The following is a 56,735-nucleotide window of genomic DNA, read 5'->3' as shown; positions in this document are numbered from 1 at the left end:
CCGGCCTTCAGGATGTCGTGCTGTTCGGGCGAGAACAGCAGCGTCATCAGGTCGAGCACGAGGTCGCTTTCGCGCAATGCGGCGATCGCGGCCTTGTTGCCGGTCAGCGGCGTCGTGCCGAGATACGCGAGCGGGTCGCGGCTGAACGCCTTGTCGCCGTTGACGGGCGGCAGGTCGAGCCGGTTGACGATCGCGCCCATCGATTGCGTCGCGATCAGCGCGCACGACAGCGTCTGCGGATGGGTGGCCGCGCTCGTCAGGATCGTGACGGTCTGGCCCGGTTCGAGGCGCGACAGCGTGAGTACCTGCTTCCACGCGTCGATCAGTTGGGTGTCGCTGACTGGCATCGTCGGCTCCGGTAAAGGCGTGAGGGAAAGAGGGGGGGCGAAACGGGCTCAGGCCGCGAGCGGCGCGCCGAGGAAGTCGCCGAACGCCGCGTAGAAGCCCGGCGCGTTGTCCCACGGGATCATGTGGCCGGCATCGGGCACGCGCACGTGCCGCATCGACGGCGTCGCGCGCTGCAGTTCAGCGACGTCGTCGTCGTGCACCACGTCGCCGCGTTCGGCCGTGATCAGCAGCGACGGCACCGTCAAGCGCGCGGCGTCCGCGTGGAAATCGTCGGTATGGAACCCTTCGTACGTCGCGCGCACCGCGCGCTCGTCGCAGGTATGCAGCCATTCGGCGCGCAACTGCAATTCGGCATCGGTCCAGGTCGGGCAGAACGCGCGCATGCCTTCGGCGTCGGTGCCGGCGCGCGCGAGCGCCATCGAGTCGATGTACCACGGCAGCTTGCCCGGATAGTCGCGGCGGTTCGGACCCGACACGGGCGGATCGACGAGCACGACCGATTCGAGCCCGCGGATGCCGCGTCGGGCCGCGCGCGCGGCGATCCGCGCGCCCATCGAGTGGCCGACGAGGCTCGTGCGCGGCAGGCCGAGCGCGGCGACCAGCGCCACGATGTCGTCCGCTTGCGCATCGAGGCTGTAGTCGAGCGCCGGCGACGCGTCGGACAGCCCGCGGCCGCGCACGTCGAGCACGTAGGTGTCGAACGCCGCGCCGAACACTTCGCCGACGAAGCCCCACGTGATCGCGGGGCTCGTGATGCCGGGAATCAGCACGATCGCGGGTCGCGCCGCGCGCGCGCCGGTCGTGCCGCCGTAGCGCAGGTAGTGCTGGCGGATGCCGTTTGCGTGGACGTTCGCGCCGTTGAGGAAAGTCGAGGGCATGGGTGGACTCCGTCGGAAGGGCCGCGTTCAGTACGCGCCGGACAGCAGCGCGCCGGCGCCGGGCACGACGGGTTCGAGGTCGAGCTCGCGCAGCATCGCGTAGGTGGTCGCGATCGCGGCTGTGATGACCGGCTTGCCCGTCATCGCCTCGACCTTCGCGACGGCCGGCAGCGACGGCATCTGCACGCACGCGGACAGCACGATTGCGTCGGCGTCCTGGTACGGCAGCGTCTTCACGATGTCGGGCAGGCGCGCCGGATCGTGACGGCCGACGTCGAGGTTGTCGGGAATCTCCAGCGCGCGGTAGGCGAGCACGTCGAATCCTTCGTTGCGGATGTAGTCGACCACGAGTTCGGTGAGCGGCAACATGTACGGCGCGACGACGACGATGCGCTTCGCGCCGATCACCTTCAGCGCGTCGACGAGCGCGCCCGCGCTGGTTAGCACCGGCGCCTGCGCGCCATTGTCGGCCGTGTGCTTCGTGAGGCGCGCCTGCGACACGCGGTGGTAGCCGTGTCCCATCGCCATGATCGCGACGAGGCAGGCGTAGCCGAGCACGTCGACACGCGCGTCGCTCAGCTCCACCGCGCAGCGGTCGGATTCGGCATCCATCGCCGCGAGTTCTTCCTTGACCACCTTCTTCATCCGCATCCGGCTCGAGTGATACGTGAAGCGCTCGGGGCGGATCGTTTCGCGCAACCGCAGCATCGCGGGAATCTCGGTTTCCATCGTCGTGTTGGAACTCGGCACGATCTGGCCGATGCGGTAGGTCTTGCTCATGACGGGAGGCTCCGTGTCGGTAAGGGTGAGGCGGCGCGCTGACGCGAGATCGCCGGATTTCGAGCAAAGTCTAGTGTGTACATTTGAAAATGGCAATGCATCAAAATGATGTTCGGCGCGGCGTGATCGTTTATGAGCGGGGATATTCAACGAAATATCGGTGTTTTCCCGAATGCGACTGAAGCGCTCAACAATCCGCTTGTCCTGAATAAATTGAGTGTGTACGCTACATAAACGCCATTCAATCCGCCCGTCCTCGCGCCGCGTCCGGCGACGGGCCCACGATCAGGAGATCCGCATGAGCACACCCCGTATCGCAATCATCGGCGCCGGTCTCGGCGGCACGGCCGCCGCGGCGCTGCTTCAGCGCAGCGGCTACGATGTCGCGCTGTACGAGCAGGCACCGGCGTTCTCGCGCCTCGGCGCGGGTATCCACCTCGGCCCGAACGTGATGAAGATCATGCGGCGCATCGGCTGCGAGGACGCGTTGAACACGATGGGTTCGCACCCGGATTTCTGGTACAGCCGCGACTGGCAGAGCGCCGACGTGCTCGCGCAGATTCCGCTCGGCGACTACGCGCGCAAGACCTACGGCGCGAGCTACCTGACCGTGCATCGCGGCGATTTCCATGCATTGATGACGCAGGCGGTGACGCCCGGCACGATCCGCTTCGGCAAGCGGCTCGCGGCGGTGGAGGACACCGGCGACGCGGTGCGCCTGACGTTTGCCGACGGCAGCGTCGACACGGCCGACATCGTGATCGGCGCGGACGGCGTGAATTCGCGGATCCGCGAGCACCTGCTCGGCGCGGAACCGCCGCGCTACACGGGTTATGTCGCGCACCGCGCGGTGTTTCCGGCGTCGCTGCTGGGCAACAAGCCGTACGACATGTGCGTGAAGTGGTGGTCGGAGGATCGCCACATGATGGTCTATTACGTGACCGAGAAGCGCGACGAGTATTACTACGTGACCGGCGTGCCGCAGGCCGAATGGCCCGAAGGCGTGTCGATGGTCGACAGCAGCCGCGACGAAATGCGCGAAGCGTTCGCGGGGTTCCATGCCGATATCCAGCACCTGATCGACGTGTCGCCGTCGATCACCAAGTGGCCGCTGCTGGAGCGCGACCCGCTGCCGCTGTGGAGCCGTGGCCGCCTGGTGCTGCTCGGCGACGCGTGCCATCCGATGAAGCCGCATATGGCGCAGGGCGCGGCGATGGCGATCGAGGATGCCGCGATGCTCGCGCGCTGTCTCGACGAGGTCGGTGCCAGCGATTACGCGGGCGCGTTCGCGCTGTACGAGGCGAATCGCGCGGCGCGTGCGTCGAAGGTGCAGCTCGTGTCGCACAACAACACGTGGCTGCGCACCAACGAGGATCCGTCGTGGGTGTTCGGCTACGACGTGTTCGACGTGCCGCTCGTGGCGCCGTCGCGCAGCGGCGTGGCGGCCGCGGCCTGACGCGCACGCGGTTCCCGCGCCGGCCGTGTCGGCGCCGGCGCGCGATCGATGCGCCGATACCGCGCGTTTTTCGGCGTGTTATATGTCAGGCGCGCGCCGGCGGTGCCAGCCGGCGGCAGTGCCCGCCGCCGGCCGACCGTCGGCTCGCGCTCCGCATTCCGGATCCATTCATGTCCCATCCCGCTTCTCCGTCGCGGCCGCTGGCGTTCCGCGTGAACGGCACGCCGCACACCTTCGACGATGCCGCGCCCGACGCGCCGCTGCTGCTGGTCCTGCGCAACGACTGCGCGCTCAACGGCCCGAAATACGGCTGCGGGCTCGGGCAGTGCGGTGCGTGCACGGTGCTCGTCGACGGACAGGCGACGCGCTCGTGCGTCGTGCCGGCCGCCGCCGCGCGCGGGCGCGAGGTCACGACGCTGGAAGGGCTCGGGTCGCGCGACGCGCCGCATCCGATCCAGCGCGCGTTCATCGACGAGCAGGCCGCGCAATGCGGTTATTGCCTGAACGGGATGATCATGAGCACGAAGGCGCTGCTCGACCGCCATCCCGCGCCGGACGATGCGGCGATCCGCGACGCGCTGCGCTTCAATCTTTGCCGCTGCGGCACGCACCTGGAGATCCTTCGGGCCGTGCATCGCGCCGCGCGTTATCTGCGGGATGGCCATGAAGCATGACGTGAGCCTGCCCGCGCAGCCGGAACCTGTGACGGTGCACGAGCCACGCGAGGAAGCCGCCGCCAACGCATCGCGCACGCACCACGCGCGCTACGCATGGCCGATCGGCGAAACACGCGCGCAGGCGTCGCTCGATGTCGAAACGCACACCGCGCCCGACGGGCGGATGACGACCTGGCGCTATCGCGCGCAGGCGGCCGGCACGGGCACGGTAACGGACGATGGTCGTGTGCCGCACGCTTCGACGAACGACGGCGCGGAGCCCGGCCCGGCAGCGCCGTTCGTCTACCGGCATGCACAGACGTCGATCGAGCTGGCCGATACCGGAGGCGCGATTCCGGGTCACGCGCACGTGTTTGCGCGCGAATCCTTCGTCGACGAACTCGCGGACACGCTGCGGCGCGACCCGGTCGCGTTGCGTCTGCAGCATCTCGATGCATCGCGGGATGCGGGGCCGCGCGAGATTATCCGGATGGTCAGCGAGCGCGCCGCATGGGGTGCGCCGATCGCGGCGGATGCGAATGCCCATGCGCGAGTCAGCGGTCGCGGCTTCGCATTCGATGGCGCCGGCGCGCCTGCCGCGCTGCGCGGTGACGAACCTTCGGCCGCAACGGCTGCAGATGCCTCGCATGACGCAGAGGCGCGCTGGTCCGCGTGGGTCGTCGATCTCGATGTCGACCGCGCGACGGGCGACGTCGCGGTACGGCGCGTCGTGGCCGGGCAGGGTGCCGGCGAACCGGGCGACGCGTCGCTGGCCGGCTTGCCCGCGTGGCAGATCGAGGCGGCGATTTCGCGCGTGATGGGCACGCGATTGTCCGCGCGGCCCGCGCATGACGAAACCGGTCCGGGGGCGCAGCCGGACGCGATCGCGCACGAGCTGGTTGCGTTCGACGACGCGGCGCACCGCGCGCACGGCGATCTGTCCGCGTACGACGCGCGCCGGATCGAGCAGGCGGCCGCACCGGCCGCGGCGGCGATCGCGAATGCGCTGTACGACGCGACGGGCGTGCGGTTTCGCGCACCGCCGTTCGATGCCGGGCGGATTCGCGCGGCGCTCGCGCAACCGGTGCCGGCCGATTCCGGCGACGGGCCGCGCAACGTGCCGCGCCGCGCATCGCGCTGGCGCCGCTGGCTGGCCGGCGGTGGCGCGGGCGGCGTGGTCGGCGGACTGATCGGGCTCGCGTGCGCGATCCTGCCGGGGCCCGCGCCGATCGCGCCCGTCGCACCCGGCGGCGCGGACGGCGCGATGTGGAGCGCGGCGACGCTCGAACGCGGCCGCCAGGTCGCACTCGCCGGCGATTGCGCGGTGTGTCACACCGCGCCCGGCGGCGCGACCAACGCGGGCGGGCTCGCGCTCGATACGCCGTTCGGCACGATCTATACGACCAACCTCACGCCCGATCCGGACACCGGCATCGGCACCTGGTCGTATCCGGCGTTCGCGCGCGCGATGCGCGAAGGCATCTCGCGCGACGGCACGCACCTGTACCCGGCGTTCCCCTATACGGCGTTCGCGAAGCTGAGCGAGCCCGACCTGCTCGCGCTTTATGCGTACCTGATGTCGCAGCCGCCGGTGAAGCACGTGCCGCCGAAGACGAAGCTGCCGTTCCCGCTCGACCAGCGGCGCCTCGTCGCCGGCTGGAACTGGCTGTTTCACGACGCGCGGCCGTTCGCGCCGGACGCGGCGCGCTCCACGTTGTGGAATCGCGGCAAGTATCTGGTCGACGGCGCCGGGCACTGCGGCGCGTGCCATACGCCGCGCAACGCGCTGGGCGCGGAGAAGGGCGGTTTTGCGTACCTGTCGGGCGGCGAGGCCGAGGGATGGGTCGCGCCGCCACTCGTCGCGTCGCCGGCCGCGCCCGTGCCGTGGACCGAAGGCGCGCTGTTCGACTACCTGCGCACGGGCTTCTCCGCGCAGCATGGCGTCGCGGCCGGGCCGATGGCGCCCGTCGTCGCGGGGCTCGCGTCGCTGCCCGAGTCGGACGTGCAGGCGATTGCGCACTATCTCGCGTCGTTGTCGCCGCCCGTCGACGCCGCGGTGGCTGCCGACGCGGCCAGCCGGCAGGCGCGCGGCGTGGAAGCCGTCGCGACGCTCGGCCTCGAGAACGGCCGCCGCGCGTTCGACGCGGCGTGCGCGGTCTGTCACGCGGAATCGGGCGGGGTCGGGCATTTCGGCGTGCGCCCGCTGATGGGACTCAATACGAGCGTCAGCCAGGCCGCGCCGGACAACCTGCTGCGCGTGCTGCATCACGGGATCGACCAGCCGGCCACCGACCAGCTCGGTTACATGCCGGGTTTCGGCGACGCGTTCGACGACCGGCAGATGGCCGAACTCGCCGCATACATTCGCGCGCGCTACGCGCCGGGGCAGCCGGCGTGGCGGGATCTGGCGCAAGCGTCGGCGAGGATCCGGCAGGAGCGCGCGCATTGACCGATGCGCCGGTAGGACAAAACTACCCGCCGTGTGAAAACGACGGCAGCGCCGGCTGTAAATCTTGCCTGCGCGAGCGATCGTTTAACCATTCGAAACAATGTGTTCACTGAAAAGGGCATGATCTCCCGCGATCGAGCAGGCATACTGGCGCCTATGTTGCTCAATGCACGCCAACCCGGCGTGCGCCAGTTCCCATGTCCATTCCAGTACCCTTTCGAACCCTGCGATGGTTGACCGTCGCGGCTGCCGCATGCTTGCTCGCCGCGTGTTCGACCGCTTCCGACGTGACCGCGACGTCGAACCCGAACGTATTTACCGTGACGACGCGCACGGTCGGCGTATCGACGACGTGGGCCGACGCCCATGAGAAGGCTTTCAACGAAGCCAACAACTTCTGCACGCAGCGCGGCATGCGCGCGAGCATGAAGCAGGAATCGCTGACCGGCGGCCGCCGTGTCGACGCGCGCTCCGAACTCGCGTTCGAGTGCCATCCGACCTTCGAAACGGCGTCGAACCCGCGCGGTTGAACACCCGGCGGCGTTGTCGCGCCGCCGCCCCCTGCATTCTCCGTCCCCCGCATGCAAAACGACCCGCGATGCGTCGCAAGCGCATCGCGGGTCGGCGCACGTCCGGCGTCGGCTGTGCGGGTTACGCGGGCTGCGCCTCGTACAGCTTCACGCACGCGGAGAAGTCGAGCGCGCCGAGTCCCTGCTGGCTCATCGACTGATACAGCTGCTGTGCGAGCGCGCCCATCCACACCGGCTGATGCGCGCTCCGTGCGGCTTCGGTCGCGAGCCCGAGATCCTTCAGCATCAGGTTCGCCGCGAAACCGCCCGCATAACCGCGCGCGGCCGGCGCCGTGTCGCTCACGCCCGGATACGGGTTGTACGTATCCGAACTCCAGCAGCGGCCGGTCGACGTGTTGATGATGCCGGCCAGCACGGCCGGCTCGATGCCAAGCGCGGCGCCGAGCGCCATCGCTTCGGACACGCCCATCATCGAGATCCCGAGCAGCAGGTTGTTGCAGATTTTCGCGATCTGCCCGGTGCCGGTGCCGCCGCAATGCACGACGTTCTTGCCCATGTCGAGCAGCACCGGGCGGATGCGCTCGAACAGCGCGGCATCCGCGCCGACCATGAAGGTCAGCGTGCCGGCCTGCGCGCCGCCGGTGCCGCCCGACACGGGTGCGTCGGCGAGCGGGAAGTCGCGCTGCGCGGCGGCTTCGGCCACCGCGCGCACGGTGCCGGGATCGATCGTGCTGCAGTCGATCAGCGTTGCGCCGGCGCGCGCGCCGGCCAGCACGCCGTCGTCGCCGAGGTAGACGGCGCGTACGTGCTGCGCGGCCGGCAGCATCGTGATCACGACCGCCCCGCGGGCGGCCGCGTCGCGCGGCGAGGCCGCCGCCGTCGCGCCCGCGCGCACCGCGGCGTCGACCGCGTGTGCGTCGAGGTCGAACACCGTCAGCGTGTGGCCGGCCTTGAGCAGGTTGGCGGCCATGGGGCCGCCCATGTTGCCGAGCCCGATGAATGCGATTTCCATGTGCGAGCCTCGGTAATTAGCGCAGCGCGATCGTCGTGTTCACGCCGCCGGCCGTCGCGTCGTCGTCGAACCAGCGCGCGGTGACCGTCTTCGTCTGCGTGTAGAACTGCACGACCTGCTTGCCGTACGGGCCGAGATCGCCGAGCTTCGAGCCGCGCGAACCGGTGAAGCTGAAGTAGGGTACCGGCACCGGAATCGGGATGTTGATGCCGACCTGGCCGATGTCGATCTCGCTCTGGAACTTGCGCGCGGCCGCGCCGCTCTGCGTGAACAGCCCCACGCCGTTGCCCATCGGGTTCGCGTTGACGAGCGCGATCGCTTCGTCGAGCGTGTCGGCTTCGAGCACGACCACCACCGGCCCGAAGATTTCTTCCGTATAGATCGACATGTCGGTCGTCACGCCCGAGAAGATCGTCGGGCCGACGAAGTTGCCGTGCTCGTAGCCGGGCACCGTCACGCCGCGGCCGTCGAGTTCGAGCGTCGCGCCGGCCTTCACGCCTTCGTCGATCAGCGCGGTGATGCGCGCGTGCGCGGCCTTCGACACGACCGGCCCGACATCCGTGCCCGGCTCGTGGCCCGCGTTGATCTTCAGTACCTTCGCCTTCTCGACGAGATCGGGCAGCCAGTCGCGCGCCTGGCCGACGAGCACGACGACCGACGTCGCCATGCAGCGCTGGCCGGCCGCGCCGAAGCCCGCGCCGACGAGCGCATTGATCGACTGTTCGCGGTGCGCATCGGGCAGCACCACCGCGTGGTTCTTCGCGCCCATCATCGACTGCACGCGCTTGCCGTGCTGGCTGCCGAGGTTGTACACGTGCGTGCCGACGCGCGTCGAGCCGACGAACGAGATCGCCTTGATGTCCGGATGCGTGCAGAGGCGGTCGACCACCGTCTTGCCGCCGTGCACGACGTTCAGCACGCCCTGCGGCACGCCGGCCTCGATCGCGAGTTCGACGAGCTGCATCGTCGACAGCGGGTCCTGCTCCGACGGCTTCAGCACGAACGTGTTGCCGCACACGATCGCCATCGGGAACATCCACAGCGGGATCATCCCGGGGAAGTTGAACGGCGTGATGCCCGCGCATACGCCGATCGGCTGGCGCAGCGTGTAGGTATCGACGCCGCCCGCGACGTTCTCCGCGAATTCGCCTTGCTGCAGCGTGCCGATCGAGCACGCATGCTCGACCACTTCGAGGCCGCGGAAGATGTCGCCCTGCGCGTCGGGCAGCGTCTTGCCCTGCTCGGCGGTGAGCGTGTGCGCGATCCGTTCGAGATTGCGGCGCACGAGATCCTGGAACTTCAGCATGATGCGCAGCCGCGCGCCGATCGGCGTCGTCTTCCAGGTCTGGAACGCGCGCTGCGCGGACGCGATCGCGGCGTCGACCTCGTCGAGCGTCGCATACGGCACGCGGCCGATCACTTCCTGCGTCGCGGGGTTGACGATGTCGCCCCATTCGGCGCTTTGCGATTCGACGAACGCGCCGTCGATCAGCAGCTTGGCGGTGGGCAGGGCGAGGGTGGTCTGGGGAACTGCGGCGTTCATGGAACTCTCCGGAAAACTGTGTGGCGATGAAAAACGGGCCCCGCGTCCGCCGCGCGTGCGTGCACGGCGGACGGCAGGGTGAACTGAAATCGATCCGGCGCAGGTGCGATCAGGCGCGTTCAGGCGCGGGCCGGCGCATCAATGCGGTACACCCGAGCGCGAACACGCCGAAGCCGACGAGGTACGCGATCACGTAGTGCGGCTGGCCGCCACCGACCTTGAGCAGCGACGTCGCGATCATCGGCGCGAAGCCGCCGCCGATCACGCCGGCCAGCTGCACCGACAGCGAGATGCCGCTGTAGCGGATTTCCGCCGGGAACTGCTGCGCGAACAGCAGCGCTTCCGGCGCATAGAGGATCGGGAACACGACGCCGAGGCCGAGCACGATCGCCCACCACGCGTACGACGTCTGCTGCGTGCCGAGCATCATGAAGAACGGCGCGGCGAACGCGCACATCAGCACGAGGCCGATCGCGAACATCCGGCGCTGGCCGATCTTGTCGCTCAGGTGGCCGCACAACGGCATCGTGACGAGCGACAGCGCGGCGCCGGCGGTGATCGCGTGCAGCATCGCGGCCTTCGGCAGATGGAGCTGCTGCGTCGCGTAAGCGAGTGCGAACGTGACGACCATGTAGAACCAGGTGTTTTCGGCGGCGCGCGCGCCGACGATCGTCAGCACCTCGCGCGGATGGCGGCGCAGCGCGGCCGTCACGGGCGACTTCTCGGCCTTGCCCTGGCGCCGGATCTTCTCGAAGTCGGGCGACTCGGGCACTTTCGCGCGGATGAACCAGCCGAGGCCGACCAGCGCGATGCTCGCGAGGAACGGCACGCGCCAGCCCCACGACAGCATGTCGGCTTCCGGCAGCGCGGCCACCGCAGCCATCGCGACCGACGACAGGATCAGGCCGAGCCCGACGCCCGTCTGCGGCAGGCTGCCGAACAGCCCCTTGCGGCCCTTCGGCGCGTGTTCGACGGCCATCAGCACCGCGCCGCCCCATTCGCCGCCGACCGCCATCCCCTGCAGGAAGCGCATCGCGATCAGCAGCGCGGCCGCCCAGTAGCCAATGCGGTCGTACGACGGGATCAACCCGATGATCATGCTCGGCACGCCCATCAGCAGCAGCGTGATCATCAGCATCGACTTGCGGCCGATGCGGTCGCCGAAGTGGCCGAACACGATGCCGCCCATCGGCCGCCCGATGAAGCCGACCGCGAACGTGCCGAACGCGGCGAGCGTGCCGACGACGGGGTCCAGCGACGGGAAGAAGATGCGGTTGAACACGAGCGCGGCGGCCGTGCCGTAGAGGAAGAAGTCGTACCACTCGATCGTCGTGCCGGCCATGCTGGCCCAGCCGGCCAGCAGGTAGTGCTTCGCGGTGCGGGCGGGTGCCGGCGTCGCGACTGTCGCATGCTCATCGAGGGTGGATCGCGTCTGCATGGTGTCTCCGTGGTGGGTGCCGCGGCTCGTGGTCCGCAGGTCACGGTCGAGTATAGTTATGCGCAGATTCATGATGTACCGATAAAGAAGCCGGTTGGATGTGCATTTATGCATATCGACGGCCGGCCCGGAGACTCCAGCCCTTTTTCCCCGCCGATGCGACATGCCACCGAGCCGGTTTCCGGCAACCTGAACTGGGACGACCTGCGTTTCTTCCTCGAAGTCGCGCGCACGCAGCGCGCGAGCGGCGCCGCGAAGCGGCTCGGGGTCGACTACACGACCGTCGCGCGGCGCGTCCGCGCGCTCGAGGCGGCGATCGGCACGCTGCTGTTCGACAAGTCGCGCTCCGGCGGTTTCACGCTGACGGCCGAAGGGCAGCGGCTCGTCGCGTATGCCGATGCAATGGAGACGACCGTGCAGTCCGCGTGCGACCAGATCGCGAACACGGGCGCGGCGTTGTCGGGCCACGTGCGGATCGGGTCGACGGAAGGATTCGGCTGCTTTTTCCTGGCGCCGCAGCTCGCGCAGTTTCGCGCCGCGCATCCGCACGTGACGGTCGACCTGCTGCCCGTCCCGCATTTCGTCAACCTGCCGAAGCGCGAGGCCGATCTGGCGATCACGCTCGAGCGGCCCGAGCGCGGGCCGTACGTGGTCACCAAGTTGTGCGACTACCAGTTGCGGCTCTATGCGACGCGCGACTATCTCGCGAACCACGCGCCGATCACGTGCACGGACGATCTCGCGCGGCATGCGTTCATCAGTTATGTCGACGATCTCGCGTTCAGCAACGAGCTGCTGTACCTGGAGCGCGCGGTGCCGGGCGCGACGGCCGGGCTGCGCACGACGAGCGTGATCGCGCAGTATTTCGCGGCGCTGCAGGGCGGCGGGCTCGCGATCCTGCCGTGCTTCATGGCGGCCACGCAGCCGGCGCTGGTGCCCGTGCTGCCGGACGACGTGGTCGTCACGCGGTGTTTCTGGCTGACCTGCCGGGAAGATCTGCGCAAGCTGCGGCGCGTGACCGCGCTGTGGGATTACCTGCGCGCGGCGGCGGATGCGAATCGGGCATTGTTGATGGGCGAGTCAGGGAAGCTGATGTTTGTCGGCGAGCCGGAATAGCGGGTGACCGAAGCGGCGGCGTTTCGCCCAGCGGGCGTGGCGCCGATGTTCGGGCGGCACGAGGCGGCCGCGAGGACTATCATCCCGTCATATCCGCATCGCCAGCCGCCAGGAGCGTGTCGTGGAAATTCATTCGCAGTGGACTTTCGATTGCCGGCCCGAGCACGTGTGGCCGCATTTCCTCCATGCCCGGATGGACGACACGCGGCCGTTGTTGTTCCGCCTCGGCGTGCCGAAGCCGGTCAGTTGCCGCGTGCTGGAAGGCATGCCGGCCGTTGGCAACACGCGCCAGTGCACGACCGATCGCGGCACGATCGACCAGCGGATCCTCGTGCTCGACGAGAATCGCCGGCTGCGTTACCGGATGGTGGCGTCGACGGTCTGGTGCCGCGACTGGGTCGGTCTGCTCGAGGACGAATTCACGCTGACGCCGGTCGAAGGCGGCAAGACGCGCGTCGAGCGGCGGACCGTGTTCAGTGCGCGCGGTTTCCTGAAACCGATTCGTCAGATCGGCCTGTGGGTGGCGCTGCAGCAGGCCCACCGGTATGCGGCGCGCAACTGGCGGCGCCTCGCGCTCGCGGCGAAGGGGCGTGCCGTCGCGCTGGAACCGGCGACCTGACCGGGGACGCGACCCTCCCCGCGCGCTAGATCGAGACCTGCCGGGGTCCGGTCATTGTCCCGATTCGCGCCGGCCTTCTTCGTCGACGGTGTAGATGGCCTCCGGAACGGCTTCGAGTCGCCCGATCGGAATCGGATCGCCGCTTTCGTCGGAGTATCCGTAGGTGCCGTCCGCGATCTTTTCCAGCGCGCGCTGGATGTCGGCGATCCGGCGGACGTTGACGTTGCGCAGCGCCTGGTTCGCGACGTCCTGTTCGAGCGTCTGCGCGTCGTCCTCGCGTTCCTCGGCCTCCGCGCCGGTCGTTTCCTGTTGTTGCCGTTCCTGCGCGAGGGTGCTTTCCTCGCCGCCGAGCACTTGCCGCTGCAAGGCCTCGAGCCGCTGACGCTGCCTGGCGATAAACGCTGCGTCCAGGCCGTTGGGCTGTTCGTCCATGTTCGTTCTCCGGTGGGGGCTGCCAGAAATCGATGCCAACCGTCGGAACACGACCGGCGACGATGCATTCTCGATCATGTCGCGGCGGCGGACAAGCCGGCGCGCGGGAGCGCCGGACGCTACGCGTAATAGATCTGACCGATATCCGTGTCGCGCACCTGGCCCTTGCGTTCGGCCTCGCTGCGGGCGTCGGCGAAATCGCGCGTGCACAGATCCGGGCGGCCCAGCGCATTCAGGATGCTCGACGTGCGCCACGCCGGCAGCCAGTCGGACCATGACAGCCGCACACCGATGATCAGGGCGAGCAGGACGCCCATCATCAGCGGCCCGCCCAGCAGCATCAGCAGGTCGAGCTCGAGGTCGGAAAACCCGCCGTCGCCGGTCCAGAGCACCAGGATCATCATCGGGACGACCAGGCAATTCACGCCGATGAACGACCATTTCCAGGCCAGCCACAGCGTGTGCGTCAGGCCGGCCAGCCCCGTATTGCCGCACGCGTAATCCATCGCCAGATAGCGCCGGTCGGGAGACGACAGCGCAAACAGGCGGCCCTGCCGGTTGATGACGGCCACGACCTCGTCGCCGACGTCGAAGCATTGCCCGCCCAGGAAGCCGCGATACGTTTGCCCGCCGATTTCGATTTCCACCGGAAGTTTGGCGAGGATGATCCTGCCGTTCTTGCCGACGGTCACGGACGCGTTCTGCGACACGTAGGTCTTGCTGTCGCGGATGTTCGCGTACGACCACGTTGCCGGATGCGCGATCTTGTCGGCCTCGGCATCCAGTTTCGCGAGGATGCTGTCTTCGCTGGTTTGCTGAAACACCAGCGCATTGGCCGCGGCGCCGTTGCCGGTCAGCGCGGCCATGATCGGCACCACGTTGTGCGTGAACCAGTAGCCGAGCGATTGCTTCCTGGCTTCCGGGTCGACCGGCCGTATCGGATGGCCTTCGGAACTGTCCTGATCCGGGCGCTCGAGGAAGCGTAGCGCGGTCAGTTTGCCTTCTACCAGATGCAGCGGAGATGACATGCGGGCACGCGAATCGGAAAGGGCAATGGTTGCGGAGTCTACCAGTCGCCGGGCGCACCCGGCGCACGCATCGCTCAAGCCGGGCAGCCGAGCCGGTCCGCGAGTTCGTTCAGGTCCTTGACGTCGAAGTCCCACGCATCGTCGGCTTGCAGGTCGGTCGTCTGGCCGGGCCCGTGTTCGGTCGGCCGCAGCACGAACGCGGTCGACAGCCCGAGCCGGCGCGCGGCGGCGAGGTCGCCGTTGTGGGCCGCGACGAGGCACAGCTCGGCCGGCGCGACGCCGAGAATCTCGACCGTGTCGCTGTACACCTGCGGCGACGGCTTGTACGCGCGGACGACCTCGGCGCCGAGGATCGCGTCCCACGGCAGCCCCGCGCGTTTCGCGACGTCGACCATCAGCCGGATGTTGCCGTTCGACAGCGGCGCGATGATGAAGCGCCGCTTCAACCGGTGCAGCGCGGCGACGGCGTCGGGCCACGGATCGAGGCTGTGCCATGCGAGGTTGAGCGCATCGATGTCCGCGTCCGGCACGTCGACGATCCCGTAGCGGTCGAGCGTGCGGACGAGGTTCTCGCGATGCAGCACGTCGAGCCGCACATAGCGCCTGCGCCCGCTGCGGATCTCTTCCATCGACGGCGAATATTCGGCGCGCCACGCGTCGGCGAACGCGAACGGATCGAGCGCGGGCGCGTAGCGATCCAGGAACGCGGCGGCACCGCGTGCGACGCCGCTTCTCCAGTCGACGATCGTTCCGAAGACATCGAAAACGAGCGCCTTGATTTCGGCAGGATGCGTCATGGTGATCCCATGAAAGTCGTTCGATGAGGACGCACATCACCGTGCCGCCGGAATGCGCGACACCGGTTCGATCGACATTGAATCACGGATACGAAAACGCGGCTTGGCGGGCCGCGATGCCGTCCGGGTGCTGCCGGAACGGATGAAACGGGCAGGGCATGGGCGCGCGCGGCCGCCGGCGGGAACCGGCCCGCGGCCGCGCGCGCCGGGCCGGTCAGCTCTTGTCGTACGAGAACTGGATGCCGGCGGTGCCGCCGGTTTCGATGAACAGGTTGATGAACGCCGGCACGGTGGCGCTGCGTGCCCAGTCGCGCTGCAGTTCGCAGAACAGCTGCGCGACGCTGATCATCTGGCCGCCGGCCTGCTCGATGCGGCGCAGCGCCGCTTCGTGCGCGGCGACCGACGTGCCGCCGACGGCGTCGACGACCACGTACACCTCGTAGCCGGCCTTCAGCGCGTCGAGCGCCGGGAACGTCAGGCACGCTTCGGTCCACAGCGCGGTCATGATCAGCTTCTTGCGGCCGGTCGCCTCGACGGCCTGGCGGAATTCGACGTCCTCCCACGAGTTGATGCTCGTGCGGTCGTAGGTCGGATAACCTTCGAGCGCCGCGCGCAGTTGCGGGATCGGCGGCTTGTTCAGGCCCGTCTTCACGTTGACGGTCGAGTGGACGATCGGCAGGTCGTACGCGACGGCCGCTTTCGACGCGCCGACGATGTTGTTGACCAGCAGCTGGCGATCCATCGACGCGATGGAGTTCACCTGGACCGGCTGGTAATCGATGACGATGAACGCCGCATTCTGCGGGGTGAGCAGGTGGTCGTTCGCCGGGTCGCGAATCGGTTCGCTTGCCATGGTTGCCTCCAGAGACAGTGCAGGAAATAAGGGGGAGCCCCGAGCTCGGTGAATCGGCCGGGCGGCCGAGGGAACCGGTTGAAATGACACCCTTCCCGGCCGCCTCGACAACGTCGATCCACGTCGAATCAAGATGCTATTCGTGCAACAACCGGCGTTCCAGTCCCTTAAAATGCCGTCAGTGTTCTATGAATGGAACAATCATGGATGACCTGAACGACCTCTACTATTTCGTGAAAGTGGTCGAACACGGCGGGTTCACGCAGGCGGGGCGCGCGCTGGATGTCCCGAAATCGACGTTGAGCCGACGCATCGCGGCGCTGGAGGCGCGGTACGACGTGCGGCTGCTGCAGCGCACGACGCGTCACTTCACGGTGACGGAAACCGGGCGCGAATTCTACGAGCGCTGCCTTGCCGTGCTGGTCGAAGCCGACGCCGCGCGCGAGGTGATCGAGCGCCGGCACGCGGAGCCGCGGGGCATCGTCCGCGTGAGCTGTCCGACCGCGCTGCTCGAATATCGCGTGAGCGAGCTCGTCGCGCGTTTCATGGCGACTCATCCGCAAGTGCAGGTGCATCTCGAGGCGACGAACCGCCGCGTCGATCCGCTGAGCGAAGGGTTCGACCTCGCGCTGCGCGTGCGTTTTCCGCCGCTGGAGGACAGCGATCTCGTGATGCGCATTCTCGGCGACAGCCCGCAGCGGCTGGTGGCCGCGCCGCAGTGGCTGGGCGGGCGCGCCGCGCCGTCGGACCCGGCCGAGCTGGCCGGCGCGCCGAGCCTCGACTGGGGGCCGGCGCGGCATCACGTGTGGCAACTGGTCGGGCCGAACGGCGAGCACGCGCAGTTGCGCCATCATCCGCGCTTCGTGACCGACGACATGCACGCGCTGCGCGATGCGGCGATTCACGGCGTCGGCATCGTGCAATTGCCGTGCATGGTCGTCGAGGACGACCTGCGCAACGGCACGCTGGTCGACGTGCTGCCGGGATGGGCGCCGAAGGGCGGCGTGGTGCACGCGGTGTTTCCGTCGCGACGCGGGCTGCTGCCGCGCGTGCGCCTGCTGATCGACTTCCTGGCCGAACACATCCGCAAGGATTGACGGGCGGCGCCCGCGGGCGTGTCGGTCGCGGCCGCGATCGATGCGCTGAAGGTCGTGACGCGCCCGCATCCCGGCGCGGACGATTGATCGGGACGGAAGCCGGGCGCCACCGCAATCCGACGAATCGATTTCAAAGGCGGCACGCGGAGGGGCCCGAGGCCGTCGCACGGCGCGCAAGTCTTTCGGCAAGCTGACTGGCGATCGCAAGCGCCGCCGCGACCGCGCGTAAGCCCTGATGCGCGCGGATGCGCGGGGTGTCACGGATTGGTGTTAAATGTATTTCGGCGCACCTTGGCTCGGTGCGCAACGGGGCGCACCGGGCATCGGCGTAAACCCGGAGCGAAAAACGGCACGAAGGATCGATAACGAATCGGGCGTATCAGACCCGGTCGAACAGACGGCAGGATTCAACTTGAATACCGAACCGCAAAGCTCTCGATACAGCCTCGGTCTCGCGGCGGAAGTACTCGCGTCCGAGCAAAGCGTGCTGAGGCTGATCACGCGCAACACACCGCTGCCGGAACTGCTGATCGAAGTCTGCCGGCGTGCCGAGACTTTGCTCGGCGACGGCGCATCCTGCACGATCCTGCTGCTCGATACCGACGGCGTGCACGTGCGCGTCGGCGCGGCGCCGTCCTTGCCCCCGCAGTACAGTGCCGCGATCGACGGCGCGTCGATTGGGTCCGCGGCGGGCTCATGCGGCACGGCGATGTACGAGCGCCGGATGGTCGCCGTCGAGGATATCGAAACCGATCCGCTGTGGGCCGACTACCGATCGTTCGCGTTGCCGCTGGGCTTGCGCGCGTGCTGGTCGGTGCCGTTCCTGGACGAAGCGGGCGCCGTGCTCGGCGCGTTCGCCGTCTATCACCGTCGGCCACGTCGTCCAAGCGATGAGGAAACCGAACTATTGCGCGACATCGGCAACAGCGTCGGCCTCGCGGTGCACCAGGACCGGATGGTGCGGCAGCTCGCGCGCAGCGAGGAACATCACCGGCTCGTCGTCAACAGCCTGAACGAAGGCATCCTCGTCGTGTCGCGCGACGGCGTCGTGGTCGCGAGCAACCCGAGCGCGAACCGGATGCTGCGCGTGAAGGGCGACCTCGTCGGCCGCCGGCTGTCGTCGGTGATCCTGCGCAAGCTGCAGGAGGACGGCACGCCGATCGCGCCGGACGACTGGCCGAGCCGGCTCGCACTCGAGACGGCCACGCCGATGCTCGACTACACGGTCGGCTTCGGCCTCGCGGACGGCGACATCATCTGGGTGCGCGGCAATGCGGTGCCGATCGTGAAGCCGGGCGAGCTTCAAGCCGACTCGGTGCTCGTATCGTTCAACGACATCGGCCCGGTGCGCGAAGCGCAGCAGCAGCTGCGCTACCTGGCCACGCGCGATGCGCTGACGGGCCTCTACAACCGCCGCTGGCTCGCCGAGCGCATGCGCGAACTGTTCGGCGATCGCGATGCGGCGGCCGGGCCCGCGCGCGTCGCGATCCTGTTCATCGATCTCGTCGGCTTCAAGAAGGTCAACGACACGGCCGGCCACGACGCGGGCGATGCGCTGCTGCGCAGCGTCGCGTCGCGGCTCGCGGCTTGCGGGGGCGGCCAGTACGCACTCACGCGCGTCGGCGGCGACGAGTTCGTGATCCTCGTCGACGACTGCGACGATCCGGAGCGCCTCGAGGTGCTCGCGCGCGAGGTGATCGACGTGATCGCGAAGCCGTTCGCGATCGCGAACAACGAGTACTGGCTCGGCGTGTCGATCGGGATCAGCGTCGCGCCGCGCGACGGCGACGACGCCGTCACGCTGATGCGCAACGCCGATTCGGCGATGTACGACGCGAAGCAGCGCGGCCGCAACCACTTCACGTTCTTCACCGCGCAGCTCAACCTGCGGCTGCAGCGCCGTTTCGCGATCGAGCAGTCGCTGCGGCGCGCGCTCACGACGGACATGCTGCGGCTCGCCTATCAGCCGGTCGTCGACGCGCGCAGCGGCCGCACGGTCGGCGCCGAGGCGCTGCTGCGCTGGACCAGCCCCGAACTCGGGCCGCTGTCGCCCGCGGAATTCATTCCGGTTGCCGAAGACACCGGGCAGATCGTCGCGATCGGCCAGTGGGTGCTCGAAACCGCATGCCGGCAGGCGGCCGAATGGCGCCGCACGATCGCGCCCGACCTGATGCTGGCCGTGAACCTGTCGCCGCGGCAGTTCCACGAAGGGCTCGTCGAATCGGTCGATCGTTGTCTCGCGCAGACGCGGCTCGATCCGTCCGCGCTCGAACTCGAGATCACCGAAGGACTGCTGATGAACGACACGGACACCGTGCTGCCGATGCTCGAAGCGCTCACGGACATGAACGTGCGGATCTCGGTCGACGATTTCGGCACCGGTTATTCGTCGCTCGCGTACCTGAAGCGCTTTCCGCTGCACAACCTGAAGGTCGACCGTTCGTTCGTGTCGGGCGTGCCCGATCATCACGATTCGGTCGCGATCACGCAGGCCGTGGTCGCGATGGCGCATTCGCTCGGGATGAAGGTCACGGCCGAAGGGGTCGAGACGCAGGCGCAATCGTGCTTCCTGCAGCAGATCGGCTGCGACATGCAGCAGGGCTACCTGTTCAGCCGCCCGCTGGACCCGAACGACTACGCGCGCCGGCTCGGCGCCGCGTGAACGCGGCGCCCGGGCTCATTCGCCGGGCGGCGCGCCGAACCCGCCGGCGCCCGGCGGTGTCGGCGTCAGATCGATCTCGACGCGGTTCTTGCCTTCGTGCTTCGCGCGATACAGTGCGCGGTCGGCCGCCTCGATCAGCGTGGTCGTCGGCATGCCGGGCGCCGGCACGATGGTCGCGCCGCCGATGCTGATCGTCACGGTGTTGCCGGTCGACGAATGCGCGTGCCGCAGCCGCAGCGCCTCGACCGCGAGGCGGATCTTCTCGCCGAGCAGCCGCGCGGCGCCCGGCGACGTGGCCGGCATCACGACCGCGAACTCCTCGCCGCCGAAGCGCGCGGCGAGGTCGCCCGACTGCCCGAGGCAGCGCTCGATGGTCGATGCGATCTGCTTGAGCACGCTGTCGCCCGACACGTGTCCATACGTGTCGTTGTACAGCTTGAAATTGTCGACGTCGATCATCAGCAGCGACAGCTCGCTGCGCTCGCGCGTGCCGCGTCGCCATTCGGCGGCCAGGTATTCGTCGAGATAGCGCCGGTTCGACAGCCCGGTCAGGCCGTCCGAGTGCGTGAGGCGCCGCAGTTCGAGATTGGCCTCGAGCAGTTGCTGCTGCGATTGCCGCAGCGCGCGATAGGCTTCGTCGCGCTGCAGCAGGTTCATGTACGAGCGCGAGTGGTAGCGGATGCGCGCGACGAGCTCGATGCGGTCGGGCAGCTTCACGAGGTAGTCGTTCGCGCCGACCGCGAACGCGGCGCTCTTGATCACGGGCTCTTCCTGCGTCGACAGCACGATGATCGGCACGTCGCGCGTCGCCGGATTCGCGCGGTACTCCTTCACGAGGCTCAGCCCGTCGGTGCCGGGCATCACGAGGTCCTGCAGGATCACGGTCGGCCGCGTCTCGATCGCGGTGGCCATCGCGTCGTCCGAACGCGGGCAGTAATGGAAGTCGATGCCGTCCTCGTCGACGAGCGCGCGCCGCACGGCTTCGGCGACGATCGTCTGGTCGTCGACCAGCAGCACCATCGCCGGCACGTCGGCGTGCGGCGTGTACGGGCTGCCCGGCGGGCGAGTCAGGTCACTGGTCATGATTGATGCAGGTTGTTGCAAGGGCAGGCATGGGTGTTGCGCGTGTTCATCGTCGGGCTCAGATCCGCGCGAGCGTCGCCAGCTCGCCCGCGATGCGCCCGAGCGGCAGGATCGCGCGCGCCGCGCCGAGCGTCGCGGCCGCCTTCGGCATGCCGTACACGGCGCTGGTCGCCTCGTCCTGCGCGATCGTGTGGTAACCCTTCATCCGCAGCGCCTTCAGGCCGATCGCGCCGTCGCGTCCCATCCCCGTGAGCAGCACGCCGATCACGCGGCCGGGCCAGTGCTCGGTCAGGCTGTTGAAGAACACGTCGACCGACGGCCGATACGGCGTGGCGGCCGGCTCGCGGGTGTATTCGAGCGTGCCGGATCGGGTGATGCGCAGGTGATCGTCGGTCGCGGCGAGCAGCGCGACGCCCGGCTGCGGGCGGTCACCTTCGCAGGCGACGCGCACGGTGAGCGGGGTCTGGCCGTCGAGCCATTGCGCCATGCCTTCGGCGAACGCGCGGTCGACGTGCTGCACGATCACGATCGGCGCGCTGAAATCGGCCGGCAGGCTGCCGAGGATCGACGCGAGCGCGCCGGGGCCGCCGGCCGATGCGCCGATCGCGACCAGCGGGCCGCCGCCTGCCCCGGTGGCCGTGGCGGCGAGGCGCGTGCCGCCCGGCGCATCGAGCAGCCGGCCGATCTGGTCGATCTTCGCGAGCAGCAGTTCGGTCGTGTCGCCGGCCGCGCCGTCGCCGAATCGCGGCGTATCGACCGCGTCGAGCGCGCCGGCGCCCATCGCTTCGAACACGCGCCATGCGTTCGCGCCGATGCAGCTCGTCACGATCAGGATTGCGCACGGTCGTTCGGATCGCATGATCCGCCGCGTCGCTTCGATCCCGTCGAATTTCGGCATGATCAGGTCCATCAGGACGACGTCGGGCGGCTGCGTGGCGCACAGTTCGACGGCTTGCGCGCCGTCGGTCGCGACCCACAGCACGCGGTGCTCGGGCCGTCGCGCGATCGCGCGGCGCATCGCCTCGACGGCTAGCGGGAGGTCGTTGACGATGCCGATGTTCACAAGCGGAATTCTCCGGTCGGTTCGTAGTGTTGGAGGTAGGCCGGGTTCATGGAAGGGGCTGCCTGTTCGGTGCCGCCGGGCGGGTTATCGGCGGCCGGACGGCGCGGCATTCTTTTCGGTTGGCAACGCCCCGCATGCTGTCATGCGGCGCGGGCGGCGGCAACGAAAAATTTGTGCCATGCGCCGTTTCAGTGCGTTTCCTCTATGGTGCACGGTAGGTCGGGGGGCGGCCGATGCACGCCGCGCGGCCCGCGAAAACCGGTCGCCGGCTGGCTGGCCCGCCGTACGCCGTGCGATCATGGCGCGCTGTTTGCCCCTTCTACCGAACGAATGCTGCCGAGCGACATGAACGAGAAACCCCGTTTTCGCATGACCGTGCGGGCCATCTTCGCGTGCTTGTGTGTCACGTCATCGGCAGGGCGGCGCGGCATCGGCGGGGAACCGGCCGCAAGGCGGGCGCCGTGACCGCGCCCGACACCACGCTCGTCAGCCGCGATCCGTACGCACCGGTCGTGATCGAGCGCGACGGCCGGTTGCTGTACCGGATCGACATCGAGAGCGGGCACGCATCGTTCTACCGCGAGTTTCCGGTCGACCGCGACGCGCTGCGCGTGCTGCGCGACGACGCCGAACGCTACTACTTCCTGTTCGCGGTGCTTCACCATCCGTACCAGCTGCGTGCGACGAACCTGTCCGACGCCGAGCGCGAACGCTACTTCAGCACGATCCTGTTTGCGGGGCGAGACGAGGTCGAGGCGTTCATGACCCAGCTCGACCGCGGCAGCAACGGCGCCGTGTCGAACCTGCTGAGAATTTTCACGCAGGCCGACTACGGGCAACTGCGCGCGGGCCGGTGGTTCGGCATGGGCGCCGGCACGCCGGCCGCATAACGGCACCCGGACGGGCAACCGGCCGCGCACCGGATGCACGGCCGGGCCGTCGATCGCCGTCAATGGCTGCGCGCGTACCCCTGGATCAGCGCGCGCATCATCCCTTCGACCGTCGCATCGAGCAGGTCGGATTCCTGCTCGGACTCCTCGACGAGCGCGGCATAGGCGGTCGCGAGCGTCACGCGGTCGACTTCATTGCGCTGTTCCATCAGCGTCACCATCCCGTCCTTCGCCAGATGAGCGGAGAACGCGCGGCTGCCGATGGTCTGGAATACGTCAATCATGGCGGCTCTCCCGTACGTTGCAGATGCTTTCCAGTGTAGTCGGCGCACCGGGGCTCCGCCACGCGCGGCGGCCGGCCGCGCGCCGCGCCCGGGCAGGAAATCCGTGTCGCGATCGACGCGCCCGCGGCGGCCAGCCGGCCATCGATTCTTCCGATGAAACGCCGCCCACACACGGCCCGGACGGGTTTTCAACGTTTACCCGAAGCAGCAAATTGTCGACTTTTTATCGATAAAGTCTCGTGTTAGATTTCGCGATTCGAGCCCGGTCCAAACCGGGCAGGCGGCGCGTTGCGAAGGCGTCGTGGATCCGACACAAGGAGGAGAGCAATGCTGGTGCTGATTGGGGTGCCGATCGTCGTGATCGGTTTCGCGCTGCGCTTCAACGCGCTGCTGGTGGTCACGATCGCGGGGCTCGCGACGGGGCTGGCGGGCGGGCTGAATCTCGTCGACATCGTCAGCGCGTTCGGCAAGGCGTTCACCGAAAACCGCTACATGGGGCTCATCTGGCTGACGCTGCCGGTGATCGCGCTGCTCGAGCGCAACGGGCTCAAGGAGCAGGCGAGGCGGATGATCTCGCGCGTGCAGGCGGCCACCACGGGCCGCGTGCTGATGCTGTATTTCGTGCTGCGCCAGGTGACGGCCGCGCTCGGCCTCACGTCGCTCGGCGGGCACGCGCAGATGGTGCGGCCGCTGATCGCGCCGATGGCCGAGGCCGCCGCCGTCAACCGGCACGGCGAGCTGCCCGAGTCGGTGCGCCAGCAGATCCGCGCGCATGCATCGGGCGTCGACAACATCGCCGTGTTCTTCGGCGAGGACATCTTCATCGCGATCCAGTCGATCCTGCTGATCAAGGGCTTTCTCGAACAGAACGGGATCGTCGTCGAGCCGCTGCAGGTGTCGGTGTGGGCGATCCCGACCGCGATCGCCGCGCTGCTGATCCACTGCACGCGCCTCGCGCTGCTCGACCGCCGGCTCGCGCGCGGCTTCGGCTTGCTGGGGCAGGAGGGCGCGCGATGATCGGCCTCGAATCGCTGTACACGCTCGCGGGGCTGATGTTCGCCGCGTTCGCGTACTTCAACCTGACGGACCGCACGAACCCGCGCCGCGTCGTCAATTTCGCGTTCTGGGGGATCTACGCGGTCACGTTCCTGTTCGGCGCGAAGCTGCCGCATTTCGTGACGGGCTGCCTCGCGATCGCGCTCGCGGTGATCGCCGGCTCGGGCAAGCTCGGGCGCGGCAAGTCCGACGAGGCCGGCGAAGCGGCGGCCGTGCGGCGCGAAACCCTCGCGCAGCGCTTCGGCAACCGGCTGTTCCTGCCCGCGCTGCTGATTCCGGTGGTCACGCTGATCGGCACGTTCGCGCTGAAGCTGTTGCCGTTCGTCGATCCGAAGAGCGTGACGCTGATCTCGCTCGTGCTCGGCACGATCGTCGCGTTCGTCGTCGCGCTCGCGATGCTGCGCGATTCGCCCGTGCATGCGCTGAGGGAAGCGCGCCACACGATGGACGCGGTCGGCTGGGCCGCGATCCTGCCGCAGATGCTCGCGGCGCTCGGCGCGCTGTTCGCGGTCGCGGGCGTCGGCGGCGTGGTGTCGGGGCTCGTGAAGGACTGGGTGCCGATCGATTCGCCGTTCGCGGTCGTCGCGGCCTACACGGTCGGCATGGCGCTGTTCACGATGATCATGGGCAACGGCTTCGCCGCGTTCCCCGTGATGACGGCCGGCATCGGCCTGCCGCTGATCGTCCACCAGTTCCACGGCAACCCGGCGATCGTCGGCGCGATCGGGATGCTGAGCGGCTTCTGCGGTACGCTGATGACGCCGATGGCCGCGAACTTCAACATCGTGCCGGCGGCGCTGCTCGAACTGAAGGACAAGAACGGCGTGATCAAGGCGCAGTGGCCGACGGCCGTGCTGCTGCTGGCCGTGAACACACTGCTGATGTATGCGTTCGTATTCCGCTTCTGACTCGATGGACGAGATCCTCATGACCGACCGACTCACGCCCGAACTCGCATCGAAATTCGCGTCGCTCGCGCTCGCGCACCTGACTCGCGAATATCCGAACAAGCTCACGCATTCGCTCGAAGGCCCGCATGACGTACAGGGGCCGCGCGCACTGCATCCGATCTTCTACGGCAGCTACGACTGGCATTCGTGCGTGCACGGCTACTGGCTCGTGCTGCGCGTGCTCGAACGTTATCCGGCGCTGCCGGAGGCCGAGCGCATCGTCGCGATCGTCGACGCGCACTTCACCGACGCGAACGTTGCCGGCGAGCGCGCGTATCTCGCGCTGCCGCACAACAGCGGCTTCGAGCGGCCGTACGGCTGGGCGTGGCTGCTCGCGCTGTCCGCGCAGCTCGAACGGCTCGCGCTGAAGGGCGCGCTGCCGCAGGCCGCGCGCTGGGCGAAGGCGATGGCGCCGCTCACCGACCTGTTCGTGTCGCGTTTCGAGACCTTCCTGCCGAAGGCGACCTATCCGCTGCGCGTCGGCACGCACTTCAACACCGCGTTCGCGCTGGCGCTCACGCTCGACTTCGCGCGCGACACGCAGCGCGACGGGCTCGCGGCGCTGATCGTCGATACCGCGAAGCGCTGGCATCTGAACGACGTCGCATGCCAGGCGTGGGAGCCGTCGGGCGACGAATTCCTGTCGCCCGCGCTGATGGAGGCCGAGTTGATGCGGCGCGTGCTGCCGGCAGCCGATTTCGACGGCTGGTTCGCGCGCTTTTTGCCGGATCTCGCGCGCGGCGAGCCGGCGACGCTGTTCGAGCCGGCGACGGTCAGCGACCGCAGCGACGGCAAGATCGCGCACCTCGACGGGCTGAACCTGAGCCGCGCGTGGTGCCAGCGCGCGCTCGCCGGTGCGCTGCCGGACGGCGATGCGCGGCGCGCGAAGCTGCTCGACGCGGCCGACCGGCATCTCGCGAGCGCGCTCGCGCACGTGGCCGGCGACTACATGGGCGAGCACTGGCTCGCGACGTTCGCGTTGCTCGCGCTGGAAGCGTAGCGCGCGCCGTTGCGCTAGGTGCAACGGGAACGAAACCCCGCCGGCGGCAAGGTCATCGGCGCGCGGCTATACTCGCCGCTCGGGCCGCTTCGCGCAGCATGCGTTGCGCGAAGCGACCATCCGCCAGTTCGCCGCCTCTTCATGGACAAGCTCATTTCCTACGTCGCCGCGATTCACGGGCTCGCCGGCCCGGTGTCGATCGTGTCGCACGCGACCTCCCACGACCGCTGGACCGACGACGACGTCGAAGTCACGCGCGACGAAACCGAATACCGCTTCGACAACGGCGCCATCGTGCGCCGCTCGGTCGAGCAGGATCGCGCGCCTTCCGACCTGCTGTGCGCCGAATGCTGGATCGACTACGACGTGCTGCGCCATCCCGATGCGCGGCCGATCAGCCCGTCGCGGCTGACGTTCGACAACGCGTGCCGCGAAACCTTCTGGCTGCGTTATCACCTCGCTTGAATTCTTGACTGTCTGACCTCGGGCGGCCGCGTCGCGCATCTTCGACACGTTCTCCAGCAAATCGTTGAGCGTCGCGTACGGGCTGACGCGCCGCGGCCGCGAGCATCTCGACGACAGCGAACTTGCTCGCCTATCCGCCGCGGTAACGCATGACGCCGAAGGCCTGGCCGTGAGCCGGGCCTTCGCGCATGCGGACCCTGTCCAGGCCCGATGGATTGTCTAGCCAACTATCAGGCCGCCCGATAGGACCGATCGGAGGATGCGACTTTATGTCGGCCGCGCGCCGGCATAGCATGGATGAACCGATTCACGGGTGCGCCCCGGCGGGGCGCACCATCATCCGCGAACGAGGACAGACGATGGAGCATCGAGCACGCGAGCGCGACGAGCAGGCCGAGATCAAGACGACGACGTGCTACATGTGCGCGTGCCGCTGCGGCATCCGCGTGCACCTGCGCGACGGCGAAGTGCGTTATATCGACGGCAACCCCGAGCATCCGCTGAACCAGGGTGTTATCTGCGCGAAAGGTTCGTCGGGAATCATGAAGCAGTATTCGCCCGCGCGGCTCACGCAGCCGCTGATGCGCAAGGCGGGCGCCGAGCGCGGCGACGCGCAGTTCGAGCCCGTGTCGTGGGCGGTCGCGTTCGACGTGCTCGAAAAGCGGCTCGCGCACCTGCGTGCGACCGACCCGAAGCGCTTCGCGCTGTTCACCGGCCGCGACCAGATGCAGGCGCTCACCGGCCTGTTCGCGAAACAGTTCGGTACGCCGAACTATGCGGCGCACGGCGGGTTCTGCTCGGCGAACATGGCGGCCGGGATGATCTATACGATCGGCGGCTCGTTCTGGGAATTCGGCGGCCCCGATCTCGACAACGCGAAGCTGTTCTTCATGATCGGCACCGCGGAGGATCACCATTCGAATCCGCTGAAGATCGCGCTCGGCAAATTCAAGCGCGCGGGCGGGCGCTTCATCGCGATCAATCCGGTGCGCACCGGTTACGCGGCGATCGCCGACGAATGGATTCCGATCCGCCCCGGCACCGACGGCGCACTGTTCATGGCGCTGATGCACGAGCTGATCGCGCGCGACGCGTTCGACGTCGAATTCGTGTCGCGCTTCACGAACGCGGCCGAGCTGGTCGATCAGCGCGACGGCGCCGACACGTTCGGGCTGTTCGTGCGCGATGCGGCCGCGCCGGAGGTCAACGCGCTGTATCCGCAGAACCGCATGTGGTGGGACACGAAGACGAACCGCGCGGTGCTGCACCACACCGACGGCGCGGAACCGGCGCTCGACGGTCGCTACACGCTCGACGACGGCACGCCCGTCGTGCCGTCGTTCACGCTGCTGCGCGAACAGGTGGCCGGCTGCACGCCTGAATGGGCGGCCGACATCACCGGCATCGCGGCCGACACGATCCGCCGCCTCGCCCGCGAAATGGAGACGGTCGCGCGCGATCACGCCATCGAGCTGCCGGTGCGCTGGACCGATTCGTGGGGCAAGGAACACGCGACGGTGAAGGGCGTGCCGATCGCGTTCCATGCGATGCGCGGGCTTGCCGCGCATTCGAACGGCTTCCAGACGATCCGCGGGCTCGCCGTGCTGATGTCGCTGCTCGGCACGATCGACCGGCCGGGCGGGTTCCGGCACAAGACGCCGTATCCGCGCGCGGTGCCGCCTTCGGCGAAACCGCCGAACGATCCAGCCCAGGTGAAGCCGAACACGCCGCTCGCCACCGGCCCGCTCGGCTGGCCGGCGGGCCCCGAGGACCTGTTCATCCATCCGGACGGCACGCCCGCGCGGCTCGACAAGGCGTTCTCGTGGGAATACCCGCTCGCGGTGCACGGGCTGATGCATTCGGTGATCACCAATGCGTGGCGCGGCGATCCCTATCCGATCGACACGCTGCTGATCTTCATGGCCAACATGGCGTGGAATTCGTCGATGAATACGACGGAAGTGCGCAAGATGCTGGTCGACAAGCGCGACGACGGCGAGTACCGGATCCCGTTCCTCGTCGTGTGCGATGCGTTCGCGTCGGAGATGACGGCATTCGCCGACCTGATCCTGCCCGACACGACCTACCTCGAACGCCACGACGTGATGTCGGTGCTCGACCGGCCGATCTCCGAATTCGACGGGCCGGTCGACTCGGTGCGCGTGCCCGTCGTGCCGCCGACCGGCGAATGCAAGCCGTTCCAGGAAGTGCTGATCGAGCTGGCGAGCCGGCTGAAGTTTCCGGCGTTCACGACGGCCGACGGACAGCGCAAGTACCGCGACTATCCGGATTTCGTCATCAACTTCCAGACGGCGCCGAACTCCGGCACCGGCTTCCTGATCGGCTGGCGCGGCAAGCACGGCGACAAGGCCGTCGTCGGCGAGCCGAACCCCGACCAGTGGCAGCGCTACGCGGAGAACAACTGCGTGTACCACCACCGGCTGCCGGAACCGCTGCAGTACATGCGCAACTGCAACGGCCCGTACATGCAGTGGGCCGTCGACAACGGGATGCGCAAGTTCGGCGTGCCGATCGTGATCCAGCTCTACTCGGACGTGATGCAGAAATTCCGGCTCGCCGCGCAGGGCCGCACGTCGGGCCGCCAGCCGCCCGACCATCTGCGCGAGCGCATCGCGCGCTATTTCGATCCGCTGCCGTTCTGGCATCGGTCGCTCGAAAGCGGGCTGACCGACGCGAACCGCTATCCGCTCGCGGCGATCACGCAGCGGCCGATGGCGATGTACCACTCGTGGGATTCGCAGAACGCGTGGCTGCGGCAGATCCACGGCGAGAACCACCTGTTCGTGAACCCGCTGACGGCCGTCGCGCAACAGATCGACGACGGCGCATGGATCTACGTCGAATCGCCGTGGGGCAAGGTGCGTTGCCGCGCACGCTACAGCGAGGCGGTCGAACCCGGCACCGTGTGGACGTGGAACGCGATCGGCAAGGCGGCCGGCGCATGGAACCTCGGGCCCGAAGCGGGCGAATCGCAGCGCGGCTTCCTGCTCAATCACGTGATCACCGACGAGTTGCCGGATGCGGCCCGCGCCGGTGCACGGATGTCGAACTCCGATCCCGTGACGGGGCAGGCCGGCTGGTACGACGTGCAGGTGCGGATCTATCCGGCCGAAGCCGATGCGGCGACGACACTGCCGCAGTTCGCGCCGATGCCGCCGCTGCCCGGCACGCCGCGCGTGCTGCAGCGCGTGCAGGCGTATTTCGCGGGAACCGGCGCATTCGCCGCGCGGCTGCGGCGCGCGGCGTCGGCCGGTTCGCAGTCAGACGATAGCTGATCGAAGGAGCGCAACCATGACCCAGATGGCCCTCGTCATCGACCTGAACGTATGCGTCGGCTGCCATGCCTGCGTGACGAGCTGCAAGGAATGGAACACGTCGGGCGAGGCCGGCAGCCTTGCCGACCTGCGCCCGTACGACGACGACCCGTCCGGCACGTTCTTCAACCGCGTGCAGACCTACGAAGCGGGCGTGTTCCCGATGACCGACACGATCCACTTCCCGAAATCGTGCCTGCACTGCGAGGACCCGCCGTGCGTGCCCGTGTGCCCGACCGGCGCGAGCTACAAGCGCAAGTCGGACGGGATCGTGCTGGTCGACTACGACAAGTGCATCGGCTGCAAGTACTGCGCATGGGCGTGCCCGTACGGCGCGCGCGAGCTCGACGAAGGCCGCAAGGAGATGACGAAGTGCACGCTGTGCGCGGACCGCATCGACAACGAAGCGCTGCCCGAACGCGACCGCAAGCCGGCCTGCGTGCTCGCCTGCCCGACGTCGGCACGGCTGTTCGGCGACGTGCACGATCCCGACTCGGAGGTGTCGCGCGCGATCCGCGAACGCGGCGGTTATGCATTGATGCCCGAATGGGACACGCGGCCGTCGAACCATTACCTGCCGCGCGTGAAGACCGAAGCGTCATGCGGTTGCGGCAGTGGCGGCGGATGCGGCAGCACGTCGGGCGGCGGCGACGCGGACGAGTCGTTCGAGGCACGCGCGGCGCGCGGCGACATCGATCTCGTTTCGCTGGCGACGCCGCGCTGAGCGCGTTGTTTTTCATTCAGATCCGGACGGAGTTCCCATGCGCCCAGCCTTTTCGGTCGTTTTTCTCACCACGCTGTGCGGCGCCGCACAGGGCCTGCTGCTGACGCTCGTGATCGTCGAGGCGCTGGCGCGGCTGGCCGGCGTCGACGTGGCCGCCGCGTTTTACGTGACCGGCGCGGCGCTGTCGGTCGCGTTCGGCGTGCTTGGCCTGTTCGCGTCGTTCTTCCATCTCGGCCACCCCGAACGCGCGTGGCGCGCGATCGCGATGTGGCGCACGTCGTGGCTGTCGCGCGAATGCATCGCGCTGCCGGTGTTTCTCGCGTGCGCATTCGCGTATGGCGCGGCGCACCTGTTCGGCTGGCCCGGCACGCTGCTGATCGGCGTGGCCGGCGCGCTCGCGAGCGTCGCGCTGTTCGTGTGCACCGCGATGATCTACGCGTGCCTGCGCTTCCTGCAGGAATGGGCGAGCCCGCTGACGCTCGTGAACTTCGTGCTGCTCGGCTGCGCATCGGGCTGCACGCTCGCGACGGCGTGCGCGGCCTGGCTTGCGCCGGCACTGGTCGGCCGGCTCGCGGCAGCTGCCTGCGTGCTGACGCTCGCGGGCGGCGTGACGCGGCTCGCATCGCTCGCGCGCAATGCGCGGTTGCGACCGAAGTCGACCGTGCAGAGCGCGACGGGCATCCGCAATGAAAAGGTCGAGCAGAAATCGCGCGGCTTCACGGCCAGCGCGTTCAATACGCGGGAGTTCTTTCACGGGCAGGGCAACGGCACGCTGCGCGCGGTGAAGGCCGGTTTCCTGATCGGCGCATTCGCGGTGCCGTTCGTGCTGACCGGTGCGGGCGCGCTCGCGCCGACGTCGGTCGCGGCAGCCGTCGCGCTCGGCGCGGCGTTCGTGATCCAGTATGCGGGGCTGGTCGCGGAACGCTGGTTCTTCTTCGCGGACGCACGGCATCCGCAGAACATCTATTACCAGCGCGCGTCGTGACGATGCGTATGCGCCGCCGCGTGGCGTGGTTCAGGACGCTTCTCCCCGGAAGCGCGAGCACGTAAGGGAAGGCGAAACGATTTTCGTCGCGATGCCGGGAACGGGGACTCGATATAACCGGAGATTTGACGGAGCGCAGTGTTATCGATTTTTCTCGTAATTACCGTTTTTGTTTTTAATTCGATGGGGTGTGAATAAATGACATTTCGGTGACGGTTGTTGTTTCGATCGAATAACTAGAGGTGGTGTCCGGAACAACGAAAGGCAGCCGAACACCCCCGATCAAGGTCTATCTATTGTTATTTACTGTGTTGTTGATTATCGATGCCACGGTGAACCGATTCAGGGGCAACGGCCCCATACCACCTTGGTCAGAATCGGCGTGGAGCTTCCATTCAGGTAGATCGACACCTTGAGCCCATGCGGAATGAGCGATCCGCAAGTTTGTGCGCAGGCCTTGATGGTGGCGCTGACCGGAATGTGGACGGGCGACGTGACGCAGAAGTTGCCGTAAACAGGGATGTTGAAACAGATCTGGTTGGTGCTCTGGTTGTACGACGCCGCGACGCACACGGAGAGCTTGAGCGCCTCGACGCCCTGAAGTTGCGCCTGCGTCTCGCTGCTCAGCGCCTGGGTCGACTCTTCGAATCCGCGCGTCGCGAAGTCGGGTACGTGTTGCCCTTCTGCTTCCTGATTGCAATTTTCGCAACCGCTTGCCGTATTGCTCATTTTTTGCTCCATATTGAATCGATAATTGACATGGGATGCGGCGATTTTTCAGATATTTCACCGCAATTCGTGCGGCATGTACTCGAATGAAACGGTAAACATTCGTAAATCAATGGAAAGTAAGGCCGAGTATTCGGATGCCGTGCCGCGAAATCATTATCGAATTTCGTGATTTAAATTCAAGCTGCGTGAATTGGCAGGGTGAGATCGGGAAATTTAAGCGTCGATTATTTCGTCGGGCATTCGCCGCGTCCGTCACGCGCCGTGCGGCGGGCGTTTGCCGTGAATCGATTCGCATCGTGTAACGCCGCTATCGAAGAAATCATTTCGTCGTCACATGCGATTCATGAAACCGGGCGGGTTGTCGACACGCTCGGAGGAGCGTCGCCCTCGCTTTCCTGTCGCTGATGCCGGCATCGAGGCCGGCACACGTGCATGGCCTGATACGCCGGCGTGGGCGACGCTGTGCCGCTGCCTCGAATACGAAGGGCTGGTTGTGGTTCGCTGACTTGCGACGCGGCAGGCAAGGGTGTGCCGACGATCGCGCCACACAAGGCCGACAGTGATCGAGCGCGTGACGCCGATCACGTGCTTTCGCGACGTCGACCATGCATCGTCGTCGTCGGTCTGCACGAACCGCTTCGACAGCATCACGCGCTTCATCACCGAACTGGAAGTCGGTGGCGTGAAGGATTCGGGGCTGGGCTACAAGGAGGGCGTGCAGGAAGCGATGAAGCGCTTCACGAACGTGAAGACGGTTTCGCTGCCGTGGTGAGCGCGGCGGGGAAGGGCGCGTCGCGCCTTCCCGTCGCAACCGGCGTGACCGGTATTACTGATAGAAGTTGAGCGTGACCATCGCCGAACGGCCCGGCGCCCACGTCGCGTAGATCGGATACGCGCTCGCGTAATACTTCTTGTCGAACAGGTTCTGCACGTTCAACTGGACGTCCATCGTCTTGTTCACGCGCCACGCTGCGGCCGCGTCGAAGCGGGCGTAGCCGGGCGTCCACTTCTTCACCGTCGGCGACACCGATGCGTAGGTCTTGCTCATCACCGTCGCGCCCGCGCCGAGCGTCAGCTTCGGCATCACGTCGTAGCTCGTCCACAGCGTGAAGCTGTGCTTCGGCACCATCACCATCGGCAAACCCGAGCCGCCCGGATTGCCGGGGCCCGCGTCGACCGTGACCGCGTTCAGGTACGTATAGCCGCCGAACACGTGCCACTTGTCCGTCAGGTTGCCCGCGAAGCCGAGTTCGGCGCCGCGCACGCGCTGCTTGCCCGCGTTGATCGTGTGGCCGAGGCCGTCGCTGACCTGCGCATTGGTTTTCTCGGTGTCGAACAGCGCGGACGTCAACGACAGCTGCTGGTCGATCACGTCCCACTTCGCGCCGACCTCGATGTTGCGCGTGCGCTCGGGCGTCAGGTTCTGGTTGTTCGCGGTGATCTGGTCGGTGCCGCCGCCGAGGCCGCCGTTCGAGCCGGGCGGGTTCGACGACGTGCCGTACGACGCATACAGGCTCACGGTGCGCACCGGCTTGTACACGAGGCCGAACTGGTAGCTGAACAGGTTCGACGTGTTCGACAGGTCGGCCGCGCCGGCCTGCTTCGCGTTGAGGTCGTAGCGGTCGAAACGCAGCCCCGCGTTGAAGAGCCACTGCTCGGTCAGCTTGACCGTGTCGAAGAGGTACGCCGACGCGGTCGTCGTGCGCGTGTTGGTCGTTGCGCCGGGGAAGCTCTTGTCGCCGTTCAGCACGATATTGCCGGTCCACGGCATGTTCGGGTTCCAGCCGCCCGCGAGCGGCGTGCAGTTGCCCGGCACCGTGCACGGTCCGCCCGAGCGGATGTTGTTGCCTTTCGCATCGGTGACGAGGTAACCCTCGTAACGGTTCTGTTCGAGGCTGAACTCGACGCCGGCCGTCAGCGTGTGCTGCATGCCGAACAGGTTCGTGCGGCCGGTCACCTCGGTCTGGTTCGCGATGCCGTTCGTCGCGTACTTGCCGCTCTTCGCCTGCAGGCTCAGCATGTTCGGATTCGACGCGAGGATCTGCGGATTCGTCGCCACGTAATCGAGCGTCGTGCGGCCGAACATCGTCGTGTTCTTCAGCTTCCAGTCGTCGTTGATGCGATGCTCGACGCGCACTTCGCCGGTGTCGGTCTGCCCGTAACGATAGTCGCGCGTGTTCAGCCCGAAGAACTGCCCGCGATCGGTCGGCACCGGCGTGCCGCCCGACGCACGGAACGGCACGCTGAAGTCCGGCATGTCGTACGAGTTCATGTGGTAGTAGCTGACCGTGACCGTGGTCGGCGTGTTCAGCCCGAACACGATCGACGGCGCGACGCCCCAGCGCTTGTTGTACACGTCGTTGCGGCCGGCCTGGTTCGCGTCGTGGCCCATCACGTTCAGGCGCACGGCCGTCGTGTCGTCGATCTTGCGGTTCGCGTCGACCGTCGCGCGCTTGTAGCCGTCGGTGCCGAAGCCGATGCTGCTGTTGATGAAGTTGTCGTTCTTCGGCGTCTTCGTGACGATGTCGACGCTGCCGCCCACCGAGCCGCGGCCCGCGTAGACCGAATCAGGGCCCTTGATCACGCTGATCTGCTCGACCGCGAACGTCTCGCGGTTCTGCAGCCCCGAGTCGCGCATCCCGTCGACGAAGATCGAGTTGCGCGATTCGAAGCCGCGGATCACCGGACGGTCGGCCGACGGGTTCGCGGCCGCATCGCCGCCGAGGAACGTGATGCCCGGCACCGAACGCAGCGCGTCCGCGAACGACGTGACGTTCTTTTCCTTGATCAACTGCTCGGGGATCACCGTCACCGAACGCGGCGTATCGAGCAGCGGCGCGGTGAACTTGTACGACGGCGAACGCTTCACCTGCATGTCCGACAGCGCGGACGACTGGACCGCGATCGTCGGCAGCGTCGCAGGTGCGTCGGTGGCAGGGGCGGAGGCGGGAGCGGTTTCGGCGGAGGCGAGCAGCGGCGTCAGGAAAACGGAGCAGGTCAGCGCCGACACGAGGGCGCGAGGCCTCGTCTTGAACTGGGCAGGCATATCGGGAAGCAACGGAAGGTTCGGTGATCGGGCGCGTTTTCGCGAGGCGGGCGGCACTGGACCGGCACATCGGAAAGCGTCAATGTAAATGCGTATGATTCGCGTTAGCGAATGCAATTGTACGAATTGGTACCAAATATGTAAACACTTGAATGGTTTTTGTACTAAATCAGTCAGGTTTTCGCGGGCGGCGCGGTTGCCTTTGCGTCGCGTGCAACACCGCTTTCCATGGCTCGACCGGCGCGCGGCGGCGGTGACTCGATACACTGCGGTACCGGTTGGACGGGCCCCGGCAAGCAGGCCCCGAGCAAGGAGACAACACACGATGGACACCCAACGCGCAGCGGTCGTCACGTACCGCGGCAATGCGATCGAGAACACGCACGTCGCCCATGTGGCGGTGGTCGATGCCCGCGGCAGGTTGCTGGCCCGGTTCGGCGATCCGTTCCGGATGACGCTCGCGCGCTCGGCGGCCAAGCCGGCCCAGGCACTGTCGGTGATCGAGACGGGCGCGCCCGAGCGCTTCGGCTTCGACGACGCGGACATCGCGCTGATGTGCGCGTCGCACAGCAGCGAGGACCGGCATATCGAGCGCACGCGGGCGATGCTGGCCAAGGTGGCCGCGCACGAATCGGACTTGCGTTGCGGCGGTCATCCGCCGTTGTCCGACGCGGTGTACCGGTCGTGGATCAAGCGCGACTACACGCCGACCGGCGTGTGCAGCAACTGTTCGGGCAAGCACGTCGGGATGCTGGCCGGCGCGCAGGCGATTGGCGCCGCGATGGCCGACTACCATCTGCCCGACCATCCGATGCAGGTGCGCGTGAAGCATGTCGTGGCCGACGCGTGCGGGTTGCGCGACGACGAAGTCGATTGGGCGATCGACGGCTGCAACCTGCCGACGCCGGCTTTTTCGCTGGATCGTCTGGCACGTCTCTATGCATCGCTGGCCGACGGCGCGGACGCGGTGGAAGCGGGCGGCGGTGCGATTACCGAGCGCGTTCGCGCGCTGGCGCGCATTCATCGCGCGATGACCGCGCATCCCGAACTGGTCGCCGGCGACGGGCGCTATTGCACGGTGTTGATGAACGCGTTCGACGGGCAGGTCGTCGGCAAGCTCGGCGCGGATGCGTGCTACGGGATCGGCGTGCGTGCGTCGGAACGCACGCGGCAGCTCGGCGCCGACGGCGCGCTCGGCCTGTCGGTGAAGATCGAGGACGGCAATCTCGACGTGCTCTACATGGTCGTCAGCGAAATCCTCGAGCGGCTGCAGATCGGCACGGCCGCGCAGCGCGCGCAACTGGCCGGCTTTCATCGGCCGCGGATGCTCAACACGAAGGGCGTCGAGTTCGGGCACGTCACGTTCCCGTTCGAACTGCAGCCGGCCTGAACGCGGTCGCCGCGCCGATGCCGCCGGCCCGCGATCCGGGCGGCGTGCGTCGGTGCCCGCCTGCGTGCTGACCGATGCGAACGCGCGCGCTACGCGCGTTCGCCGCGAATCTTCGTCAGCTCCAGTTCCGACAGTTCGCCGATCTGCGCGAGGTGTTCCGCGAGAAAATCCTTCAGCACGCGCAGCTTCGCCGAGCTGCGCCGGTTCGCCAGATACGCGATGTAGATGAATTCGCCCGTCAGCCGGTTCTGCAGCCGGTAGCGCGGCAGCACGGCTTCGAGCCGGCCGCTCGCGAGCAGGTCGCGCACCAGCCAGATCTCGAACTCCGCGATGCCGAGCCCCGCGCAGGTCGCTTCGAGCAGCAGCTCCGAATGGTCGGTGACGAGATTGCCGGCCGGCAGCACGCTGTGCTGCGCGTCGCCGTTCACGAGATCCCAGCGCGGATCGCCTTCGGGGTGCACGTAGCGCAGGCAGTTGTGGTGCTTCAGGTCGTCCGGCGTCGACGGGCGCCCGCAGCGGTCGAGATAGCCGGGCGTCGCGCACAGGATGCTGTCGTTGCGCGACAGCCGGTGGACGACCAGGTTGTCCAGGTAGTTCTCGCCTTCGTGAATGTCGAGATCGAAGCCGCCGGCCACGAGGTCGTTGTGGTTGTCGGTGAGCCGCACGTCGAGCTGGATCGTCGGATAGCGCGCGAGAAACGGCGCGACCAGCGGCGCGAGATGACGGCGGCCGAACGCGACCGGCGCGGTGAGCTTCAGCGGGCCGCTCGGCCGCGCATTCAGCTCGGCGACGACACGCAGCGTGTCGTCGAGATCGGCGATCAGCGTGACGGCGCGTTCCAGGTAGATGTGGCCGGCCTCGGTCAGCGTCACGCTGTGCGTGGAGCGGTGCAGCAGCGCGACGCCGAGCGATTCCTCGATCGCCGTCACCTTGCGCGCGACGGTCGATGTCGACACGTGCATCTCCTTCGCGACCGCTGAAAAACTCCCGGTTTCGACCACCCTGACGAACGCGCGCATCGCGCCCACATGATCGATGCCGGTTTCTCTCGCGCCTTTTTTCATTCGATTCTCGTTGTTGCGTTCCACGCAAAACCGCTTTCGATAATACAGAAGTGAGCTTGTTTTTGCAAAGGCATAGAATGCGAACCCGTCGCGTCGGGAAGCGGCGCACGACAAGCGGCAAGAGACATTCAGGAGGGCACGATGGCAGAAAACGGGTTCCGCGTCGAAGCGGATCTTTTAGGTAAACGAAGCATTCCGGACGAGGTCTACTACGGCGTCCATACGCTGCGCGCGAAAGAGAATTTCGATATCTCGGGCCGCAGTATCGCGACGCTCCCGTACCTCGTGCTGGCGCTCGCGGCCGTGAAGGAAGCCGCGGCCGACGCCAACTGCGAGCTCGGGCTGCTGCCGCAGCCGTATCGCGATGCGATCGCCGCCGCGTGCGTCGAGATCCGCGAGGGCCGCCTGCACGATCAGTTCGTCGTCGACGTTATCCAGGGCGGGGCCGGCACGTCGACCAACATGAACGCGAACGAGGTGATCTGCAACCGTGCGCTCGAAATCATGGGGCACGCGCGCGGGCAGTACGAATACCTGCACCCGAACGAGCACGTCAATCTCGCGCAGAGCACGAACGACGTCTATCCGACCGCGATCCGGATCGCGACGTGCTTCGCGGTCGAGCACCTGCTCGAAGCGATGGGGCGCCTGCGCGATGCGTTCGCGGAGAAGGCCGACGCGTTCGCGGGCCTGCTGAAGCTCGGCCGCACGCAGTTGCAGGACGCGGTGCCGATGACGCTCGGCCAGGAATTCTCGACCTATGCGGTGATGCTGACCGAAGACATCGCGCGCCTGCAGGAAGCCGGCTGGCTGATTCGCGAGATCAATCTCGGCGCGACCGCGATCGGCACCGGGATCACCGCGCATCCGCAGTACGCGGAGAAGGCGCTGGCGGCACTGCGGCGCATCACCGGGCTCGACCTGAGCACCGCGCCGAACCTGATCGAGGCGACGCAGGATTGCGGCGCGTTCGTGCAGGTGTCGGGTGTGCTCAAGCGGATCGCCGTCAAGCTGTCGAAGATCTGCAACGACCTGCGGCTGCTGTCGAGCGGCCCGCGCGCGGGCTTCGGCGAGATCAACCTGCCGCCCATGCAGGCCGGTTCGTCGATCATGCCGGGCAAGGTGAACCCGGTGATCCCGGAAGTCGTCAACCAGGTTGCGTTCGAGGTGTTCGGCAACGACCTGACCGTGACCTTCGCCGCCGAGGCCGGACAGCTTCAGCTCAACGCGTTCGAACCGGTGATCGCCAGCGCGCTGTTCCGCAGCTTCAGTCACCTGACGGCCGCGTGCACGACGCTCGCGGAGCGGTGCGTGAGCGGGATCACCGCGAATCCCGAGCGGTTGCGCGAAACGATGGAGCGTTCGGTCGCGCTCGCGACCGCGCTGAACCCGTACATCGGCTACAAGAACGCGACGGTCGTCGCGGCCGAAGCGCACGCGAGCGGCAAGTCGGTCCGCGAGGTCGTGCTGGAGCGTCAGCTGATGACCGACGCGGAACTCGACGAGGCGCTGCGGCCCGAAGCGCTGATCCGGCCGCGCGTGCTGTGACACCGGCCGCGTGGCGCCGGCGCCTGCCGCCGGCGGCCCGCGCGCGGCCGTTCCAATCGTTCCGGAAGCGCCCCCGCGCGGGGCGCGATACATCAATAAATGGAGACTCACAATGAAACACACCAGCGAGCGGCCGGTCGACCCGGCCGGCGGCGCGGATGCCCGTCATGCCGACCCCGATGCGATGTTCGCGTCGCACGAAGCCGGTTATGCGAAGCAGTTGAAGCCGCGGCACGTGCAGATGATCGCGATGGGCGGCGCGATCGGCACCGGCCTCTTTCTCGGCGCGGGCGGACGCCTGCAGAGCGCGGGGCCCGCGCTGGCGCTCGTGTATCTCGTCTGCGGCGTGTTCGCGTTCCTGATCATGCGCGCGCTCGGCGAGCTCGTGATGCACCGGCCGACCAGCGGCAGCTTCGTGTCGTACGCGCGGGAGTTCATGGGCGAGCGCGCATCGTTCGTCGCGGGCTGGATGTACTACCTGAACTGGGCGACGACCGGCATCGTCGACATCACCGCGGTCGCGATCTACATGAAGTACTGGGCCGTGTTCACGGACGTGCCGCAATGGGTGTTCGCGCTCGGCGCGCTCGGGATCGTGTCGGTGATGAACATGATCGGCGTGAAGGTGTTCGGCGAGATGGAGTTCTGGTTCTCGCTCGTCAAGGTGGGGACGCTCGCGGTGTTTCTCGCGGTCGGCGCCGTGTTCCTCGCGAGCGGCCATCCGGTCGCAGGCCAGATGCCGGGGCTCCACCTGGTCGCGGATCACGGCGGGATCTTTCCGCATGGGATCCTGCCGGCCGTGCTGATCGTGCAGGGCGTCGTGTTCGCGTATGCGAGCATCGAGCTCGTCGGCGTTGCGGCGGGCGAGACCGCCGATGCGCGCAAGGTGCTGCCGAAGGCCATCAACAGCGTGATGTGGCGCATTGCGCTGTTCTACGTCGGCTCGGTCGTGCTGTTGACGATGCTGCTGCCGTGGACCGCGTACAGCTCGCACGAAAGCCCGTTCGTGACGTTCTTCAGCAAGCTCGGCGTGCCGTACGTCGGCACCGTGATGAACGTCGTCGTGCTGACCGCCGCGCTGTCGAGCCTGAACTCCGGCCTCTATTCGACCGGGCGCGTGCTGCGTTCGCTCGCGATGGGCGGGTCGGCGCCGCGCTTCGTGTCGCGGATGAACGCACGCGGCGTGCCGTACGGCGGGATCCTGATCACGGTCGCGATCAATGCGATCGGCGTGCCGCTGAACTACATCGTGCCGGCCCAGGCGTTCGAGATCGTGCTGAACATGGCGTCGCTCGGGATCATCACGACCTGGGGCTTCATCGTGATGTGCCAGATCCTGTTCCGCCGCGCGGTCGATCGCGGCGAGCTGCAGGCCGTGTCGTTCCGGATGCCCGGCGCGCCGTTCACGTCGTGGCTCACGCTGGTGTTCCTCGTCGGCGTGCTGGTGCTGATGGCGTTCGACTATCCGGGCGGGACGTGGACCGTCGCGACGATTCCGGTCGTCGTGCTCGCGCTGGTGATCGGCTGGAAGCTGGCGAAGCGTGGCGTCGCGCGCGAGCGGGCGGTTGCCGCGCCCGTGGCGCGCACCGTCGCCGATTCGGCGCGGAACGCTTGACGAATCGCGCCGGTGAAGCCGGTCCGTTCGCGGGCCGGCTTCACGGTGCGCTCAGTTCAACCCGGCGCGTTCATCGACCCACCGGCCGAAATCGGCGGCCATTTCCTGGGTCAGTTCGTGCCCGGCTTCGTATAGCCGCGTGTCGTGCGCGACGCCGAGCGCCGTGAGTTTCGCGTCGGCGGTGTCGGCCCACGCGACGGGCAGCTTGTCGTCGAAGCGGCCGTGCACGATCAGCGCGTGAAGCGGGCGAAGCGCATCGCGCGGCGCGATCAGCGGATCGATTTCTGGCAGGATGCGGCCGCACAGCACGGCGAACGCGGTCACGTCGTCCGGCGACGTGAGGCCGACGCTCGCGCTCATGATGCCGCCCTGGCTGAAGCCGGCGATCACGGCCGGCAATGCGGGGCCTGCGCCGTCCTGCGCACGGAATGCGCGCAGCAGCGCGATCAGTTGCACGCGGCTTGCGTCCGCGCGGGCCGCGTCGATTTCAGGGCCGTTCGGGCCGAAGCGCACCGGAAACCACGCGTACTGATCGGGCCCGAACGTGAGCGGGCCGCGGACGAACGCGATCTCGATGCGCGGGTCGATCGCATTGGCAATGTTCAGCAGGTTGGTTTCGTTGCCGCCGACGCCATGCAGCAGCAACAGGCGGGCGGCGGGGCGCCCGGCGGCCGGGCGCAGCCGGTACTGGAGGCCCGACTCGGGTTCGGTGGTCAGCGGCAGGACGTCGGTCATTGCGTGGGTCCGGAAAGAGGAGCGATGCGACAGTCTAGAGCGTGCGGACGGGGAGGTGAATCGCCGGGTTGCGATTGATTGTTTCCTGGTGGGAATGAATCGGGGAGCGGTTCGTGTCGGGGACAGATTGCCCGTGCCGCGACGCACGGAGCAGGCCGAAGGCACAAACCCCCGCGGAAAACCGGCCGATTGGACGACTCGTCATCCTCACGCGGAGTTGATAAAATAGATACGTTTTGTAGATACGTGAGGGCGTGAAGATGGATACTGCCAAGATTTTCAAGCATGGCGGATCGCAGGCCGTCCGGCTGCCGAAGGATTTCCGCTTCGAGACGACCGAGGTCAGGATTCGCCGCCACGGGTCGTCCGTCGTTCTCGAGCCGGTGCCGCAAGACTGGGCATGGTTGACGCCGTTGATCGGTCCGGTCGACGCCGATTTCGAGGCTGCCGCGACCACGCAGCCCTCCACTCAGGAGCGGTCGGGTCTGGACGTATTTGAATGAAGTTCCTGCTGGATACCAACGCGGTAATCGCCATTCTCAAAGGCGAGCCGGCCATGCTGTCCCGACTGCGGACGCACCAGCCGGCCGATTTCGGGATACCGGCGATCGTCGCGCATGAACTCTATTACGGCGCGTACAAAAGCCAGCGAGTGGCGGCGAACGTGGCGCGTGTCGAGGCGCTTCAGTTCGAGGTCGTATCGTTCGATGTCGAGGATGCGCAGCATGCCGGCGAAATTCGGGCCCATCTGATCGCGGCCGGTACGCCGATCGGCCCTTATGACGCATTGATCGCAGGGCAGGCGCGCGCCCGGCAGCTGGTGCTGGTCACGCATAACATCCGGGAATTCGAGCGCGTCCCGAGGCTGCAAGTCGAAGACTGGCTCGCTGAGCCGCGCGAAAACTGACCGCATTGCGGTCATCCGGCGACCGGAACGGATTCCCGATCGCCTAATCCGGCTCGCCACGCGCTCGCGATCCGGCCTGCGAGCGCCGCCCGTTTCGTCTTACCGAAGCCGGATGATCGTCGACTTCAGTTCCGTGTATTTCTCCAGCGCGTGCAGCGAGTTGTCGCGCCCGTTGCCCGACTCCTTGAAGCCGCCGAACGGGAAGTTCATGTCGTCGGTTTCCTCGTAGCCATTCACCCACACCGTGCCGGCCCGCAACCGGCGCGCGGTTTCGTGCGCGGTCGTCAGGTTTGCCGTCCACACCGATGCCGCGAGCCCGTAGCGTGTGTCGTTGGCGAGCGCGACGGCCGTATCGAGATCGTCGAATGCGGTGACCGCGAGCACGGGCCCGAAAATCTCCTCGCGCACGATCCGCGCATCGGCGCGCGGGCAGTCGAACACGGTCGGCTCGACGTACTGGCCGCCGCTCGCGGTACGCGCGCGCTGGCCGCCCGCCAGCAGCGTCGCCTCGTCGCGGCCGACATCGACGTAGCCGAGCACGCGCTCGACCTGCGCCGCGTCGATCAGGCTGCCCATCCGCGTGTCGGGCGACAGCGGATCGCCGGGCGCGTAGTCGGGCGCGATCGAGAGCACGCGCGCAACCAGCGCGTCGCGAATCTCGCGATGGACCAGCAGGCGTGAACCGGCCGTGCACATCTGCCCGGTGTTGTAGAACACCGCATGCGCGACGGTGCGTGCCGCGCGGTCGAGGTCGGGGCAGTCGGGCAGCACGATCTGCGGCGACTTGCCGCCGAGTTCGAGCCACACGCGCTTCAGGTTCGAATCGGCCGCGCAGCGCGCGACCTTGTGGCCGACCGCGGTCGAGCCGGTAAACGCGATGCAGTCCACGTCCGGATGGCGCGCGAGCGCTTCGCCCGCGTCGCCGAAGCCCGGCAGCACGTTGAGCACGCCGGCCGGCAACCCGGCCTGCGCCGCGAGCGCGGCGAGCCGCAGCGCACTCAGCGGCGATTTCTCCGACGGTTTCAGCACGACGCTGTTGCCGGCCGCGAGCGCGGGCGCGCATTTCCACATCGCGATCATCGCGGGGAAATTCCATGGCACGACCGCGGCGACCACGCCGATCGGCTCGCGCGTGACGAGCCCGACGAGATGCGCATCGGCCGGCACGACTTCGCCGCCGGTCTTGTCGATCGCTTCCGCGAACCACTCGGCGCAATACGCGGTGGACGGAATATCGACCGCGGTCGTATCGGCGATCGGCTTGCCGGTGTCGAGCGTTTCGAGCAGCGCGAGATCGTCCGCGTGCTCGCGGATCAGCGCGGCCCAGCGCAGCAGCACGCGCTTGCGTTCGCGCGGCGTCGCACCGCGCCATGCGCCGTGCTCGAACGCACGCCGCGCGGCCGCAACCGCGAGGTCGGCGTCGGCCTGCCGGCAGTGCGCGACCTGGGCGAGCACGCGGCCGTCGATCGGGCTCGTGCATGCGAAGGTCGCGCCATCGTGCGCGTCGCGGAACGCGCCGTCCACGAAGGCGCGCGATTCGATTTCGAGTTGGCCGGCGCGCGTGCGCCAGGCGTCGTTCGTCTGCATGGAAGGCTCCGTCATGGTTCAGCGTGAAGCGGGGGCGGGGCGGCGGATCGCGATCGCGCGGCCCGCATGAGGTTCGCGCGGTGCGCGTGCGTGTTCGGCGTGAATCGCGTCGAGATGCCGGCGCATCGTGTCGGGAAACGGCGCGGAGCGTTTCGCGCGCATGTCGACGTGGGTCAGCAGTTGCTCGCCGGTCGCGAGTTGCGCACCGGTCGTCGCGTGATGCATCGAATGAAACACGTGCAGGCGCCGGTCGTCCACATCGAGCAATCGCAGCGTGAGCCTGAGCGGTTCGCCGAGCATCGCTTCACGCAGGTGGCGGATGTGGGTTTCCGACGAATAGATCGAGCAGCCGGCTTCGCGATAGTCGTCGTCGATGCCGAAGTAACGGAAGAACGCGTCGCTGCTGTCGCCGAACACGAGCAGGTAGCACGATTCGCTCATGTGGCCGTTGTAGTCGACCCATTCGGGCTGCACGGTGCAGCGGTGCAGTTCGAGCGGCGTCGCGATCGGCGCGCCCGGGTCGTACGGGCGAGACTTCTGTCCTTCGTAGGCCGAGCGCAGGCGCGGCTCGGCGGCGGGGCTGAGGTGGGTCGTCATCCGGTGCACTCCGAGGTTCGGAACGGGCCCGCGCGTCGTCCGCGGGGCTGCCGGTCGATGTTATGCCGGGTTGAACGTTTTTTCAATAAAGATATCGCCGATGCGTGTAAACACCGGTGCCGATCGGTGCCTCTATCGATTGAACATTCATTCAACGAAACCTATACTCGCCAGCGCCGCGATGCCGAAGCGAAGCAGGCGGGCGGTCTTTCACGAACAACGACAATCGATCCGCGTCGCGCGGAAACTGGAGACACCGGAAATGAAGAAACGCTTCCTGCTGGCCGGCTTGATGTCGGTGATGGCCCACGGTTATGCGCACGCGCAGAGCAGCGTCTCGCTGTACGGGATCATCGACGGCGGCATCACCTATGTGAACAATACGGGCGGCGCGCATGCGTATCTGTTCGACGACGGCGTGTCGTACGGCAACCGCGTCGGCCTGATGGGCACCGAGGATCTCGGCGGCGGCAACAAGGCCGTGTTCAAGCTCGAGAACGGCTTCCGGCTCGGCACCGGCAAGCTGAACCAGGGCGGCGCGATGTTCGGGCGCCAGGCCTACGTGGGGCTCGGCAACGACTGGGGCACGCTGACGTTCGGCAACCAGTACGACTTCGCGTTCGACTTCACGGCGGCGTTCAACGTCAGCGCGTTCGGCAGCGGCTACGGCGTGCACCTCGGCGATTTCGACCGCCAGAGCGGCGACCGGCTGCAGAACGCGGTGAAGTTCGTCAGCAACAGCTTCCACGGGCTCGTGGTCGGCGGCATGTATTCGTTCAGCAACGACGCGGGCAGTTTCCACGACGGCAGCGCGTGGAGCGTCGGCGCGACCTATACGCAAGGCAATTTCTCGGCGGGCGGCAACTATACGCGGCTCAATTCGCCGCGCGGGCTCGCGGCGCTCGACCCGTATGCGCAGATCGGCGTGACGACGATGCTCGGGCAGACGGTCGCGACGATCGATCCGGCGACGGGCGCCGTCACCGACCTGCACGATTCGACGCCGTTTGCGGTCAATTCGCAGTCGATCTTCGGGATCGGCGCCTCGTACACGCTCGGCAAGCTGACGCTCAATGCGGACTTCAGCAACACGACGTTCAAGGGCTACGGGCAATCGTCGACGATGCGCGTGTACGAAGCGGGCGGTTTGTACCAGGCGACCGCGCCGCTGTCGCTCGTCGCGGGCTACCAGTACACGACGTTCGAAGGCCATCATTGGCACGAGGTCGCGCTCGGCGCGCACTACGCGCTGTCGAAACGCACCGACGTGTATGCGGCCGTCGACTGGATGCGCGCGTCGAACGGCGTCGACGCGGTGATCGGCTACAGCTTCGCGCCGTCGACGAGCCGCACGCAGGCCGCCGCACGCGTCGGCATGCGGCACAACTTCTGATCCTTCTGTTTCCATGGGCCGGGAACGGCCGGCCCCGTCGACCATGTCCGATTTTTCCTCGAACGGCGACGTCGTCGCCGCGCTGCGCGATGCGCTCGGCGACGATTGCGTGAGCACGGGCGACGCGATCGGCGCGCGTCATTTCACGAACTACGGCGAAGCGCCGGGCGCGCGGCCGCGTGCATTGCTGCGGCCGCGCAGCGTCGGCGACGTGAGCCGCGCGCTCGCGATCTGCACCACATACCGGCAGACGGTCGTGCCGCAGGGCGGGATGACGGGGCTCGCGGCCGGCGCGGCGCCAACCGAGGGTGACGTCGCGCTGTCGCTCGAGCGGCTGAAGGGCGTCGTCGAGATCGACGCGGACGCGGCGACCGTCACGGCCTGGGCCGGCACCACGCTGCAGGACCTGCAACAGGCGGTGGACGACGCGGGGTTCGCGCTCGGCATCGATCTCGGCGCGCGCGGCTCGTGCCAGATCGGCGGCAATGTCGCGACCAACGCGGGCGGCAACCGCGTGATCCGCTACGGCACCACGCGCGAACAGGTGCTCGGCCTCGAAGCGGTGCTGGCCGACGGCACCGTGCTGGGTTCGCTGAACAAGCTGCTGAAAAACAACGCGGGGTACGACCTGCGGCAGATCTTCGTCGGCAGCGAAGGCACGCTCGGCATCGTCACCCGTGTCGTGCTGCGGCTGCATCCGAAGCTCGCCGCGCCGTCGACCGCGTTGTGCGCGGTGCGCGACACGGCCGCGGCACTTGCGCTGCTGCGCGACGCGCGGGCGTCGTGCGCGGACTTGCTGAGTTTCGAGACGATGTGGCCGGCGTTCTACGGCTACGTCGCCGAACACACGCCGGGCGTGCGAGCGCCGTTGCCCGCGGACGGCGGCGTCAAGGTGCTGATCGAGTGCGCAAGCGGCGACGCGGCGCAGACCGCCGAGCGGTTCGAAGCCGTGCTGGCCGGCTGGTTCGAACGCGGGCTGATCGACGACGCGGCGCTCGCGCAGAGCGCCGCGGACGCGCAGGCGTTCTGGACGTTGCGGGAAGGGCTCGCGATCGACGCGCTGCCCGGCCTGGTGAATTTCGACGTGGGGATTCCGCCGCGCGAGACGGCGGCGTTCATCGACGCGTGCGATCGCGCGCTGACGACACGCTGGCCCGGCGCGCACGTGTTCTTCTTCGGGCATCTCGGCGACAGCAACCTGCATGTCTGCGTATCGGCGCCGTATGCGAAGGGCGAAAGCGCGCACGACGTCGACGCGGTGCTGTATCCGCTGGTGCGCGACGCGGGCGGATCGGTGTCGGCCGAGCATGGCATCGGGCGCTACAAGCGCGACTGGCTCGGCTGCTCGCGCAATGACGCCGAACTGGCCGCGATGCGCACGCTCAAGCACGCATTCGATCCGCTCGGGCTGCTGAATCCCGGCAAGGTGGTCTGAACATTACGCCGCGCGGCGGCATCCGGCCCGCTCACGCATCGCGCGAGCGGGCCGGTGCGTTTCATGGCCGGCGTATCAGGTATCGAGCCTCACCAGCGCATCGACCGCGACCGCGCCGTGTTCCATCGCCAGCAGCGGATTGACGTCGAGCTCGACGAGCGTATCCGCGTGCGCCTGTGCGAAGCGCGCGATCGCCATCACGTTCGCGACGACGGCATCGAGATCGGCCTTCGGCCGCCCACGATAGCCGGTCAGCAGCGGCCCGAGCTTCAAGCCGAGCAGCGCGTCGCGCACGTCGCTGTCCCGTACCGGCAGCAGTAGCGTCGCGGTGTCGCGGATCAGTTCGACCAGCACGCCGCCGGCGCCGAGCACGAGCGCGAGACCGAAGTTCGGCTCGCGCTTCACGCCGACGATCAGTTCGAGCAGCGGCGCGTCGGCCATCTTCTCGACGAGGATGCGCTCGACGCGCACGTCGGGCGCATGACGCGCGACTTGCTCGGTCATCCGCTCGACCGCGGCGGCGACGGCCTCGGGCGACGCGAGCTTCAGCGCGACCGCACCGGCCTCGGTCTTGTGCGGCAGGCGATCGCTGACGACCTTCACGCACACCGGAAAACCGAGCCGCTGCGCGGCGGCCGGCGCATCGGCGGGGGCAACGCATTCGGCTGGCGGCACGTCGAGCCCGTGCGCGGCCAGCATCCGCTTGCTTGCCCATTCGTCGTGCGGCGTGGCCGCGCCGTCGTCACCATTGCCGGCCCGCAACACGGGCAGCGCGTTCAGCGCATCGGCATCGAGGATGCGGCGGCGCGTGTCGCCGTAGGTCATCGCCGCGCCGATCGCATCGATGCCGTCGGCGAGCCCCTGCAGCGGCGCGATGCCGGCCGCGGCCATGCGTGCCGCGTGATCGGGCGGCGTCAGGTCCGGAAACACCGAGATGACCGCGCCGACCACGCCGTGCTGGCGCGCGGACGCCGCGAACGCGTTGGCCGCGATGTCGCACAGCGGCCGTTCGCCGGTTGCTGCCTGCGGATAGTCGAGGATCATCGCGGCTGCGCCCGGGCGATCGGCCAGCAGCGCGTCGCAGCATGCGCGCATCTTGTCGGGGTCGCCCCACGGCGTCGTCGTGAAGTCGAGCGGGTTCGCGATCGTCGCGTAGGCGGGCAGCACGCTGCCGAGCGCGTCGCGGCCCGCGTCGCCGACCGGCGGGAACGCGATGCCGCGTGCTTCGCCGAGATCGGCGACGAGCCCCGCATCGCCGCCGGACGTCGCGAGCGCGGCCAGCGTGCGGCGCTCGGGCACGCCGGCGATCGCGAGCAGCTTCAGCGTCTCGACGAGGCCGACCGGATCCTTCACGCGGATCACGCCGAGCCGCCGGAACAGCGCGTCGTACAGCGCGTCCGAGCCCGCGAGCGAACTCGTGTGGCTCATCGCGAGCTGCGCGCCGAGCGTCGACGTGCCGCTCTTCAGCGCGACGATCGGCACGCCGCGCGCGAGCGCGCGTGCGGCGGCTTCGCTGAACGCGCGCACGTCCTTCAGGCCTTCGAGATGCACGCCGATCGCACGGATACGCGGATCGTCGACGAACGCGTCGACGAGGCGCGCGATGTCGACCGAGGCCTGGTTGCCGACGCTCGCGAGGTACGCGAACGGCACCGAGCGGGCGCTCATCGACAGGTTGTACGCGAGGTTGCCGCTCTGCGTGATCACGGCGACGCCCGATTCGACGCGCGGTGCGCCGTGTGCGACGGGCCACAACGCGCTGCCGTTCAGGCCGTTGATCAGCCCGTAGCAGTTCGGCCCGAGCACGGCCAGGTCGCCGGCCGCGTCGACGAGCGCCTGCTGCAGCGCGGCGCCGTCGGCGCCGGTCTCGGAGAAACCCGACGCGTAGACGATCGCGCCGCCCGCGCCGCGTTCGGCGAGCGCGCGCACGACGTCGATCGCCTGCCGCGCGGGCACCGCGACGAACACGGCATCGGGCGCGGCGGGCAGGTCGGCGACGCTCGCATGGCAGCGCACGCCGTCGATCTCGGCATGGTTCGGGTTGACGAGCCAGATATCGCCGGCGTAACCGTAGTCGCGACAGCGCTGCACGGCGCCCGCGATGCCGCGTCCGCCGACGAACGCGATGCTGGCCGGCTCGAGCAGCCGGCGCAGGTTGGCCGCGGCGGTGGTGCGGCGATCCCTGACTGCGGGAGAGGAAGTCATGAAAAGTCCTTTCGGAAGTCGCGCCGTACTTGCCGGCGCGACGGTTCGCGTCAGCTGTAGCGTCGGAGGATTTCCTTGGACAGGATGTGTCGCTGGATCTCGGACGTGCCTTCCCAGATGCGCTCGATGCGCGCATCGCGCCAGAAGCGCTCGATCGGCAGTTCATCCATCAGCCCCATGCCGCCGTAGATCTGCACCGCATGATCGGTCACGCGGCCGAGCGTTTCGGTTGCCAGCAGCTTCGCGAGCGCGGCATCGCCGTCGGTCATCGTGCCCAGGTCGAGCTTCTGCGCGGTGTAGAGCGTGACGAGTTCCGCCGCGCGGATCTCGGTCTGCATGTCAGCGAGCTTGAACGACGTGCCCTGGAATTCGCCGATGCGCTTGCCGAACTGCTGGCGTGTCGCGGCCCATTCGGCCGCCATCTCGAACGCGCGCTGCGCGCGGCCGATGTTGTTGGCCGCGACCATCACGCGGCCGGCGGTGAGCCAGTCGTTCGCGAGATCGAAGCCGCGATGTTCCTCGCCGAGGATCTGCGCGGTGCTGACGCGGCAGTCGGACAGGAAGATTTCCGACTGGTGGTAGCCGCGCAGGCTCGTGCAGTGCGGGCCGCGCCGCACGGTCATGCCCGGCGTGTCCTTGTCGATCAGGAAGCAGGTCACGCGCTTGCGCTTCTGGCCGCGCACTTCCTCCTCGCCGGTGACGGCGAACAGGATCACGAAATCGGCCGTATCCGCGTGGCTGATGAAGTGCTTGCTGCCGTTGATCACGTAGTCGTCGCCGTCGCGCACCGCACGCGTGCGGATGCCCATCGCGTCGGAGCCGGCGCCCGGCTCGGTCAGCGCGAAGCAGTCCACGCGCTCGCCGCGCACGGTCGGCTTCAGGTAACGCTCGATCTGGTCGCCCTTGCAGGCCATCAGGATCTTGCTCGGCCGCGCGACGAACACGTGCAGCGCCCAGCTCGTGCGGCCGAGCTCGCGCTCGACGAGCGCCTGCGTCACGTAGTCGAGGCCCGGGCCGCCGGCGCTTTCGGGCATGTTGAACGCGTAGAAACCCAGTTCGAGCGCCTTGCGGCGGATCGAGTCGGCGAGTTCGGGCGGCACGTCGTCCGCACGGTCGACCGCGAATTCATGGGGCTGCAGTTCCTTCTCGACGAACTGACGCAGCGACGACACCAGCATTTCCTGCTCTTGAGTCAGCGAAAAATCCATGAATCATCTCCCGACAAAATTAGGTGCGCGCCCCTCGACCGACGCGCGAAGCGCTTCCTGGCCGTCCTCGCTGTGACCGCAAGCGACGCAGGCCGCCAGTTCGCCGCGCAATTGCTCGGCGAGGGTGTGCGTGAGCGACTGCGCGAGCAGCGCCTTCGCATGGCCGAACGCGACGCTCGGCCCTTGCGCAAGACGCGCGGCGAAGGCGGCGACGTGCTGGGCGAACGCGTCGGCATCGACGACTTCCGATACGAAGCCGGCCGCGAGCGCGTCCTGCGCGTTCCAGCGTTCGTTCAGGAAGATGAAGCGGCGCACGACGTCGGGTCGCGCGAGACGCGGCAGGAACCAGCTGCCGCCCATGTCGGGGCTGTAGCCCATGCCCGTATAACCGCAGCGCAGCGTCGCGGCCGTACTGGCGATGCGGAAGTCGCACGCGAAGCCGATGTCGGTGCCCGCGCCGACCGTCGAGCCGTTCAGCGCCGCGACCGTGGGGCGCGGAAATGCCGCCAGCGCCTCGACGAAGCGGTGCGCGCGTTCGCTCCAGCCGTAGGTGTCGAGTTCGCCGTTGCGCTCGGCCTCGGCCCATTCGTCGACGTCCGCGCCCGCACAGAATGCGCTGCCGGTGCCGGTCAGCACGAGGCAGCGCACGGCCGGGTCGTTCGCGAGCGTATCCAGCGTGTCGCGAAGAAAGTCGAGATGCGGCCGCGCGAGCGAATTGCGCTTCGCCGGGCGGTTCAGGCGAAGCGTCACGACCCCGTCGTGCCGTTCGATTCGGATGTCCTCGTTGCTCATGTTGCCACTGTCTCCTTGGTGTTGGGTGTCGTGTTGTGTCAGAGCCGGCAAGGGTCGCCGCTACTTGCGAACCGCATTTCGGCATAGTATAAGTTCTGTTAAATGAACGTTCAACCCAAATGTGAGTTGACCAGGAGACACGCGATGAGCGCGGTGATGGAGACGACGGCAGGTGTGGAGCAGGGTGGGCCCGGTGCGCACGCGGTTCGCGCGGAACCGGCGGGGCGCACGGCGAGCGGCGCGGGTCTGCAGATCGACCGCGTGTCGAAACGCTACGGCAATGTGCATGCGCTGCGGGAAACGACGATCGACATTCCGCGCGGCGAATTCCTGACGATCCTCGGACCGTCGGGTTCCGGCAAGACGACGTTGCTGACGATCGTCGCGGGTTTCGAGCATCCGACGACCGGCGACCTGCGCGTCGGCGGCCGCAGCATCGTCGCGTTGCCGCCCGAGAAGCGCAACTTCGGGATGGTGTTCCAGGGTTATGCGCTGTTTCCGCACATGACGGTCGAGCAGAACGTCGCGTATCCGCTGATGGTGCGCAAGCAGAAGGGGCCCGACGCGGTGAAGCGCGTGAAGGCCGCGCTCGATCTCGTGCGGCTCGGCCAGCTCGCGGACCGTTTGCCGCGCCAGTTGTCCGGCGGCCAGCAGCAGCGCGTCGCGATTGCGCGCGCGCTGGTGTTCGATCCCGATCTCGTGCTGCTCGACGAGCCGCTCGGCGCGCTCGACCGCAAGCTGCGCGGCGAGGTGCAGGTCGAACTGAAGGCGCTGCACGAACGGCTTGGCGCAACGTTCCTGTTCGTCACGCACGATCAGGAGGAGGCGCTGTCGATGTCGGACCGCATCGCGATCATGCGCGACGGCCGGCTCGAACAGATCGGGACGCCGGACGGGTTGTACGAACAGCCGGCCAACCGCTTCGTCGCCGATTTCCTCGGCAAGAGCAATTTCATCGAAGGTGTCGCGCTCGGCGGCGATGCCGCGGCGACGCACTATCGCGTCGGCGATGCGCGGTTCGTCGCGCCCCCCTGCGGCGCACGGCCGGACGACACGCTGCTGTTCGCGCTGCGCCCGGAGAAGGTCGGCGTCTCGGCCATATCGTGTGGTGGCGCGCACAACGAAGTGGCCGGCCGGATTCGCCACTGGAGCTATTTCGGTTCGTCGTACCGCTTCGAGATCGAGACCGCGGCGCTCGGCTGCGTGACCGCCGACGTGCCGGCCTGGCGCGGACTCGCGTCGCCGCGCACCGGCATGGACGTGTTCGTGCAGTGGGAGCGCGACGCGACCTGCCGGATCGCGTCGGACTGATACGACGAACGATGCATCCCGCGCGACGCGGCGAGCGCCGTCGTCGCCGGCCGATTCAACGGTGCCCGGAAACGACGAGATGCGTGCGGGTGCTGCCCAGCCTGGAGGAGACACCATGACGAACCGCTATCTGCAGGACCTGCTCGACCAAGCACGCGATCTTCAACCCGCTACATCGCAGCGCCGCCGCGACTTCCTGCGGCTGTGCGCGGCCGCCGGCCTCGCGCCGACGCTGCTGGCGACGGGCGCGAAGGACGCGCTGGCCGCGAACCCGAAGGAAATCGTGCTCAGCGCGTGGGGCGGCGAGGCGCGCTCCGCGTTCCGCTCCGCCTACATGGACCCGTTCACGAAGGCGAGCGGGATCAGGATGGGCTACGACTCGTCGCCGGAGGACGGCAAGATCAAGGCGATGGTCGAGAACAGGAACGTGATCTGGGACGTGATGGATCTCGACGGTTTCGCGGCGATCAAGCTCGGCAAGCAGGGATTCCTGCGGCCGATCGATTATTCGGTCGTCGGCCGCAACGCGTTGCCGGGGCTCGCATCGGATTTCGGCGTGCCGTCGTACCTGCTGAGCTACGTGCTCGTCTACGACGCGCGCAAGTTCGGCGCGAATCCGCCGAAGAACTGGGCCGATTTCTGGAACGTCGGCAAGTTTCCGGGCAAGCGCGGGTTGTGGAAGTGGATGGGTGGCGCGCTCGAGGCCGCGCTGATGGCCGACGGCGTCGACAAGGACAAGGTCTACCCGATCGACGTGCCGCGCGCGATGAAGAAGCTCAAGGAGCTGCGCTCGAACGTGCTGCTGTGGGATTCGGGCGCGGACAGCCTGCAACTGCTGCGCAACGGCGAAGTCAGCATGGCGTGCATCTGGCATACGCGTGCGAACGTGCTGCAGCGCGAGAGCAGCGGGCGGTTCCGCTATACGTGGGAGCAGGGGCTCGCGTCGTGCGACGTGTGGGGCGTGCCGAAGAACAATCCGTCGGGCGACGCCGTGTGGCAGTTCATCAAGTTCGTGCAGGGCGTCGAGCCGCAGGTGCGCCTGCTGTCGCTGCTCGGCAACGGGCCGGTGACGCCGGCCGCGACGGCCGCCGTGCCGCAGGCGCTGCGCGCGGACAATCCCGGCACGCCGGAGAACTGGGCCAAACAGTGCAAGGTGAATCCCGAGTGGTGGGCGCAGCATTACGAAGCGACGCTCGCGCAGTACACCGACCTGATGTCGTCCTGAGCCGCTGCCTCGTGAGCGTGATGCGATGAATACCCTGACTACCCCTGTCGCGGGCGCCGCCCCGCTCGGCCGCGCGAAAGCCGACCGCTACTGGCTGCTGGTCGTGCCGCTGCTTGCGGTGCTGATCGTGCTGTACGTGTATCCGCTCGTGCGCGTGCTGTGGCTCGGCTTCGCGGTGCCGGAACCCGGTCTGCACAACTACGCGCGGCTGCTGGACAACCGTGGCGTGCACCGCGTGCTGTGGACGACGCTGCGCGTGTGCGCGGTCACGACCGTGTGCTCGGTCGCGCTCGGTTATGCGATCGCGTATGCGATGGCGCACGTCGGGCCGCGCCAGCGGATGGCGCTGATGTTCGGGCTGCTCGTGCCGTTCTGGGCGTCGGTGCTGGTGCGCGCGTTCTCGTGGCTGTTCCTGCTCGGCGAGCAGGGGCTCGTCAACACGCTGCTGATGCGCATCGGGCTGATCGACGCGCCGCTGCCGCTGATGCGCAACGAGATCGGCGTCGTGATCGGGATGATCCACTTCATGATCCCGTACGCGGTGCTGCCGCTGTACGCGAACATGAAGGGCATCGACCCGCAGCTGGTGCGCGCGTCGCAGGGGCTCGGCGCGGGCGCGCTCGTCACGTTCCGCAAGGTGTATTTCCCGCAGACGCGGCCGGGCATCGTCGGCGCGGCGATCCTCGTGTTCATCTTCTCGCTCGGCTTTTACGTGACGCCGGTGATTCTCGGCGGCGGCCGCACGGTGATGATCGCCGAATACATCAGCACGCAGATCCTGCAGTTGATGAACTGGGGCAGCGGGGCGGCGCTCGCGTCGCTGCTGCTGGCGTCGATCCTGGCCGCGCTTGCGCTGCTCGCGCGTTTCGTCGACCTGCGCGAGCTGTTCGGCGCGCGCTGAATCCGACCGGAGGAATCGAAGATGAAGACCAGACTGACGGCCGGCCGCGCGCTGGTGATCGGCGTCGCATGGGCCGCGATCCTGTTCCTGATGCTGCCGCTGCTCGTGTCGGTGCCCGTGTCGCTGACGCCGAGCGACTACCTGTCGATGCCGGACGGCGCGCTGTCGCTGCGGCATTACAGCGTGCTGCTCGACGACGACGGCTGGGTGTCGAGCTTCCTGCAGAGCGGGCTGATCGCGCTCGTTTCGTCGGCGATCTCGGTGACGCTCGGCACCTTGTGCGCGATCGGCTTGTGGAAGGTGGCATCGCGGCGCGGCGAGCTGGTGCGCGGTGTGATCCTGTTTCCGCTGATCGTGCCGCCGATCGTGTCGGCGCTCGCGTTCTACCGGCTGTGGGGCGAACTCGGGATGCTCGACAGCTATCCGGCGGTGATCCTGTCGCATGTCGTGCTGTCGGTGCCTTACGTGGTCGTCGCGGTATCCGCGTCGCTCGCGACGGTCGGCCTGCGGATCGAGCAGGCGTCGCGCAGCCTCGGGGCGAACCTGTCGCAGACGCTGCGTTACGTGATCCTGCCGTCGATCCGGCCCGGCGTGCTGTCGGCGGCCGTGTTCGCGTTCATCCTGTCGTGGGACGAACTGGTCGTCACGCTGTTCATTTCGAGCCGGGGCGTCTACACGCTGCCGCGCCGCATGTGGGACGGGATGCGCGAGAACGTCGATCCGGCGATCGCGTCGGTCTCAACGCTGCTGCTGGCGGCCACCTGCATCGCGATCGGCCTGTCGCTGCTGCGCAAGCGTGCGGCCGGGTCCGTCTGATATCAACCGAATCAACGTTACGTTGCGGAGAAAAACAGCACCATGAAAGTCCTGATCGTTCACGCCCATCCCGAACCGCAGTCGTTCACCACGTCGATGCTGCACCGCGCGGTGAGCACGCTCGAAGCGCAGGGGCATACCGTGACGGTGTCCGACCTGTACGCGATGCAGTGGAACCCGGTCGCGAGCGCGGCCGATTTCGGCGTGCGGAAGAACCCGGACTATCTCGTCTATGCGCTGGAGCAGCGCGAGAACGTCGCCGCGCACGCGATCGCGCCCGACATCGCCGCCGAACTCGACAAGCTGGTCGCCTGCGACCTGCTGATCCTGAGCTTCCCGCTGTTCTGGTGCTCGATGCCGGCGATCATGAAGGGCTGGGTCGACCGCGTGCTCGTGTCGGGCAAGGTATATGGCGGCGTGCGTTTCTACGATCGCGGCGGAATGCGCGGCAAGCGCGCGCTGCTCGCCTATACGTGCGGCGGCCGCGACTACATGTTCGGCGCGGACGGCGTGCACGGCGAGATGGACCTGATGCTGCGCCACGTGCTGCGCGGCACGCTTGGTTATGCGGGTTTCGACGTGCTGCCGTCGTTCGTCGGTTATCACGTGCCGTATATCGGCGACGCGGAGCGGGCGGCCGTGCTCGAACGCTACGACGCGTACCTGGCGCAGCTCGACCGGCTGGAACCGATGGCGTTC

At 67.8% G+C, this 56,735-nt stretch carries 50 protein-coding genes and 1 pseudogene (2 of these 51 only partly in view); 29 read left to right on the top strand and 22 right to left on the bottom strand.

The annotated features are described in order from the left end of the window. The 3 genes in view from ACN22W_RS24660 to ACN22W_RS24650 are tightly spaced (at most 48 nt apart) and all read right to left on the bottom strand, a layout consistent with a single transcriptional unit that may run on beyond the window. A protein-coding gene (locus tag ACN22W_RS24660; RefSeq protein WP_419689747.1) for a 2,5-dihydroxypyridine 5,6-dioxygenase crosses the window boundary here: on the bottom strand, nt 1-347 show its beginning. The gene continues 694 nt to the left of window position 1, outside the view; 347 of the gene's 1,041 nt are visible here — the first part of the coding sequence; its start codon is at nt 345-347; its stop codon lies beyond the left edge, outside the window. 48 nt (nt 348-395) lie between these two features. Next, on the bottom strand, nt 396-1,226 hold the full coding sequence (locus ACN22W_RS24655; RefSeq protein ID WP_419689746.1) for an alpha/beta fold hydrolase: 831 nt from the start codon (nt 1,224-1,226) through the stop codon (nt 396-398). Between the two features lie 27 nt (nt 1,227-1,253). After that, nucleotides 1,254-2,006 carry an Asp/Glu racemase gene (locus ACN22W_RS24650; protein ID WP_048246304.1) on the bottom strand — a complete coding sequence of 251 codons (753 nt, stop codon included), beginning with the start codon at nt 2,004-2,006 and terminating at the stop codon, nt 1,254-1,256. 298 nt (nt 2,007-2,304) lie between these two features. Between ACN22W_RS24650 and ACN22W_RS24645 the strand changes: the two genes are divergently transcribed. The 4 genes from ACN22W_RS24645 to ACN22W_RS24630 all read left to right on the top strand — a co-directional run bounded on the left by ACN22W_RS24645 (nt 2,305) and on the right by ACN22W_RS24630 (nt 7,097). Next, nucleotides 2,305-3,462, top strand: a complete 1,158-nt coding sequence (locus ACN22W_RS24645) for an FAD-dependent monooxygenase (RefSeq protein WP_129517022.1) — start codon at nt 2,305-2,307, stop codon at nt 3,460-3,462. A gap of 170 nt (nt 3,463-3,632) precedes the next feature. After that, nucleotides 3,633-4,136 carry a (2Fe-2S)-binding protein gene (locus ACN22W_RS24640; protein WP_193100876.1) on the top strand — a complete coding sequence of 168 codons (504 nt, stop codon included), beginning with the start codon at nt 3,633-3,635 and terminating at the stop codon, nt 4,134-4,136. After that, complete coding sequence (locus ACN22W_RS24635) at nt 4,126-6,567, top strand: c-type cytochrome (protein WP_419689745.1); 2,442 nt, start codon at nt 4,126-4,128, stop codon at nt 6,565-6,567. The genes ACN22W_RS24640 and ACN22W_RS24635 overlap by 11 nt, the downstream gene beginning before the upstream one ends. A 197-nt stretch (nt 6,568-6,764) precedes the next feature. After that, nucleotides 6,765-7,097 carry a hypothetical protein gene (locus tag ACN22W_RS24630; protein ID WP_419689744.1) on the top strand — a complete coding sequence of 111 codons (333 nt, stop codon included), beginning with the start codon at nt 6,765-6,767 and terminating at the stop codon, nt 7,095-7,097. Between the two features lie 121 nt (nt 7,098-7,218). On the opposite strand, the gene mmsB is transcribed toward ACN22W_RS24630, so the two are convergent. From mmsB to ACN22W_RS24615, 3 genes are all read right to left on the bottom strand, one after another. Then, on the bottom strand, nt 7,219-8,109 hold the full coding sequence (gene mmsB, locus ACN22W_RS24625) for a 3-hydroxyisobutyrate dehydrogenase (RefSeq protein ID WP_412024849.1): 891 nt from the start codon (nt 8,107-8,109) through the stop codon (nt 7,219-7,221). 16 nt (nt 8,110-8,125) lie between these two features. Further along, nucleotides 8,126-9,652, bottom strand: coding sequence for a CoA-acylating methylmalonate-semialdehyde dehydrogenase (locus tag ACN22W_RS24620; RefSeq protein WP_129517028.1), 1,527 nt, complete (start codon nt 9,650-9,652; stop codon nt 8,126-8,128). Nucleotides 9,653-9,761: 109 nt separating this feature from the next. Beyond that, on the bottom strand, nt 9,762-11,090 hold the full coding sequence (locus ACN22W_RS24615; RefSeq protein WP_419689743.1) for an MFS transporter: 1,329 nt from the start codon (nt 11,088-11,090) through the stop codon (nt 9,762-9,764). 156 nt (nt 11,091-11,246) lie between these two features. Here ACN22W_RS24615 and ACN22W_RS24610 point away from each other — a divergent pair, with 156 nt between their 5' ends. Both ACN22W_RS24610 and ACN22W_RS24605 read left to right on the top strand, forming a co-directional pair. Then, nucleotides 11,247-12,206: a LysR family transcriptional regulator gene (locus ACN22W_RS24610; protein ID WP_419689742.1), complete on the top strand. Its 960-nt coding sequence runs from the start codon at nt 11,247-11,249 to the stop codon at nt 12,204-12,206. Between the two features lie 121 nt (nt 12,207-12,327). Then, nucleotides 12,328-12,825: a hypothetical protein gene (locus ACN22W_RS24605; RefSeq protein ID WP_419689741.1), complete on the top strand. Its 498-nt coding sequence runs from the start codon at nt 12,328-12,330 to the stop codon at nt 12,823-12,825. 51 nt (nt 12,826-12,876) lie between these two features. Here ACN22W_RS24605 and ACN22W_RS24600 read toward each other — a convergent pair whose 3' ends face one another. The 4 genes from ACN22W_RS24600 to ACN22W_RS24585 form a co-directional block, all read right to left on the bottom strand. Beyond that, on the bottom strand, nt 12,877-13,257 hold the full coding sequence (locus tag ACN22W_RS24600; protein ID WP_419689740.1) for a TraR/DksA family transcriptional regulator: 381 nt from the start codon (nt 13,255-13,257) through the stop codon (nt 12,877-12,879). A 119-nt stretch (nt 13,258-13,376) separates the two neighbouring features. Continuing rightward, on the bottom strand, nt 13,377-14,363 hold the full coding sequence (locus ACN22W_RS24595) for a hypothetical protein (RefSeq protein ID WP_419689739.1): 987 nt from the start codon (nt 14,361-14,363) through the stop codon (nt 13,377-13,379). Beyond that, complete coding sequence (locus ACN22W_RS24590; RefSeq protein ID WP_419689738.1) at nt 14,360-15,082, bottom strand: haloacid dehalogenase type II; 723 nt, start codon at nt 15,080-15,082, stop codon at nt 14,360-14,362. The genes ACN22W_RS24595 and ACN22W_RS24590 overlap by 4 nt, the downstream gene beginning before the upstream one ends. A 214-nt stretch (nt 15,083-15,296) precedes the next feature. Further along, nucleotides 15,297-15,935: a hydrolase gene (locus ACN22W_RS24585; protein ID WP_419689737.1), complete on the bottom strand. Its 639-nt coding sequence runs from the start codon at nt 15,933-15,935 to the stop codon at nt 15,297-15,299. 203 nt (nt 15,936-16,138) lie between these two features. Between ACN22W_RS24585 and ACN22W_RS24580 the strand changes: the two genes are divergently transcribed. Together ACN22W_RS24580 and ACN22W_RS24575 are read left to right on the top strand one after the other, a co-directional pair. Next, nucleotides 16,139-17,032 carry a LysR substrate-binding domain-containing protein gene (locus ACN22W_RS24580; RefSeq protein WP_343495476.1) on the top strand — a complete coding sequence of 298 codons (894 nt, stop codon included), beginning with the start codon at nt 16,139-16,141 and terminating at the stop codon, nt 17,030-17,032. Nucleotides 17,033-17,444: 412 nt separating this feature from the next. Further along, entirely contained in the window at nt 17,445-19,694 is a 2,250-nt protein-coding gene (locus tag ACN22W_RS24575) for a putative bifunctional diguanylate cyclase/phosphodiesterase (RefSeq protein WP_419689736.1), read from the top strand. Between the two features lie 15 nt (nt 19,695-19,709). On the opposite strand, the gene ACN22W_RS24570 is transcribed toward ACN22W_RS24575, so the two are convergent. Together ACN22W_RS24570 and ACN22W_RS24565 are read right to left on the bottom strand one after the other, a co-directional pair. Next, complete coding sequence (locus ACN22W_RS24570; protein ID WP_412024842.1) at nt 19,710-20,777, bottom strand: diguanylate cyclase domain-containing protein; 1,068 nt, start codon at nt 20,775-20,777, stop codon at nt 19,710-19,712. A 58-nt stretch (nt 20,778-20,835) separates the two neighbouring features. Beyond that, nucleotides 20,836-21,840, bottom strand: a complete 1,005-nt coding sequence (locus ACN22W_RS24565; RefSeq protein ID WP_419689735.1) for a chemotaxis response regulator protein-glutamate methylesterase — start codon at nt 21,838-21,840, stop codon at nt 20,836-20,838. Nucleotides 21,841-22,301: 461 nt separating this feature from the next. Here ACN22W_RS24565 and ACN22W_RS24560 point away from each other — a divergent pair, with 461 nt between their 5' ends. Continuing rightward, nucleotides 22,302-22,730, top strand: a complete 429-nt coding sequence (locus ACN22W_RS24560; protein ID WP_419689734.1) for a hypothetical protein — start codon at nt 22,302-22,304, stop codon at nt 22,728-22,730. 59 nt (nt 22,731-22,789) lie between these two features. Here the strand turns inward: ACN22W_RS24560 and ACN22W_RS24555 are convergent, their stop codons facing one another. Beyond that, nucleotides 22,790-23,014, bottom strand: a complete 225-nt coding sequence (locus tag ACN22W_RS24555) for a hypothetical protein (protein WP_048246322.1) — start codon at nt 23,012-23,014, stop codon at nt 22,790-22,792. Nucleotides 23,015-23,341: 327 nt separating this feature from the next. Between ACN22W_RS24555 and ACN22W_RS24550 the strand changes: the two genes are divergently transcribed. From ACN22W_RS24550 to ACN22W_RS24520, 7 genes are all read left to right on the top strand, one after another. Next, nucleotides 23,342-24,031 carry a DUF969 domain-containing protein gene (locus tag ACN22W_RS24550; protein WP_129517039.1) on the top strand — a complete coding sequence of 230 codons (690 nt, stop codon included), beginning with the start codon at nt 23,342-23,344 and terminating at the stop codon, nt 24,029-24,031. Next, nucleotides 24,028-24,978 carry a DUF979 domain-containing protein gene (locus tag ACN22W_RS24545; RefSeq protein ID WP_419689733.1) on the top strand — a complete coding sequence of 317 codons (951 nt, stop codon included), beginning with the start codon at nt 24,028-24,030 and terminating at the stop codon, nt 24,976-24,978. The genes ACN22W_RS24550 and ACN22W_RS24545 overlap by 4 nt, the downstream gene beginning before the upstream one ends. 19 nt (nt 24,979-24,997) lie before the next feature. Next, nucleotides 24,998-26,020 (top strand): DUF2891 domain-containing protein, encoded by a 1,023-nt coding sequence (locus tag ACN22W_RS24540; RefSeq protein ID WP_419689732.1) that lies wholly within the window; start codon nt 24,998-25,000, stop codon nt 26,018-26,020. A 141-nt stretch (nt 26,021-26,161) separates the two neighbouring features. After that, nucleotides 26,162-26,485 carry a hypothetical protein gene (locus tag ACN22W_RS24535; RefSeq protein WP_048246325.1) on the top strand — a complete coding sequence of 108 codons (324 nt, stop codon included), beginning with the start codon at nt 26,162-26,164 and terminating at the stop codon, nt 26,483-26,485. A 359-nt stretch (nt 26,486-26,844) separates the two neighbouring features. Beyond that, entirely contained in the window at nt 26,845-29,781 is a 2,937-nt protein-coding gene (locus tag ACN22W_RS24530; protein WP_419689731.1) for a molybdopterin-dependent oxidoreductase, read from the top strand. Between the two features lie 16 nt (nt 29,782-29,797). Continuing rightward, a complete protein-coding gene (locus tag ACN22W_RS24525; protein ID WP_129517043.1) occupies nt 29,798-30,544 on the top strand; it encodes a 4Fe-4S dicluster domain-containing protein in 747 nt (248 codons plus the stop codon). A 37-nt stretch (nt 30,545-30,581) separates the two neighbouring features. Further along, nucleotides 30,582-31,529 carry a dimethyl sulfoxide reductase anchor subunit family protein gene (locus ACN22W_RS24520; RefSeq protein WP_419689730.1) on the top strand — a complete coding sequence of 316 codons (948 nt, stop codon included), beginning with the start codon at nt 30,582-30,584 and terminating at the stop codon, nt 31,527-31,529. Nucleotides 31,530-31,871: 342 nt separating this feature from the next. Here ACN22W_RS24520 and ACN22W_RS24515 read toward each other — a convergent pair whose 3' ends face one another. Continuing rightward, the gene (locus ACN22W_RS24515) at nt 31,872-32,258 is read right to left on the bottom strand and encodes a hypothetical protein (protein WP_419689729.1); all 387 of its coding nucleotides are present in this window, start codon (nt 32,256-32,258) and stop codon (nt 31,872-31,874) included. A gap of 556 nt (nt 32,259-32,814) precedes the next feature. Between ACN22W_RS24515 and ACN22W_RS24510 the strand changes: the two are divergent. Next, nucleotides 32,815-33,033: pseudogene (locus ACN22W_RS24510) on the top strand (phosphonoacetaldehyde dehydrogenase); the annotation flags it as partial. Between the two features lie 54 nt (nt 33,034-33,087). Here ACN22W_RS24510 and ACN22W_RS24505 read toward each other — a convergent pair. Beyond that, entirely contained in the window at nt 33,088-35,307 is a 2,220-nt protein-coding gene (locus tag ACN22W_RS24505) for a TonB-dependent receptor (protein ID WP_419689824.1), read from the bottom strand. Nucleotides 35,308-35,632: 325 nt separating this feature from the next. On the opposite strand from ACN22W_RS24505, the gene ACN22W_RS24500 reads away from it, so the two are divergent. After that, nucleotides 35,633-36,697, top strand: a complete 1,065-nt coding sequence (locus tag ACN22W_RS24500; protein WP_129517045.1) for an asparaginase — start codon at nt 35,633-35,635, stop codon at nt 36,695-36,697. A gap of 89 nt (nt 36,698-36,786) precedes the next feature. Here the strand turns inward: ACN22W_RS24500 and ACN22W_RS24495 are convergent, their stop codons facing one another. After that, complete coding sequence (locus ACN22W_RS24495; RefSeq protein ID WP_419689728.1) at nt 36,787-37,761, bottom strand: LysR family transcriptional regulator; 975 nt, start codon at nt 37,759-37,761, stop codon at nt 36,787-36,789. A gap of 141 nt (nt 37,762-37,902) precedes the next feature. Here ACN22W_RS24495 and aspA point away from each other — a divergent pair, with 141 nt between their 5' ends. Beyond that, complete coding sequence (gene aspA / locus ACN22W_RS24490; RefSeq protein WP_419689727.1) at nt 37,903-39,309, top strand: aspartate ammonia-lyase; 1,407 nt, start codon at nt 37,903-37,905, stop codon at nt 39,307-39,309. 112 nt (nt 39,310-39,421) lie between these two features. Then, on the top strand, nt 39,422-40,924 hold the full coding sequence (locus ACN22W_RS24485) for an amino acid permease (RefSeq protein ID WP_193100855.1): 1,503 nt from the start codon (nt 39,422-39,424) through the stop codon (nt 40,922-40,924). A 51-nt stretch (nt 40,925-40,975) separates the two neighbouring features. Here the strand turns inward: ACN22W_RS24485 and ACN22W_RS24480 are convergent, their stop codons facing one another. Next, complete coding sequence (locus ACN22W_RS24480; protein WP_419689726.1) at nt 40,976-41,659, bottom strand: alpha/beta hydrolase; 684 nt, start codon at nt 41,657-41,659, stop codon at nt 40,976-40,978. 260 nt (nt 41,660-41,919) lie between these two features. On the opposite strand from ACN22W_RS24480, the gene ACN22W_RS24475 reads away from it, so the two are divergent. Both ACN22W_RS24475 and ACN22W_RS24470 read left to right on the top strand, forming a co-directional pair. Next, nucleotides 41,920-42,162 carry an antitoxin gene (locus ACN22W_RS24475; RefSeq protein ID WP_419689725.1) on the top strand — a complete coding sequence of 81 codons (243 nt, stop codon included), beginning with the start codon at nt 41,920-41,922 and terminating at the stop codon, nt 42,160-42,162. Further along, on the top strand, nt 42,159-42,566 hold the full coding sequence (locus tag ACN22W_RS24470) for a type II toxin-antitoxin system VapC family toxin (protein ID WP_419689724.1): 408 nt from the start codon (nt 42,159-42,161) through the stop codon (nt 42,564-42,566). The genes ACN22W_RS24475 and ACN22W_RS24470 overlap by 4 nt, the downstream gene beginning before the upstream one ends. 99 nt (nt 42,567-42,665) lie before the next feature. On the opposite strand, the gene ACN22W_RS24465 is transcribed toward ACN22W_RS24470, so the two are convergent. Both ACN22W_RS24465 and ACN22W_RS24460 read right to left on the bottom strand, forming a co-directional pair. Further along, nucleotides 42,666-44,153, bottom strand: coding sequence for an aldehyde dehydrogenase (locus tag ACN22W_RS24465; RefSeq protein WP_419689723.1), 1,488 nt, complete (start codon nt 44,151-44,153; stop codon nt 42,666-42,668). An 18-nt stretch (nt 44,154-44,171) separates the two neighbouring features. Further along, a complete protein-coding gene (locus tag ACN22W_RS24460) occupies nt 44,172-44,750 on the bottom strand; it encodes a thioesterase family protein (protein ID WP_419689722.1) in 579 nt (192 codons plus the stop codon). Between the two features lie 262 nt (nt 44,751-45,012). On the opposite strand from ACN22W_RS24460, the gene ACN22W_RS24455 reads away from it, so the two are divergent. Further along, nucleotides 45,013-46,143, top strand: coding sequence for a porin (locus tag ACN22W_RS24455; RefSeq protein ID WP_412024824.1), 1,131 nt, complete (start codon nt 45,013-45,015; stop codon nt 46,141-46,143). A gap of 43 nt (nt 46,144-46,186) precedes the next feature. Next, on the top strand, nt 46,187-47,578 hold the full coding sequence (locus ACN22W_RS24450; RefSeq protein ID WP_419689721.1) for an FAD-binding oxidoreductase: 1,392 nt from the start codon (nt 46,187-46,189) through the stop codon (nt 47,576-47,578). A gap of 75 nt (nt 47,579-47,653) precedes the next feature. Here the strand turns inward: ACN22W_RS24450 and ACN22W_RS24445 are convergent, their stop codons facing one another. From ACN22W_RS24445 to ACN22W_RS24435, 3 genes are read right to left on the bottom strand one after another with little or no spacing between them, the layout of a single operon-like run. Continuing rightward, the gene (locus ACN22W_RS24445) at nt 47,654-49,783 is read right to left on the bottom strand and encodes an acetate--CoA ligase family protein (protein ID WP_419689720.1); all 2,130 of its coding nucleotides are present in this window, start codon (nt 49,781-49,783) and stop codon (nt 47,654-47,656) included. Between the two features lie 50 nt (nt 49,784-49,833). Continuing rightward, a complete protein-coding gene (locus ACN22W_RS24440) occupies nt 49,834-50,991 on the bottom strand; it encodes an acyl-CoA dehydrogenase family protein (protein ID WP_193100838.1) in 1,158 nt (385 codons plus the stop codon). A 3-nt stretch (nt 50,992-50,994) separates the two neighbouring features. Further along, nucleotides 50,995-51,783, bottom strand: a complete 789-nt coding sequence (locus tag ACN22W_RS24435) for an enoyl-CoA hydratase/isomerase family protein (RefSeq protein ID WP_419689719.1) — start codon at nt 51,781-51,783, stop codon at nt 50,995-50,997. A gap of 144 nt (nt 51,784-51,927) precedes the next feature. On the opposite strand from ACN22W_RS24435, the gene ACN22W_RS24430 reads away from it, so the two are divergent. The 5 genes from ACN22W_RS24430 to ACN22W_RS24410 form a co-directional block, all read left to right on the top strand. Next, nucleotides 51,928-53,094 (top strand): ABC transporter ATP-binding protein, encoded by a 1,167-nt coding sequence (locus tag ACN22W_RS24430; protein WP_419689718.1) that lies wholly within the window; start codon nt 51,928-51,930, stop codon nt 53,092-53,094. A gap of 115 nt (nt 53,095-53,209) precedes the next feature. Next, on the top strand, nt 53,210-54,319 hold the full coding sequence (locus tag ACN22W_RS24425; protein WP_419689717.1) for an ABC transporter substrate-binding protein: 1,110 nt from the start codon (nt 53,210-53,212) through the stop codon (nt 54,317-54,319). A gap of 25 nt (nt 54,320-54,344) precedes the next feature. After that, entirely contained in the window at nt 54,345-55,220 is an 876-nt protein-coding gene (locus ACN22W_RS24420; RefSeq protein ID WP_129517074.1) for an ABC transporter permease, read from the top strand. Between the two features lie 21 nt (nt 55,221-55,241). Next, nucleotides 55,242-56,036 carry an ABC transporter permease gene (locus tag ACN22W_RS24415; protein WP_129517075.1) on the top strand — a complete coding sequence of 265 codons (795 nt, stop codon included), beginning with the start codon at nt 55,242-55,244 and terminating at the stop codon, nt 56,034-56,036. Nucleotides 56,037-56,078: 42 nt separating this feature from the next. After that, on the top strand, nt 56,079-56,735 hold the 5' portion of the coding sequence (locus ACN22W_RS24410; RefSeq protein ID WP_174383918.1) for an NAD(P)H-dependent oxidoreductase. Its footprint extends 72 nt past the window's final position; the window shows 657 of its 729 coding nt (coding positions 1-657); its start codon is at nt 56,079-56,081; the stop codon falls past the right edge of the window.

Origin of the sequence: Burkholderia theae, assembly GCF_048565265.1 — a bacterium.
Taxonomy (GTDB): domain Bacteria; phylum Pseudomonadota; class Gammaproteobacteria; order Burkholderiales; family Burkholderiaceae; genus Burkholderia; species Burkholderia theae.
The sequence above is the reverse complement of the archived record's forward strand: the minus strand, read 5'-3'. Positions and strand labels throughout refer to the sequence as shown.

Bases quoted from the DNA above. Each gene is read 5' to 3' on its own strand.
- ACN22W_RS24460 (WP_419689722.1), bottom strand. From the start codon at position 44,750: ATGACGACCCACCTCAGCCCCGCCGCCGAGCCGCGCCTGCGCTCGGCC.
- ACN22W_RS24415 (WP_129517075.1), top strand. From the start codon at position 55,242: ATGAAGACCAGACTGACGGCCGGCCGCGCGCTGGTGATCGGCGTCGCA.
- mmsB (WP_412024849.1), bottom strand. From the start codon at position 8,109: ATGGAAATCGCATTCATCGGGCTCGGCAACATGGGCGGCCCCATGGCC.
- ACN22W_RS24615 (WP_419689743.1), bottom strand. From the start codon at position 11,090: ATGCAGACGCGATCCACCCTCGATGAGCATGCGACAGTCGCGACGCCG.
- ACN22W_RS24475 (WP_419689725.1), top strand. From the start codon at position 41,920: ATGGATACTGCCAAGATTTTCAAGCATGGCGGATCGCAGGCCGTCCGG.
- ACN22W_RS24435 (WP_419689719.1), bottom strand. From the start codon at position 51,783: ATGAGCAACGAGGACATCCGAATCGAACGGCACGACGGGGTCGTGACG.
- ACN22W_RS24515 (WP_419689729.1), bottom strand. From the start codon at position 32,258: ATGAGCAATACGGCAAGCGGTTGCGAAAATTGCAATCAGGAAGCAGAA.
- ACN22W_RS24545 (WP_419689733.1), top strand. From the start codon at position 24,028: ATGATCGGCCTCGAATCGCTGTACACGCTCGCGGGGCTGATGTTCGCC.
- ACN22W_RS24485 (WP_193100855.1), top strand. From the start codon at position 39,422: ATGAAACACACCAGCGAGCGGCCGGTCGACCCGGCCGGCGGCGCGGAT.
- ACN22W_RS24555 (WP_048246322.1), bottom strand. From the start codon at position 23,014: ATGATTGACGTATTCCAGACCATCGGCAGCCGCGCGTTCTCCGCTCAT.
- ACN22W_RS24590 (WP_419689738.1), bottom strand. From the start codon at position 15,082: ATGACGCATCCTGCCGAAATCAAGGCGCTCGTTTTCGATGTCTTCGGA.
- ACN22W_RS24550 (WP_129517039.1), top strand. From the start codon at position 23,342: ATGCTGGTGCTGATTGGGGTGCCGATCGTCGTGATCGGTTTCGCGCTG.
- ACN22W_RS24570 (WP_412024842.1), bottom strand. From the start codon at position 20,777: ATGACCAGTGACCTGACTCGCCCGCCGGGCAGCCCGTACACGCCGCAC.
- ACN22W_RS24480 (WP_419689726.1), bottom strand. From the start codon at position 41,659: ATGACCGACGTCCTGCCGCTGACCACCGAACCCGAGTCGGGCCTCCAG.
- ACN22W_RS24645 (WP_129517022.1), top strand. From the start codon at position 2,305: ATGAGCACACCCCGTATCGCAATCATCGGCGCCGGTCTCGGCGGCACG.
- ACN22W_RS24630 (WP_419689744.1), top strand. From the start codon at position 6,765: ATGTCCATTCCAGTACCCTTTCGAACCCTGCGATGGTTGACCGTCGCG.
- ACN22W_RS24430 (WP_419689718.1), top strand. From the start codon at position 51,928: ATGAGCGCGGTGATGGAGACGACGGCAGGTGTGGAGCAGGGTGGGCCC.
- ACN22W_RS24535 (WP_048246325.1), top strand. From the start codon at position 26,162: ATGGACAAGCTCATTTCCTACGTCGCCGCGATTCACGGGCTCGCCGGC.
- ACN22W_RS24620 (WP_129517028.1), bottom strand. From the start codon at position 9,652: ATGAACGCCGCAGTTCCCCAGACCACCCTCGCCCTGCCCACCGCCAAG.
- ACN22W_RS24505 (WP_419689824.1), bottom strand. From the start codon at position 35,307: ATGCCTGCCCAGTTCAAGACGAGGCCTCGCGCCCTCGTGTCGGCGCTG.
- ACN22W_RS24500 (WP_129517045.1), top strand. From the start codon at position 35,633: ATGGACACCCAACGCGCAGCGGTCGTCACGTACCGCGGCAATGCGATC.
- ACN22W_RS24600 (WP_419689740.1), bottom strand. From the start codon at position 13,257: ATGGACGAACAGCCCAACGGCCTGGACGCAGCGTTTATCGCCAGGCAG.
- ACN22W_RS24420 (WP_129517074.1), top strand. From the start codon at position 54,345: ATGAATACCCTGACTACCCCTGTCGCGGGCGCCGCCCCGCTCGGCCGC.
- ACN22W_RS24610 (WP_419689742.1), top strand. From the start codon at position 11,247: ATGCGACATGCCACCGAGCCGGTTTCCGGCAACCTGAACTGGGACGAC.
- ACN22W_RS24440 (WP_193100838.1), bottom strand. From the start codon at position 50,991: ATGGATTTTTCGCTGACTCAAGAGCAGGAAATGCTGGTGTCGTCGCTG.
- ACN22W_RS24455 (WP_412024824.1), top strand. From the start codon at position 45,013: ATGAAGAAACGCTTCCTGCTGGCCGGCTTGATGTCGGTGATGGCCCAC.
- ACN22W_RS24495 (WP_419689728.1), bottom strand. From the start codon at position 37,761: ATGAAAAAAGGCGCGAGAGAAACCGGCATCGATCATGTGGGCGCGATG.
- ACN22W_RS24525 (WP_129517043.1), top strand. From the start codon at position 29,798: ATGACCCAGATGGCCCTCGTCATCGACCTGAACGTATGCGTCGGCTGC.
- ACN22W_RS24640 (WP_193100876.1), top strand. From the start codon at position 3,633: ATGTCCCATCCCGCTTCTCCGTCGCGGCCGCTGGCGTTCCGCGTGAAC.
- ACN22W_RS24445 (WP_419689720.1), bottom strand. From the start codon at position 49,783: ATGACTTCCTCTCCCGCAGTCAGGGATCGCCGCACCACCGCCGCGGCC.
- aspA (WP_419689727.1), top strand. From the start codon at position 37,903: ATGGCAGAAAACGGGTTCCGCGTCGAAGCGGATCTTTTAGGTAAACGA.
- ACN22W_RS24585 (WP_419689737.1), bottom strand. From the start codon at position 15,935: ATGGCAAGCGAACCGATTCGCGACCCGGCGAACGACCACCTGCTCACC.
- ACN22W_RS24635 (WP_419689745.1), top strand. From the start codon at position 4,126: ATGAAGCATGACGTGAGCCTGCCCGCGCAGCCGGAACCTGTGACGGTG.
- ACN22W_RS24655 (WP_419689746.1), bottom strand. From the start codon at position 1,226: ATGCCCTCGACTTTCCTCAACGGCGCGAACGTCCACGCAAACGGCATC.
- ACN22W_RS24450 (WP_419689721.1), top strand. From the start codon at position 46,187: ATGTCCGATTTTTCCTCGAACGGCGACGTCGTCGCCGCGCTGCGCGAT.
- ACN22W_RS24465 (WP_419689723.1), bottom strand. From the start codon at position 44,153: ATGCAGACGAACGACGCCTGGCGCACGCGCGCCGGCCAACTCGAAATC.
- ACN22W_RS24530 (WP_419689731.1), top strand. From the start codon at position 26,845: ATGGAGCATCGAGCACGCGAGCGCGACGAGCAGGCCGAGATCAAGACG.
- ACN22W_RS24520 (WP_419689730.1), top strand. From the start codon at position 30,582: ATGCGCCCAGCCTTTTCGGTCGTTTTTCTCACCACGCTGTGCGGCGCC.
- ACN22W_RS24425 (WP_419689717.1), top strand. From the start codon at position 53,210: ATGACGAACCGCTATCTGCAGGACCTGCTCGACCAAGCACGCGATCTT.
- ACN22W_RS24650 (WP_048246304.1), bottom strand. From the start codon at position 2,006: ATGAGCAAGACCTACCGCATCGGCCAGATCGTGCCGAGTTCCAACACG.
- ACN22W_RS24470 (WP_419689724.1), top strand. From the start codon at position 42,159: ATGAAGTTCCTGCTGGATACCAACGCGGTAATCGCCATTCTCAAAGGC.
- ACN22W_RS24580 (WP_343495476.1), top strand. From the start codon at position 16,139: ATGGATGACCTGAACGACCTCTACTATTTCGTGAAAGTGGTCGAACAC.
- ACN22W_RS24540 (WP_419689732.1), top strand. From the start codon at position 24,998: ATGACCGACCGACTCACGCCCGAACTCGCATCGAAATTCGCGTCGCTC.